The sequence below is a fragment of the Micromonospora sp. NPDC049497 genome, assembly GCF_044465805.1.
Taxonomy (GTDB): Bacteria; Actinomycetota; Actinomycetes; order Mycobacteriales; family Micromonosporaceae; genus Micromonospora.
Map to the genome: position 1 here is coordinate 1 of NZ_JBITMC010000019.1, position 55,298 is coordinate 55,298.

General features: G+C 74.1%; 57 protein-coding genes and 1 riboswitch (1 of these 58 running past the window's edge). Of the genes, 29 read left to right on the forward strand and 28 right to left on the reverse strand.

What is annotated here, in order from left to right:
- Positions 1-140 precede the first annotated feature (140 nt).
- From ACIBR0_RS22980 to eccB, 6 genes are all read right to left on the reverse strand, one after another.
- Entirely contained in the window at positions 141-464 is a 324-nt protein-coding gene (locus tag ACIBR0_RS22980) for a DUF1232 domain-containing protein (RefSeq protein ID WP_396718857.1), read from the reverse strand.
- A gap of 65 nt (positions 465-529) precedes the next feature.
- Complete coding sequence (locus tag ACIBR0_RS22985; protein ID WP_396718859.1) at positions 530-1,354, reverse strand: hypothetical protein; 825 nt, start codon at positions 1,352-1,354, stop codon at positions 530-532.
- Positions 1,355-1,487: 133 nt separating this feature from the next.
- The gene (locus ACIBR0_RS22990) at positions 1,488-1,880 is read right to left on the reverse strand and encodes a hypothetical protein (protein WP_396718860.1); all 393 of its coding nucleotides are present in this window, start codon (positions 1,878-1,880) and stop codon (positions 1,488-1,490) included.
- A 119-nt stretch (positions 1,881-1,999) separates the two neighbouring features.
- A complete protein-coding gene (locus ACIBR0_RS22995) occupies positions 2,000-3,415 on the reverse strand; it encodes a hypothetical protein (RefSeq protein WP_396718862.1) in 1,416 nt (471 codons plus the stop codon).
- On the reverse strand, positions 3,408-3,776 hold the full coding sequence (locus ACIBR0_RS23000; protein ID WP_357039971.1) for a hypothetical protein: 369 nt from the start codon (positions 3,774-3,776) through the stop codon (positions 3,408-3,410). The genes ACIBR0_RS22995 and ACIBR0_RS23000 overlap by 8 nt, the downstream gene beginning before the upstream one ends.
- Positions 3,777-3,881: 105 nt before the next feature.
- On the reverse strand, positions 3,882-5,372 hold the full coding sequence (eccB, locus tag ACIBR0_RS23005) for a type VII secretion protein EccB (protein WP_396718865.1): 1,491 nt from the start codon (positions 5,370-5,372) through the stop codon (positions 3,882-3,884).
- A gap of 152 nt (positions 5,373-5,524) precedes the next feature.
- Between eccB and ACIBR0_RS23010 the strand changes: the two genes are divergently transcribed.
- Positions 5,525-6,718, forward strand: a complete 1,194-nt coding sequence (locus tag ACIBR0_RS23010; protein ID WP_396718867.1) for a type VII secretion protein EccE — start codon at positions 5,525-5,527, stop codon at positions 6,716-6,718.
- A gap of 11 nt (positions 6,719-6,729) precedes the next feature.
- Here the strand turns inward: ACIBR0_RS23010 and eccD are convergent, their stop codons facing one another.
- Positions 6,730-8,127 (reverse strand): type VII secretion integral membrane protein EccD, encoded by a 1,398-nt coding sequence (eccD, locus tag ACIBR0_RS23015; RefSeq protein ID WP_396718869.1) that lies wholly within the window; start codon positions 8,125-8,127, stop codon positions 6,730-6,732.
- Between the two features lie 164 nt (positions 8,128-8,291).
- Between eccD and eccCa the strand changes: the two genes are divergently transcribed.
- The 6 genes from eccCa to ACIBR0_RS23045 all read left to right on the forward strand — a co-directional run bounded on the left by eccCa (position 8,292) and on the right by ACIBR0_RS23045 (position 16,705).
- Positions 8,292-12,254 carry a type VII secretion protein EccCa gene (eccCa, locus tag ACIBR0_RS23020; protein ID WP_396718871.1) on the forward strand — a complete coding sequence of 1,321 codons (3,963 nt, stop codon included), beginning with the start codon at positions 8,292-8,294 and terminating at the stop codon, positions 12,252-12,254.
- Between the two features lie 181 nt (positions 12,255-12,435).
- Entirely contained in the window at positions 12,436-12,744 is a 309-nt protein-coding gene (locus ACIBR0_RS23025) for a WXG100 family type VII secretion target (RefSeq protein ID WP_357039296.1), read from the forward strand.
- A 28-nt stretch (positions 12,745-12,772) separates the two neighbouring features.
- Positions 12,773-13,051, forward strand: coding sequence for a WXG100 family type VII secretion target (locus ACIBR0_RS23030; RefSeq protein WP_357039293.1), 279 nt, complete (start codon positions 12,773-12,775; stop codon positions 13,049-13,051).
- A gap of 109 nt (positions 13,052-13,160) precedes the next feature.
- Positions 13,161-14,603, forward strand: a complete 1,443-nt coding sequence (mycP, locus tag ACIBR0_RS23035) for a type VII secretion-associated serine protease mycosin (protein ID WP_396718873.1) — start codon at positions 13,161-13,163, stop codon at positions 14,601-14,603.
- Positions 14,604-14,657: 54 nt separating this feature from the next.
- A complete protein-coding gene (locus ACIBR0_RS23040) occupies positions 14,658-15,239 on the forward strand; it encodes a hypothetical protein (RefSeq protein ID WP_396718875.1) in 582 nt (193 codons plus the stop codon).
- Entirely contained in the window at positions 15,236-16,705 is a 1,470-nt protein-coding gene (locus tag ACIBR0_RS23045) for a WXG100 family type VII secretion target (protein WP_396718877.1), read from the forward strand. The genes ACIBR0_RS23040 and ACIBR0_RS23045 overlap by 4 nt, the downstream gene beginning before the upstream one ends.
- A 36-nt stretch (positions 16,706-16,741) precedes the next feature.
- Here the strand turns inward: ACIBR0_RS23045 and mycP (ACIBR0_RS23050) are convergent, their stop codons facing one another.
- Entirely contained in the window at positions 16,742-17,989 is a 1,248-nt protein-coding gene (mycP, locus tag ACIBR0_RS23050; protein ID WP_396718879.1) for a type VII secretion-associated serine protease mycosin, read from the reverse strand.
- Between the two features lie 9 nt (positions 17,990-17,998).
- A complete protein-coding gene (locus tag ACIBR0_RS23055) occupies positions 17,999-18,340 on the reverse strand; it encodes a helix-turn-helix transcriptional regulator (RefSeq protein ID WP_396718881.1) in 342 nt (113 codons plus the stop codon).
- Between the two features lie 196 nt (positions 18,341-18,536).
- On the opposite strand from ACIBR0_RS23055, the gene ACIBR0_RS23060 reads away from it, so the two are divergent.
- Entirely contained in the window at positions 18,537-19,226 is a 690-nt protein-coding gene (locus ACIBR0_RS23060; RefSeq protein WP_396718883.1) for a carbonic anhydrase, read from the forward strand.
- A gap of 62 nt (positions 19,227-19,288) precedes the next feature.
- On the opposite strand, the gene ACIBR0_RS23065 is transcribed toward ACIBR0_RS23060, so the two are convergent.
- From ACIBR0_RS23065 to ACIBR0_RS23075, 3 genes are all read right to left on the reverse strand, one after another.
- Positions 19,289-20,302: a coiled-coil domain-containing protein gene (locus tag ACIBR0_RS23065; protein ID WP_396718885.1), complete on the reverse strand. Its 1,014-nt coding sequence runs from the start codon at positions 20,300-20,302 to the stop codon at positions 19,289-19,291.
- 4 nt (positions 20,303-20,306) lie between these two features.
- A riboswitch (cyclic di-AMP (ydaO/yuaA leader) is annotated at positions 20,307-20,437 on the reverse strand.
- Between the two features lie 166 nt (positions 20,438-20,603).
- Positions 20,604-21,953: a YibE/F family protein gene (locus ACIBR0_RS23070; protein WP_396718887.1), complete on the reverse strand. Its 1,350-nt coding sequence runs from the start codon at positions 21,951-21,953 to the stop codon at positions 20,604-20,606.
- Positions 21,954-21,975: 22 nt separating this feature from the next.
- A complete protein-coding gene (locus ACIBR0_RS23075) occupies positions 21,976-22,176 on the reverse strand; it encodes a hypothetical protein (protein WP_396718889.1) in 201 nt (66 codons plus the stop codon).
- Between the two features lie 151 nt (positions 22,177-22,327).
- On the opposite strand from ACIBR0_RS23075, the gene ACIBR0_RS23080 reads away from it, so the two are divergent.
- Both ACIBR0_RS23080 and ACIBR0_RS23085 read left to right on the forward strand, forming a co-directional pair.
- The gene (locus tag ACIBR0_RS23080; RefSeq protein ID WP_396718890.1) at positions 22,328-22,882 is read left to right on the forward strand and encodes a hypothetical protein; all 555 of its coding nucleotides are present in this window, start codon (positions 22,328-22,330) and stop codon (positions 22,880-22,882) included.
- 77 nt (positions 22,883-22,959) lie between these two features.
- Positions 22,960-23,586, forward strand: coding sequence for a DUF305 domain-containing protein (locus ACIBR0_RS23085; RefSeq protein WP_396718892.1), 627 nt, complete (start codon positions 22,960-22,962; stop codon positions 23,584-23,586).
- A gap of 200 nt (positions 23,587-23,786) precedes the next feature.
- Here the strand turns inward: ACIBR0_RS23085 and ACIBR0_RS23090 are convergent, their stop codons facing one another.
- Positions 23,787-24,089 (reverse strand): metal-sensitive transcriptional regulator, encoded by a 303-nt coding sequence (locus ACIBR0_RS23090; protein ID WP_357030311.1) that lies wholly within the window; start codon positions 24,087-24,089, stop codon positions 23,787-23,789.
- A 95-nt stretch (positions 24,090-24,184) separates the two neighbouring features.
- Between ACIBR0_RS23090 and ACIBR0_RS23095 the strand changes: the two genes are divergently transcribed.
- The 4 genes from ACIBR0_RS23095 to ACIBR0_RS23110 all read left to right on the forward strand — a co-directional run bounded on the left by ACIBR0_RS23095 (position 24,185) and on the right by ACIBR0_RS23110 (position 28,017).
- A complete protein-coding gene (locus ACIBR0_RS23095) occupies positions 24,185-24,394 on the forward strand; it encodes a cation transporter (protein WP_357030313.1) in 210 nt (69 codons plus the stop codon).
- Positions 24,395-24,430: 36 nt separating this feature from the next.
- Complete coding sequence (locus ACIBR0_RS23100) at positions 24,431-25,435, forward strand: hypothetical protein (protein ID WP_396718894.1); 1,005 nt, start codon at positions 24,431-24,433, stop codon at positions 25,433-25,435.
- A gap of 12 nt (positions 25,436-25,447) precedes the next feature.
- Positions 25,448-27,703, forward strand: a complete 2,256-nt coding sequence (locus tag ACIBR0_RS23105; protein ID WP_396718896.1) for a heavy metal translocating P-type ATPase — start codon at positions 25,448-25,450, stop codon at positions 27,701-27,703.
- Between the two features lie 140 nt (positions 27,704-27,843).
- Positions 27,844-28,017 (forward strand): CsbD family protein, encoded by a 174-nt coding sequence (locus tag ACIBR0_RS23110; RefSeq protein ID WP_210833190.1) that lies wholly within the window; start codon positions 27,844-27,846, stop codon positions 28,015-28,017.
- A gap of 367 nt (positions 28,018-28,384) precedes the next feature.
- On the opposite strand, the gene ACIBR0_RS23115 is transcribed toward ACIBR0_RS23110, so the two are convergent.
- Positions 28,385-29,020 (reverse strand): dihydrofolate reductase family protein, encoded by a 636-nt coding sequence (locus ACIBR0_RS23115; RefSeq protein ID WP_396718899.1) that lies wholly within the window; start codon positions 29,018-29,020, stop codon positions 28,385-28,387.
- Positions 29,021-29,167: 147 nt separating this feature from the next.
- Positions 29,168-30,418 carry a DUF2786 domain-containing protein gene (locus ACIBR0_RS23120; RefSeq protein ID WP_396718901.1) on the reverse strand — a complete coding sequence of 417 codons (1,251 nt, stop codon included), beginning with the start codon at positions 30,416-30,418 and terminating at the stop codon, positions 29,168-29,170.
- Positions 30,419-30,602: 184 nt separating this feature from the next.
- On the opposite strand from ACIBR0_RS23120, the gene ACIBR0_RS23125 reads away from it, so the two are divergent.
- The 3 genes from ACIBR0_RS23125 to ACIBR0_RS23135 are packed head-to-tail and all read left to right on the forward strand — an operon-like array spanning position 30,603 to position 32,344.
- Entirely contained in the window at positions 30,603-31,061 is a 459-nt protein-coding gene (locus ACIBR0_RS23125) for a DUF2243 domain-containing protein (RefSeq protein WP_396718903.1), read from the forward strand.
- A complete protein-coding gene (locus tag ACIBR0_RS23130) occupies positions 31,058-31,885 on the forward strand; it encodes a cytochrome c oxidase assembly protein (protein ID WP_396718905.1) in 828 nt (275 codons plus the stop codon). The genes ACIBR0_RS23125 and ACIBR0_RS23130 overlap by 4 nt, the downstream gene beginning before the upstream one ends.
- Before the next feature lie 12 nt (positions 31,886-31,897).
- Complete coding sequence (locus ACIBR0_RS23135) at positions 31,898-32,344, forward strand: DUF4383 domain-containing protein (protein ID WP_396718907.1); 447 nt, start codon at positions 31,898-31,900, stop codon at positions 32,342-32,344.
- A 12-nt stretch (positions 32,345-32,356) separates the two neighbouring features.
- Here the strand turns inward: ACIBR0_RS23135 and ACIBR0_RS23140 are convergent, their stop codons facing one another.
- From ACIBR0_RS23140 to ACIBR0_RS23155, 4 genes are all read right to left on the reverse strand, one after another.
- The gene (locus tag ACIBR0_RS23140) at positions 32,357-33,319 is read right to left on the reverse strand and encodes an anti-sigma factor RsbA family regulatory protein (protein ID WP_396718909.1); all 963 of its coding nucleotides are present in this window, start codon (positions 33,317-33,319) and stop codon (positions 32,357-32,359) included.
- Positions 33,316-34,146 carry an MEDS domain-containing protein gene (locus ACIBR0_RS23145; protein ID WP_396718911.1) on the reverse strand — a complete coding sequence of 277 codons (831 nt, stop codon included), beginning with the start codon at positions 34,144-34,146 and terminating at the stop codon, positions 33,316-33,318. The genes ACIBR0_RS23140 and ACIBR0_RS23145 overlap by 4 nt, the downstream gene beginning before the upstream one ends.
- A 49-nt stretch (positions 34,147-34,195) precedes the next feature.
- Positions 34,196-34,624 carry an ATP-binding protein gene (locus ACIBR0_RS23150; protein WP_396718913.1) on the reverse strand — a complete coding sequence of 143 codons (429 nt, stop codon included), beginning with the start codon at positions 34,622-34,624 and terminating at the stop codon, positions 34,196-34,198.
- 133 nt (positions 34,625-34,757) lie between these two features.
- Positions 34,758-35,234, reverse strand: coding sequence for an ATP-binding protein (locus ACIBR0_RS23155; protein WP_396718915.1), 477 nt, complete (start codon positions 35,232-35,234; stop codon positions 34,758-34,760).
- 86 nt (positions 35,235-35,320) lie between these two features.
- Here ACIBR0_RS23155 and ACIBR0_RS23160 point away from each other — a divergent pair, with 86 nt between their 5' ends.
- The 3 genes from ACIBR0_RS23160 (at position 35,321) to ACIBR0_RS23170 (ending at position 37,900) form a co-directional block, all read left to right on the forward strand.
- Entirely contained in the window at positions 35,321-35,542 is a 222-nt protein-coding gene (locus ACIBR0_RS23160; RefSeq protein ID WP_396718917.1) for a SpoIIE family protein phosphatase, read from the forward strand.
- Positions 35,543-35,605: 63 nt separating this feature from the next.
- Positions 35,606-36,214: an FIMAH domain-containing protein gene (locus ACIBR0_RS23165; protein WP_396718919.1), complete on the forward strand. Its 609-nt coding sequence runs from the start codon at positions 35,606-35,608 to the stop codon at positions 36,212-36,214.
- A gap of 66 nt (positions 36,215-36,280) precedes the next feature.
- Positions 36,281-37,900: a serine/threonine-protein kinase gene (locus ACIBR0_RS23170; protein WP_396718921.1), complete on the forward strand. Its 1,620-nt coding sequence runs from the start codon at positions 36,281-36,283 to the stop codon at positions 37,898-37,900.
- A 20-nt stretch (positions 37,901-37,920) separates the two neighbouring features.
- Here ACIBR0_RS23170 and ACIBR0_RS23175 read toward each other — a convergent pair whose 3' ends face one another.
- Entirely contained in the window at positions 37,921-38,697 is a 777-nt protein-coding gene (locus tag ACIBR0_RS23175) for an alpha/beta fold hydrolase (protein WP_396718923.1), read from the reverse strand.
- A 57-nt stretch (positions 38,698-38,754) separates the two neighbouring features.
- Between ACIBR0_RS23175 and ACIBR0_RS23180 the strand changes: the two genes are divergently transcribed.
- Positions 38,755-41,826 (forward strand): BTAD domain-containing putative transcriptional regulator, encoded by a 3,072-nt coding sequence (locus ACIBR0_RS23180; protein WP_396718925.1) that lies wholly within the window; start codon positions 38,755-38,757, stop codon positions 41,824-41,826.
- On the opposite strand, the gene ACIBR0_RS23185 is transcribed toward ACIBR0_RS23180, so the two are convergent.
- On the reverse strand, positions 41,802-42,356 hold the full coding sequence (locus ACIBR0_RS23185; RefSeq protein WP_396718927.1) for a dihydrofolate reductase family protein: 555 nt from the start codon (positions 42,354-42,356) through the stop codon (positions 41,802-41,804). The two genes, ACIBR0_RS23180 and ACIBR0_RS23185, sit on opposite strands and share 25 nt — an antisense overlap.
- Positions 42,357-42,516: 160 nt before the next feature.
- Here ACIBR0_RS23185 and ACIBR0_RS23190 point away from each other — a divergent pair, with 160 nt between their 5' ends.
- Positions 42,517-43,068 carry a DUF5872 domain-containing protein gene (locus tag ACIBR0_RS23190; RefSeq protein ID WP_396718929.1) on the forward strand — a complete coding sequence of 184 codons (552 nt, stop codon included), beginning with the start codon at positions 42,517-42,519 and terminating at the stop codon, positions 43,066-43,068.
- On the opposite strand, the gene ACIBR0_RS23195 is transcribed toward ACIBR0_RS23190, so the two are convergent.
- The 4 genes from ACIBR0_RS23195 to ACIBR0_RS23210 form a co-directional block, all read right to left on the reverse strand.
- A complete protein-coding gene (locus ACIBR0_RS23195) occupies positions 43,069-43,377 on the reverse strand; it encodes a hypothetical protein (RefSeq protein ID WP_396718931.1) in 309 nt (102 codons plus the stop codon).
- 21 nt (positions 43,378-43,398) lie between these two features.
- On the reverse strand, positions 43,399-44,508 hold the full coding sequence (locus ACIBR0_RS23200; protein WP_396718933.1) for a putative manganese transporter: 1,110 nt from the start codon (positions 44,506-44,508) through the stop codon (positions 43,399-43,401).
- 70 nt (positions 44,509-44,578) lie between these two features.
- Entirely contained in the window at positions 44,579-45,448 is an 870-nt protein-coding gene (locus tag ACIBR0_RS23205) for a manganese catalase family protein (RefSeq protein ID WP_396718935.1), read from the reverse strand.
- 84 nt (positions 45,449-45,532) lie between these two features.
- On the reverse strand, positions 45,533-46,276 hold the full coding sequence (locus ACIBR0_RS23210; protein ID WP_396718937.1) for a sensor histidine kinase: 744 nt from the start codon (positions 46,274-46,276) through the stop codon (positions 45,533-45,535).
- Positions 46,277-46,364: 88 nt separating this feature from the next.
- Between ACIBR0_RS23210 and ACIBR0_RS23215 the strand changes: the two genes are divergently transcribed.
- From ACIBR0_RS23215 to ACIBR0_RS23245, 7 genes are all read left to right on the forward strand, one after another.
- Entirely contained in the window at positions 46,365-46,982 is a 618-nt protein-coding gene (locus tag ACIBR0_RS23215) for a response regulator (RefSeq protein WP_396718939.1), read from the forward strand.
- A gap of 84 nt (positions 46,983-47,066) precedes the next feature.
- Positions 47,067-48,224, forward strand: coding sequence for a GTPase HflX (hflX, locus tag ACIBR0_RS23220; RefSeq protein ID WP_396718941.1), 1,158 nt, complete (start codon positions 47,067-47,069; stop codon positions 48,222-48,224).
- 340 nt (positions 48,225-48,564) lie between these two features.
- Positions 48,565-48,738, forward strand: a complete 174-nt coding sequence (locus ACIBR0_RS23225) for a hypothetical protein (RefSeq protein WP_357036745.1) — start codon at positions 48,565-48,567, stop codon at positions 48,736-48,738.
- Positions 48,735-49,748 carry a glycosyltransferase family 4 protein gene (locus ACIBR0_RS23230; protein ID WP_396718943.1) on the forward strand — a complete coding sequence of 338 codons (1,014 nt, stop codon included), beginning with the start codon at positions 48,735-48,737 and terminating at the stop codon, positions 49,746-49,748. The genes ACIBR0_RS23225 and ACIBR0_RS23230 overlap by 4 nt, the downstream gene beginning before the upstream one ends.
- Before the next feature lie 119 nt (positions 49,749-49,867).
- The gene (locus ACIBR0_RS23235) at positions 49,868-51,004 is read left to right on the forward strand and encodes a glycosyltransferase (protein ID WP_396718945.1); all 1,137 of its coding nucleotides are present in this window, start codon (positions 49,868-49,870) and stop codon (positions 51,002-51,004) included.
- Positions 51,001-52,053, forward strand: a complete 1,053-nt coding sequence (locus ACIBR0_RS23240) for a glycosyltransferase (RefSeq protein ID WP_396718947.1) — start codon at positions 51,001-51,003, stop codon at positions 52,051-52,053. The genes ACIBR0_RS23235 and ACIBR0_RS23240 overlap by 4 nt, the downstream gene beginning before the upstream one ends.
- Positions 52,050-53,546 carry a glycoside hydrolase family 130 protein gene (locus ACIBR0_RS23245; RefSeq protein ID WP_396718949.1) on the forward strand — a complete coding sequence of 499 codons (1,497 nt, stop codon included), beginning with the start codon at positions 52,050-52,052 and terminating at the stop codon, positions 53,544-53,546. The genes ACIBR0_RS23240 and ACIBR0_RS23245 overlap by 4 nt, the downstream gene beginning before the upstream one ends.
- Before the next feature lie 33 nt (positions 53,547-53,579).
- Here ACIBR0_RS23245 and ACIBR0_RS23250 read toward each other — a convergent pair whose 3' ends face one another.
- The 3 genes from ACIBR0_RS23250 to ACIBR0_RS23260 all read right to left on the reverse strand — a co-directional run.
- Entirely contained in the window at positions 53,580-54,299 is a 720-nt protein-coding gene (locus tag ACIBR0_RS23250) for an RNA polymerase sigma factor SigF (RefSeq protein WP_396719060.1), read from the reverse strand.
- Between the two features lie 309 nt (positions 54,300-54,608).
- Entirely contained in the window at positions 54,609-54,803 is a 195-nt protein-coding gene (locus tag ACIBR0_RS23255; RefSeq protein ID WP_396718951.1) for a hypothetical protein, read from the reverse strand.
- Between the two features lie 237 nt (positions 54,804-55,040).
- Positions 55,041-55,298, reverse strand: the final stretch of a protein-coding gene (locus ACIBR0_RS23260; protein ID WP_396718953.1) for a peptidoglycan DD-metalloendopeptidase family protein. The gene runs 879 nt beyond the window's last position; only the last 258 of its 1,137 coding nucleotides appear in the window; the start codon falls outside the window, past its right edge; it ends in the stop codon at positions 55,041-55,043.

Genomic DNA, 55,298 nt, shown 5'->3' on the forward strand with positions numbered 1-55,298 from the left:
GCAGGCCGCCGACCTCGTCGCCGAGCACTGGAACAGCTGACCACCACAGACCTTCCTCCAAGGGGGAAACAAGCCGCTGGCCGGCACCCGAACACGGGTGTCGGCCAGCGGCCTTTCGCGCTTCCGTGCCGAAGGGCTGGTCAGCGGGTGGGGCGGTGGGAAGTCGGGGTGGTGGGGGTGCGAGGCACCTCGGCGGCGGCGGTGGCGCGGCGTCGTCGGACCAGCCGGCCCAGGACGACCAGCGCCACGGCCAGCACGCCCATGTCGTCGAGGTAGATCGGGTCGGGAAGCAGGTCGACCGGGAGCACGGTGTAGACCAGCGCGCCGTAGAAGGCGACCTTGCCGCTCACCCCCAGCGTGCCGAGCAGCCGGCGGGTGCGGATCACCCGGATCGCCAACAGCACCGCACCGACCAGCGTCGCGACCGCCACGACGCCGACGAGGATCCACGCCTCCCGGGACACACCGTCACGCTAGCCCAGTGCCGCCCGGTTCGCCCGCTTCGCCACCCGTACGGGGACGGTGGAGGTCAGTAGGCGGGAACGGCGGCCCGGCCGCGGGCCGTGGTGGCGCGCTCGCGGGCCGGTACGGCCGGCATCTCCCGGGTCTGCTCGGGCGTCGGGGCGGCCGGGCCGAGCAGGGTCAGCACCGAGGGCGCCTCCTCCTCCGGCCGGCGTTCGGTGGCCGCGTACGCCTCCTGGCGCAGGCTGCGGGCGGCCTCGGCGGCGCGCTCGGCGGCCCGCCACGTCTCCTGCTCGCGCTCCCGGGCGGCCTGCTGTCGCGCGAAGAGGTGGTCGCGGACGGCCCGGCGGAGCACGAGTTCCTGCTCGACCGGGTGCAGACGCGGGTCCCACCCGGCCCGGTGGGCGAAGATGTCGGTCAACTGCTCCACCGACAGCTCCCGCCGCCAGTACGCGGTCAGCGCGGTCCGGTGCAGGTAACGCTCCCGGTCGACGTACTCGGCGGGGGTGCGGGTGGTGCGCGGCAGAGGCATCGCGGCGGCGGCGTCCAGCCGCCGGACGTGCGCCTCGGCGGCCTCGTACGCCGTCCAGGCCGCCTCGACCTCGTCCTGCGCGGCCAGCCACTCCGTGCGAAGCCGCTGCGCCGTCGTGGCGGCGCGGTCGGCGGCCACCGCGACCTCCTCGACGTACCGGGTCAGCTCCCGCTTCTCCTGAACCCGTTCCAGCTCGCTGGGCATGGCGGCCCGGCGGATCCGGGTGCCGGCGTCGAAGCGGAACCGCCCCGGCCGCACCAGCAAGGCGGCGACGGCGACGGCGACGACGGCGAGCAGGCTGAGCCAGATCGCGGCGGCCCGGGGCACGTCGGGAAGGACGGAGTAGAGGGCGGTCTGCATCTTCAACACCTCGCGGTCGAATGACGGGATATCGACTGTGGTGGGATCCGTCCGCACCGCACGGGAGCGGTGGCAGCCGTCCGGAGGGACACTCCGGGCGGGGGCCGCGTGCGCGGGGCCGGTGGCGGACGGGTCAGGCGCGGGGTGGGCCGCGCCGGGTGAGGGCATCCCGACCCGGCTCGTCGGCCGGTGCGTCCGTGACGGTGGCGACAGCCCGGAGGTCGCCGGCCGTCGGCACGGACGGCCCTGCGGCGGGCGGTGCGGTCACGTACCCGGCCGGGACGGCGCCCATCGGCTCGACCCGGGCGGCGGCGACCGACGGGACCGCGGCGACGTGGACGGCCGGCGCGACGTGGACGACCGAGGCGACGTGGACGACCGGGGCCGGCGGCGGGGCCGCGACGGTGGCGGTCGTGCCGCCCAGGCCGACGGCGAGCGCCACCGCGGTCACCGCGAGGCGGGTCAGGTCGCGCAGCGACCGCAGCGTGATCCCCCACAACGGGTGGGAGGACGCTACGGACGGCACCGGACCAACCTATCGCCGGATCTTCACCGGCGCACTCGGTGCGGTGGTGACCGGTGCCACTGGGTTGCCTGTGGACAGTCGCCTCCCGAAGGGGATTCGACGGTCGTCGTGCCGAGGTGTCAGCCGCCGAGCACCGGAGGCGCGGCCTGCTCGCCGTCCCGCCACACGATGTCGTCCTCGGTGAGCCAGGTCAGGCGGCCGTCGGCCGGGTCCTCGTCCGAGGTGCCCCGCCCGGCGCCGAGGACGCCGAGCCGGTTGCCCTGGCCGACCCCCGTGACGCCGCCACGGTTGCCTCCGGGGCCGGTCGCCGCGCGACTCGCGTCCGTACGCCCCGCGCCCGCGGCCGGGCGGTCCCCGGCGGCGGCGACCCGGCTGCCGGTCGCGGCCTGGCGCGTCGCCGCCCCGTCCCGGGCCGTGCCGTCCGGACGGCGGCCGTCGAGCCCGCGCCCGACCCCGGTGGCCGACCGGTTGTCCACCGGGGGCGTACCGGTCGCCGGCCGGGACGCCGGGGCCGGCGTACCGCCCGGCGAGGCGGCCAGGGATCCGGTGCGCAGCACACCGCCGGCCGGCGTGCCGCCGGGTGCGCCGAAGGACAGGCCCGGGCCGGTGGCTCCGGACGTGGTGGTGCCGCCCGCCGGCCGGCCCAGCCCGGCCACACCGGCCACCGCGCCGCCGAGCAGCGCGCCGCCGAGCAGCGGGTCCGCCCCGGCGAGCGACGTGCCCGTGGTGCCGGCGGTGACCGGCGCGGCCCCGAGAACACCCGTGCCCGCCGTGCCGGTGCCGGCCGTACCCGGGACATCCGCCCCGGAACCCGCACCCGCCCCGGAACCCACGCCCGGCCCGGAGGCGGGCCGGTCCGGTGCGGCCACCGTGGCGCCACCCGTCCGCGCGATGCCACCGCCGCCCACCGGGGCGGCCGTCGGCGAGTCCACACCCGGACCGCCACGCGGCGTCGACGAGGGCGAGCCCACCCCGCCCGGCGTCTCCGGGTCCGGCGGCGGCGGGGGAACCAGGTGGTCGTACGCGGAGAAGTCGTAGCCGGCGGCCAGGTCGGCGACGACCTTGACCATCCGCTGGTGCGCCTTCTCGCGCTCCGCCTCGTCCTGCTGGTGCCCGAGCACCGCGCCGACCACGGCGCCCGGAACACCGAAGACCGCGCCCTTCGCGGCGCCGGACAGCGCCCGGTCGTGGTCGTCGGTCTCAGCCGGGCTCTCCGCCTGCCCGCGGGCGGTGCGCAGATCCTCGGCCATCATCGTCAGACCCCGGCCGACGTAGGCCATGCCGGTGCCGAGCGAGTCGGCGTAGGTCACGATGTGGGACAGCCGGGACTGGAACTCCTGCCCCGCCGTGCCGGTCCACGTGTTGGCGAGCTTGCCGAGGTCGGCGTCGAGTTGGTGGCCGAGGTCGTCGACGATGCCCTTGAGTGCCGTCCACTGCGCCGCCACGCCGTCGATCTGGCCCGGCTCACCGGCCATCACGCCGTCGTAGAGCGCCTGGTGGCTGACGCCCTGGTACTTGTGCGTGTAGTCAGACACGAGGGTCCTCCTCGCGGGCCATCGCCTCGTCCACCCCGCGCAGAGCGGCGGCGATGTCGGCGGAGTTGGCCGCGTTCCGCGCCTCGGTGGTGCGGTAGCTGGCCAGGATGGTGGCGGTGGCGGTCTGCGCCGCCTGCACGGCGGTGCGCAGCCGGTCGACGCGGTCGACGTAGACCTGGTGGATCTGGGAGTACCGGCGGGCGTTGTCGGTGGCGTCGGCGAACGATCCGAGGGCCGGGGGCCGGCACTGCATCTCGGTGTTGAGCTTCCGCAGGGCCCGCTCCGCCTCGGCCAGCCGATGGGTCAGGGTCCGGTGGAAGTCCTCAAGGGACATCAGGTCCACTGTCGTGCGCCCGGTCATGGAAGCATCCCCGTACGTCGTTCCTACAACGGTTGGCGAGGCACAGGTTAGTCGACCGCCGCTACCCTCGGCGACCCTCCGTCGGTGGCGTGGGACGGTGGGTGCTCACCCTCCGTCCCCGGTGGACGTCGATGCGCCCGGCGAAGGCGTGGCCGTCGGGGCGGCGGTGGTGGTCTCTGACGGTGCCGGGCCGCCCGGCTCGAAGTGTGCCAGCGCCTCGTCGCGGCCCAGGGTGGGCCCGGTCGGGACGAGCGCCAGCAACGACGCCGGTACGGCCAGCGGGGTGACCCCCTCGTAGCCGAGTGCGGTCAGCGCCCCGGGGCCGAGCGGATGCCGGATCCCGTCCGCGCCGATCAGGTACACCGTCGTGCCGGGCGCGGCCACGCCGCTGCCACCGGCTCCCGGCGCGGCCTGGGCGAGCACACCCTTGCCGCCGGGCAGCAGCACCGCCTCGACCGTACGGACGCCGTCCCGGGCGGACTGGCGGACCGACACCGGGCCGGACGCGTCGGAGGTCAGCTCGGCCGGGGCCCGGTCGAAGACCTCCAGCGTGGTGGTGGGCGGCCCACCGTCGGCACCGGCCCGGTAGGTCGCGCAGAGCGCCGTCGCACCCGGGTCCACCGGGTGCAGGGCGGGCAGGGCCTGCGGCAGGCCGGGCTCCTCGACCCGCTCGTCGGCCAGGACCTGACCCGCCTGCTCCGGCGTGATGTCGCCGACCGTACCGCCGTCCCGCAGCAGGAGCAGCGCGCTGACCTCGCCGACGGACACGAGCCCGTCGCGGGTGAGCACGTAGTGCTGGCCGGCGGCCCGGAACACCTGGCCGATCCGGGCCTCGCCGGCACCGACGCGGACCTCGCTGGGCTCGCCGTCGTCCGGGACGCGGGGTTCCCGCAGCGCCGGACCGGCCGGCACCGCGTTGAGCAGTTGCTGGCCGAGACCGAGCACGGGCGCCCCGGCCATCTTCAGCGCGGCGAGCGTGGCGTCGCCGCCCACCACCCGCAGTCGGGAGTCGCCGGTGAGCAGGTGCCGCTCGCCGTCGACCTGCACCAGCACCGCGCGGTCGCCGAGCGGCCGGCCGCCGGGGAGGGGTCGGTCGATCACCACGCGGGTGCGGGAGCGGCGGGGATCGGCCGGGTCCGGGACGTCGCAGACCGACCACGGGAGCCCGGTGAGGGACTTCCGGTCCGGCAGCGCGTCCGGTGCGCCGACGATGCCGACCGTCCGGCCGCGCGGCCGGTCCCGGATCGACGCCTGGGACACCGTCCGGACCTCCGGGTCCGCGACGTTCAGGATCAGCCGGGCGGAGGCGTAGTTGACCGTCGGGTGCAGCCGCCCCTCGACGAACACGTACGTCGCCCCGGTCTCCCTCTCGATGACGAGGGTGTTCTCCTCCAGCGGGGCGGTGTTGCCGGTGAACTGCCCGTACGCGCCGACGACGCCGAGCACCACCGCCGCGGCGATCGCGCTGCCGAACACCGCCATGCCGAGTCGCCGCATCGGCAGGTTGCTGGTCTCGGGGTCGCCCGAGAGCAGCGCCGAGACGATCCGGCGGGTGACGAAGCGGTACGCCTGCACCTGGTCGCGGCGGGTCCGCATGACTTACCTCCGGCGGGGGTGGGTGCGCGGCGAGCAGGTCGTACCGGCGCCGCGGGCTTCCCTACGATAAGGGGCCGGTGACGGGCCGGCGGGACCGCCGCCCGCGGCCGGCCGCCACCCGGCGGCTCAACCGTCCAGAAGGGACAGCACCGATGACGCAGGTTCAGGCGCCGCCCGGTCGTCCGACGGCGCAGTCGCCGGGTCGTCCGGCACCGCAGCCGCCCCTTGGCAAGGAGCGGCCGGCCGTCTCGGCGGACCCGGCCGGCCGGCGGGGACGGCTCGGCCCGCTGGTGGTGGGGCAGCTGGTCGTACTGGAGCTGTGCGTCCTGGCCGTCTGGGCGGCCACCGCCGGCCCGGTCTGGCTGTTGGGCGCCGTCGCCACGGCCGCCGTACTGGTGGCGGTCGCGGTGTTCGCCCGGCGGGGCGGGCGCTGGTGGTACGAGGACCTGCTGCTGCGCCGGAGTTTGCGCCGCCGACGGGACCGGGCGAAGCGGGGCGTGGCGGCCGGGACGGTCGCCGACCCGCGACTCGCGCCGCTGGCCCCCGAGCTGACGGTGACCGAGCTGACCGACCGGGGCACCCGGCTCGGCATCGGGCAGGACGCCCGCGGCTGGTTCGCGGCGGTGGCCCTGCACGGGGCCACCGGCGCAGCGGCCGGACCGGTGGAGGCCGCCCTGGTCGACCGGGCCCTGCGGGTGCTGGCGGAGTTCAACGGGCCGGTCACCCGCTGCCAGGTGGTGTCGCACACGCTGGTCTGGTTCCCGGCCCCGGGCGCGCCGCCGGCCGCCCACCGGACGGTCTGGATCGCCCTGCGGCTGTCGGTGCGCGACGCCCGGGTCGAGGCGGTCGCCCGGGGCGGTGGCCTGCCGGGCGTGCACCGCACCCTGTCGGCCGGCATCGGCCGACTCGGCAAGGCGCTGACCGCCGCCGGCCTGGCACACCGGCCGCTCGGCCGCGACGAGTTGCGGGCGGCCGTGCTGTCCGCCACCGGCCTGGACCTGGTCGCCATGCCCCCCGCCGAGACGTGGACCGGCCTGCGCGGCGGCGGTTGGACCCACCGCTGCCTGGCCCTGCGGGCCAAGCCCGGCACGGCGTTCGGTGCCCTCGTCGACGCGGTCACCGCGACCGCCGCACCGTCGCACACGCTCGCCGCCGTGGTGCTCCCCGGCGGCCGGGGCGTCGCGCCGCTGCTGCGGGTCGGCGCGACGGACAACCACGTGGAGGCGCTGGTCAAGGTGGTACGCGACGTCGCCCGCCGGTGCGGCGCGCCGGCCCGCCCGGTGGACGGCGAGCACGCACCGGGCGTCTACGCCACCGCACCGGTCGGCACCACCCTGGGCGGCTGACGCCGACGGGGTCAGGGGCGGAGGTTGACGATCCAGTCGTAGAGGCCGACCACCCACACGGCCAGCGGGACCAGCGCGATGATCAGCAGGATCTCCACGATGTCCAGCAACCGGCCCCACACCGGGGAGATCCGCTTGCCCGCCACGGTCAGCCCGTAGACCAGGCTGACCACGGCCACCAGCAGCAGACCACCGACGATGGCGCCGAGGCGGACGACCGTCGAGCCGCCGGCGAACGTGGCGGCGGCGGTGAGACCGAGCCCGGCGGTGCCGGTGAACAGCACCGGGGTGCGCTGGGCCCGGCCGAGGAACGGACGGGCCCGCAGCAGCGCCAGCAGCGCCAGCACGAGGCACAGCAGCACCGCCGCGAGCCGCCCGTCGAGCGCGAGCACCACCTGGGCGCCGAACACCAGCAGCGACACCGTCCACAACAGACCGGTGAGGAACTCGTCGGCGCGCTCGCTGAGCTGGAGCACCCGTCGGCCGTCCACCGACTCGGTGTCCGTCTTCAGGTCGTCCGGGCCGGTGGGGATGGACGGCACGGGCAGCCGGGCCAGCCGGTAGGCGGCCATCGGCAGGGCCGGCACGGCACCGAAGGCCCCCGCCGCCACCACCGCCGCGGCGGCCGGGGCGTCGATCCCGAACGCGATGGACAGCAGGGCGCCGAAGCCGGTCGCGCCACCCACCGCCACCGCGCAGAAGAACAGCGGCAGGCGGTCGCCGACGGCCAGGGCCGACACCGCCCCGGCGACCACCACCGCCGTGGCGGCCAGCAGCAGGTGCGGGGCGGCCAACCCGGTCAGCTCCCGGTCGCCGGCGAGCAGCAGCAGGCCACCGACCCCCGCGTAGGCCAGACCCGCCAGACCCAGCACGGAGCCGGTGGCGCTGTCACCGGCGGCCCGGGACAGCACCGCCGCGCCGACCACCAGCGCGACCGCGATGAGCAGGGCGGCCAGCGCGGCGGGCAGCTGCGGCGGCCCGGCGAACAGCGCGGCCAGCGCGCCGGCACCCAACGCCACCGCGGCGAGGAGGACCGCGAAGGAGCGGGTGGTGGCGACCTGCCAGGCGCCCGGACGCTGGTTGGTGGCGGTCGCCACGGCGTCGACCACGTCGTCGAAGACGATCTCCGGTGCCGTCGCGGCCCGGGGCTGGAAGTGGAGCACCTCGCCGTCGCGGACGCCGAGCTGCGCGGCGGTGAGACCACCGTCCAGGGGCGCGCCACCGAGCCGGGCCAGGCTCCACCCGCCGTGCCGGACGCCGTCGTCGGCCAGGTCCTCCCCGGCGTAGCGCAGCAGCGCGGGCAGCAGGTCCGCGAGCGGTACGTCGGACGGCAGCGCAAGATCCATCCGGGTACGCGGGGCCACGATGGTGATCCGGCTCAGCCCACCGGTCGCCGTCTTCGTCGCCACAGTGGCCTCCTCGCCTCTACCCGATCGCCCCGGTCGGTGGACGCCCGGTCGGACCCTGACGCCCACGGGAGATTACCTACGATGGCGAGCACGTACGATGCCCACCCGACGACAGCGGTCGCCGGCAAAACTCCATCACGGCCGCCTAACGGGGAGGAGAAGCCGTGAGCACGGTGGTGTTCCGCCGCCCTCCACGCCAGTCGGGGCCTGCGTTGCCCCGAGGTGAGCTGCTGCTGGAGTCGCCGCCCGAGCTGCCCGAGCCGACGCCGCGCGGCATGGGGCAGCTGCTGATGATCCTGCCGATGGTGTGCGGGGTCGGCGCGATGGCGTTCCTCTACGCCGGCCGGGGCGGCGGCATGATGACGTACGTCGCCGGTGGCCTGTTCGGTGTCTCGATGCTCGGGATGGCGGTCGGCACGCTCTTCAACGGCAACAACGACAAAGCGGAACTGAACGCCGACCGCCGGGACTACATGCGGTACCTGGCGCAGATGCGCAAGCGCACCCGGCGCGCGGCGGAGCAGCAGCGCGCGGCGATGGCCTGGCGGCACCCCGAGCCGGACGCGCTGTGGTCGATCGCCGCGTCCCGTCGGCTGTGGGAGCGCCGGGTCACCGAGGACGACTTCGGCGAGACCCGGATCGCCACCGGCCCGCAGCGCCTCGCCGTCGAGATCGTCCCCCCGGAGACGAAGCCGGTCGAGGACCTGGAGCCGATGAGCGCCATCGCGCTGCGGCGCTTCGTCCGTGCCCACTCGACCGTGCCGGAACTGCCGACCGCCCTGTCGGTGCGGGCGTTCAGCCGGGTGGTGCTGCGCGGCGACCGGGAGCCCGTGCTCGACCTGGTCCGGGCCGCGCTCGGCCAGCTCGCCACCTTCCACGCCCCGGACGACCTGGTGGTCGCCGTGGTCGCCGCGCCGGACCGGCAGGCGGCCTGGGAATGGGTCAAGTGGCTGCCGCACGCGCACCACCCCGGCCGTGCCGACGCGGCGGGTCCCCGGCGGCTGGTCTTCGCGAGCCTCACCGAGGCCGAGGACGCGCTCGCCGGTGAACTGGCCGGGCGGCCCCGCTTCACTCCCGAGGCGAAGCCGCTGACCACCGCCGCGCACCTGGTCGTCGTCGTCGACGGCGGTGAGGTGGCGGCCACCTGCCAGCTGATGGGCCAGGGCCTGCTCGGCGCCACCGTCGTCGACCTTTCCGGCACCGTGCCCCGCGACGCCGGCCGTTGGCTGCTCTGCCTCGACGTGGGCGACGGCACCTCGCTCGACCTGGTCCGGGGCACCTCGTCGTCCACACTGGGCACCCCGGACCGGCTCAGCGAGGCCGCAGCCGTTGGGCTGGCCCGGCAGCTCGCGCCGTTCCGCCTCTCCCAGCAGCAGGCCACCGCCGAGGAGCCGTTGGGCCGCAGCACCGAGCTGCCCGACCTGCTCGGTGTCGGCGACGCCGCCACGGTCGACGTACGCCAGACCTGGCGGCCCCGCAGCCACCGCGACCGGCTGCGCATCCCGCTCGGCGTGGGGCCGGACGGCAACGTGGTTGAGCTGGACTTCAAGGAGTCCGCGCACGAGGGCATGGGCCCGCACGGCCTGGTGATCGGCGCGACCGGTTCCGGCAAGAGCGAGCTGCTGCGGACCATCGTCGGCGCGCTGGCGGTCACGCACTCCTCGGAGGAGCTCAACTTCGTCCTGGTCGACTTCAAGGGCGGTGCCACGTTCGCCTCGCTGGAGGCGTTGCCGCACACCAGCGCGGTGATCACCAACCTCGCCGACGAGCTGCCGCTGGTGGACCGCATGCGCGACGCGCTCGCCGGTGAGATGACCCGCCGGCAGGAGGTCCTGCGGGCCGCCGGCAACTACGTCTCCCGGTTCGACTACGAGAAGGCCCGGGCCGCCGGCGAGCAGCTGGAGCCGATGCCCAGCCTGCTCATCATCTGCGACGAGTTCAGCGAGCTGCTGGCCGCCAAGCCCGACTTCATCGACCTGTTCGTCATGATCGGCCGGCTCGGCCGCTCGCTCGGGGTGCACCTCCTGCTGGCCAGCCAGCGCCTGGAGGAGGGGAAGCTGCGCGGCCTGGACACGCACCTGTCGTACCGGATCGGCCTGCGGACCTTCTCCGCCGTCGAGAGCCGGATCGTCCTCGGCGTGCCCGACGCGTACGAGCTGCCGAACGCGCCGGGCCACGGGTACCTGAAGACCGACACGAGCACCATGCTGCGGTTCCGCGCCGCCTACGTGTCCGGGCCGTACCGGGCGCCGGGGCAGGTCGCCGCGACCTCCCAGGCGGCTGTGCAGCGCCGGATCGTGCCGTACGGCGTGAACGTCGTCCCGGTGCAGGACCCGCAGCTGCCGGTGACCGCGGTGCCGGAGCCGGCACCGGCGGCCGAGGGCCGGACCGTGGCGATGCTGGACGTGCTGATCGACCGGCTCAAGGGGCAGGGACGGCCGGCGCACCAGGTGTGGCTGCCACCGCTGTCCGAGCCGCCGGGCCTGTCGGACCTGCTGCCCCCGCTGAGCGTGCACCCGTCGTTCGGCCTGTGCACCGCCAACTGGCCGGGCCGTGGGCAGCTCGCCGTGCCGGTGGGGGTGGTGGACCGCCCGTACGAGCAGCGCCGCGACGCGATGCTGGTGGAGCTGGGCGGCGCGGGCGGCAACGTGGTGATCGTCGGCGCGTCGCTGAGCGGCAAGAGCACGATGCTCCGCTCGTTGCTGGCCTCGCTCGCCCTCACCCACACGCCGCGCGAGGTGCAGTTCTTCTGCCTCGACTTCGGTGGTGGGGCGCTGCGCAGCCTGGACGGTCTGCCGCACACCGCCGGCGTGGCCGGTCGCCGGGACACCGAGGCGGTCCGGCGTACGGTGGCCGAGGTGGTGGCCGTCCTCGACGACCGCGAGACGCGGTTCGCCCAGCACGGCATCGACTCGGTGGCGAGCTACCGCCGCCGTCGGGCGGCCGGTGAGTTCGCCGACGACCCGTTCGGCGACGTGTTCCTGGTGGTGGACGGGTGGAACACCCTGCGCCAGGAGTACGAGGAGCTGGAGCAGACCATCACCAACCTGGCCAATCGGGGGCTGGGCTTCGGGGTGCACGTGGTGGTGACCGCCGTGCGGTGGGCGGAGATCCGGATCAACATGCGGGACCTGCTCGGCACGAAGCTGGAGCTGCGCCTGGGCGACCCGAACGAGTCGGAGATCGACCGGCGGGCCGCGGCGAACGTGCCGACCGGTTCGCCCGGTCGTGGTCTGACCCGCGACAAGCTGCACTTCCTCACCGCGATCTCGCGGATCGACGGCCGGCGGGACATCGAGGACCTGACCGAGGCGTCGGTCGCCCTGGCGAAGCATGTCGCGACCGCCTGGCCCGGCCGGCCGGCCCCGAAGGTACGCCTGCTGCCCCGTCGGCTGCCCGTCCCCGAGCTGGCCCGGATCATCGACCGCTCGGCGCCGGGTGTGCCGATCGGCGTCAACGAGGCGGCCCTCGCCCCGGTCTACCTCGACCTGGCCAACGAGCCGCACCTGACCGTCTTCGGCGACGCCGAGTGCGGCAAGACCAACGTGCTGCGGCTGATCGCGCGGGGGATCACCGAGCGGTACACGCCGGCGCAGGCGCGGCTGGTCATCGCCGACTACCGGCGTGGCCTGCTCGGCGTGGTGGAGGGGGACCACCTGCTCGACTACGCGCCGTCCAACCAGGTCTTCGCGCAGGGGCTCGCCTCGATCCGCAGCGCGCTGTCCAACCGGTTGCCCGGCCCGGACGTCACCACCGCCCAGTTGCGCGACCGCAGCTGGTGGAAGGGACCGGACCTGTACATCCTGGTCGACGACTACGACCTGGTCGCCTCCGGTGGGTCCAACCCGCTCAGCGCGCTGCTGGAGCTGTTGCCGCAGGCCCGCGACATCGGTCTGCACCTGATCGTGACGCGTCGGGTCGGGGGTGTGGCCCGGGCGCTCTACGAGCCGGTGCTGCAACGCCTTCGTGAGCTGGACTCGCCCGGTCTGCTGATGTCCGGCAACCGGGAGGAGGGTGCTGTCTTCGGCACTCTGCGGCCGAGCCCGCAGCCGCCCGGCCGGGGGACCCTGGTGCGTCGCCGCGACGGGCAGCAGCTCATCCAGACCGCCTGGTCCGAGCCGTCCTGAGCCGACCGTCAGCAGCGTCCGCCGAGGCGCGAATGTCACATCCCCGCGCTCCGGCGGGGCTGCGAGGCTTTGCCGGCGTCCGCTACGGTCTTCCGTGGAGTGTCCGTCGATGGGGTTGTGTGCCCGCGGCGGGGGAGGGCGCGGCGGATCCGCCGCCACAACAGGACGGAAGGGTGTGAGCATGGCGTTCGAGGTCGAAGCAGCGACTCTGCATACCGCCGCGAGTGACGTGCGGTCCACGCGCAGCGAGGTCGACGGTGAGCTGAAGAAGCTGTGGAACGTGGTCGACGACCTGGCCATCGCCTGGCAGGGGCAGGCGTCCACGGGCTTCCAGACGCTCATGCAGCGCTGGAGCGAAGACACGACCAAGCTGCTGACGGCGATGGACAGCATCGCCGACCTGCTCGACAAGTCGGGGACCACGCACCAGGTCAACGACGAGGAGCAGCAGCAGATGCTGGACAAGTTCCACTCTGCACTCAACCCGTGATCCGCCGACACCCGCAGGGGAGGAACTCATGAGCATCAAGGTCGACTACGCCGTTCTCGAGAGCAGCAACCAGCAGATGCAGGCCATCTCGCGGACCATCGACGAGAAGCTGGACACGCTGCGCTCCATGCTCTCGAAGCTGCAGTGGGACGGGCAGGACCGTGCCGCGTACGAGCAGCACCAGGCGCAGTGGGACGCCGCCGTCCGGGACATCAACAAGATCCTGAACGAGATCGGTGGCGCGGTGGGCATCGCCCGCGAGAACTACGTCAACACCGAGATGAGCAACGCCAAGGTGTGGAGCTGACAGAATCGCTCCGGCGGCTCCGGCCCGGCTCGGCCGGGCCGGAGCCGCACCGTGTGACGAGTGTCGAGGTCCGGGGAGTGCGATGACCGAGTGCGGGCAAAGCCGTCCGATGTGGAGGCGAGCCGTCGCGGCACTCGCGGTCGGGGTTCTGTCGGGTTCGGTGTTCGTCGCTCCCGCACCGGCCACGGCCGCCGACACCGTACGCGGCCTCCAGTGGCACCTGGACGCGCTGAAGATCCCCCAGGCACACAAGATCTCCCGCGGTCGCGGCGTGACGGTGGCCGTGATCGATGGCGGGGTCCACGCCACTCACCCGGACCTGCGCGGCCAGGTGCTGTCCGGCTTCGGCACCGGCCCCGACGCGTCCCGGGACGGCCGCACCGACATGGACCGGGAGTCGGCGCACGGCACCGGCATGGCCGGCATCATCGCGGCGCGTGGCGGTGGCGACATGCGCAGCCTCGGCATCGCCCCGGAGGCCAAGATCCTGCCGATCAGTCTCGGCCCGAAGCAGGACGACGACGAGGTGGCGCCCGCCATCCGGTGGGCCGTCGATCACGGCGCCACGGTCATCAACATGTCTTTCGGCCGAACCGGTCCCGAGGTGCCGGCCGTCGAGGAGGCGGTCCGCTACGCCCAGAGCAGGGACGTGGTCGTGGTGGCGTCCGTGGGCAACATCTCGACCACCGGGCGCGACGTCATCACGCCGGCCCGGCTGCCCGGGGTCGTCGCGGTCGGGGCCACCGACAAGCGCGGCGCTCTGTGGGCCGAGTCGGCGACGGGGCCGGAGGTGGTGGTGGCGGCCCCCGGCGCGCGACTGATCTCGCCGGCCTCCCCCACCGCCTCACCGAACGGCTACCTCGTCGGGGACGGGACCAGCCCCGCGGCGGCCGTGGTCTCCGGTGTGGTGGCGCTGATCCGGGCCCGCTATCCCGACGCCGACGCGGCGAACGTCGTCAACCGCCTGATCCGGACCGCCCGCGACGAGGGAGCGTCCGGTCGGGACCCCGAGTTCGGGTTCGGGTCCGTGGACGTGCTGGCGGCGTTGACCGCCCGGGTGGACCCGGTCGAGGCCAACCCGCTCGTCTCCGGGACCCGGTCCGCCGCGCCGTCCGCCGTGCCGCGGGCGGACGACGAGCGCGACGACGGCCCGGCTGTCGCGTTCAAGGTCAAGAACGAGGCCGGCCTGATCGTGGTCGGTGGGCTCTGCCTGGTGGCGGTGCTCGTCGGGGTGGTCCTCCTGGTGGTGGCCCTGCGCCGGTCACGTCGCCGCCGCGCGCCGGGTGGGCCGTTTCCCCCGCCCGGCGCCCACGGCCCGTACCCGCCAGCCGGCCCTCCACCGGGGTATCCGGCTCCACCGCCTCCGGGCTGGCCCGCGCCGACGCCACCTGCGGGTCCGCCGCACGCGGTGCCCAGCCCGCCCGGGCCCGGAGCGCCGACGGCCCACCCGTACCCGTACCAGCCGCATCCGTACCAGCCACGCCCGTTGGGCCAGCCGTCGCTGCACCCGCCCGCCGGTCCGGCGGGTCCGCCGGCCAACCCGCCCGCGTGACCCGACGCGACCCGCAGTGACCGACATCGGCCCAGCGCCACGGGGAGGACAGGAATGAGCGAGGACACGACCGGCCCCGACCGGATCGAGAAGTCGGTGCCGATCCCGGTGGTCGTCCCACCGGTGGCCGGCCCGACCGGCGCCTTTCCGACCGTGCTGGACAGCCCGTTCCGGTACGGCGTGCGGCACGACGACGTGGGGCTGAGCCAGGCCCGCACGCCGGAGGAACTGGTCGCCGGCCCGAACGAGCGGGGCGTGACGACCGTCTGGGACGCCGCCAGCCTCGACTCGGCCATCGACTGGTTGGAGACGCACGCGAACTACCTCCGCCGGCTGTCGTACGACATGGCGTCGATCAAGGAGCGCCTCGGCGGTGACAATCCGACGACGAGCGCACTGGGCGGCTTCCCGTACGCGCAGCAGCTCACCCGCACCCACTCGATGCTGCACGGCAAGACGGAGCAGGGGCTCAAGCGGCTGTCGGACAACCTCTACGCCGCGGCCCGGGCGCTGGAGACGGTGAAGCGCAACTACGAGACCGCCGAGCAGGCCAACGCCATGTCGGCCGACGAGATGCGGCAGGCGCTCAGCAACGCGGCCCGCGGTGGCGGCGCGTCGGACGGGGGGCAGCGGTGAGCGGCAAGAGCTGGGAGGACATGGCCCGCGAGGTGCTCGTGCAGGGGCGCCCGGCGGACATCGGCAGTGCCGCCCTCGGGTGGCAGGAGCTGATCCGCAACGTGGGCCAGGTCAAGGAGAGCCTGGAAGAGAACGTCAAGGACCTCGGCGCGGCCTGGAAGGGCCCGGCGTACGAGGCGTTCAAGGAGAAGATCGAGGCGCTCGCCCGCGACGCCGGCACGATCGTCGACGCCGTCGAGCGGCCCGGCAGCGACCGGCGGAGCATCGTGAGCGTGCTGGAGACCGCCGCCCGCAACCTGGAGGACGCCCAGGTCGCCATGCCGGTGCCGGCGTCCTGCGTCGGTGACGTGCTGGCCGCGCGCAACGGCGAGATCACCCTCGACAACGGCCTCTTCGAGACGAGCCTCAAGGCCGACTGGATGGGCAGCTGGCCGGTCGAGCAGATCGGCACGTTCGGCGACTGGCTCTCCGAGTTCGTCTTCGACAACACCGAGAAGGCGCGCGAGGCGTACGAGACGGTCGACGGGCAGTTCCAGCAGCGCGACATGGAGACCCCGCAGGGCGGGCGGTTCGACACGGAAGGCGTGACACCGGAGATCCCGAACCTCGGTGGGGGACCGGGCGCCGGCAGTGTCGGCGGCGTGCCCGGTCTCGGCGGCGCACCGTCCACGGGCGGCATCGGTGGTGGCGTCCCCTCGGTGAGTGCCGGCGGACTGCCCGGCACCGGCTCGGGCGGTGGTGGCCTGGGCTCCGGCGTCCACCCGGACCTGACGCCCGGCGGTTTCGGCGCCGGCACCGGGACCACGCCGGGCACCGGGTCGCTCGCCGGTGTGGGGCCGGGCACCGGCGCCAGCCTGGCCGAGGACTACGGCAGCGGCCTGGCCGGTGTCGGCACCGGGACGGCTCCCGGGCTCGGGTCCGGGTTCGGCGGTGGCGGCGTACCGGGAACCACCGGGCTCGGCGGTGGCGGCCTGGGTGGCGGCAGTGGCGCCGGCCTGGCGGGTGCCGGCGGCGGGATGATCCCCGGCGGCGGCGCGCTGGGCCGCGCCGTCTCGCCGACCCTGCCTCCGATGATGGGCGGCGGCGCGGCCGGCGCCGGTCGGGGCGGCGGCGGCCGTGGTGCCGGCGGCAGGCTCGGCGCGGCGGGCAAACTCGGCGCGGGCGCCGGCATGATGCCCGCCATGGGCGGCATGGCCGGCGGTGGCGCCGCGGGCCGCGGCACCGGCCGGGCAGGTGCGGCAGGTGCCGGCACGGCCGGGGTACGCGGCGGCGGTGCCGCCGGCGCGGGCGCGCGAGGTGCCGGTGCCGCCGGCGCGGGCGCCCGGGGCGCCGGTGGTGTGGCCGGTATGGGCCCGGTCGGCGGAGCCGGCTACCGCGAGGAGGAAGCTCCCCGCAACACGTGGCTGGAGGAGGACGAGGACGTCTGGGGTGCGGACGGCGGTGCCGCGCCGGGCGTGCTCCGCTGACGACGGCCGGGCCGTCCGGGATCCGAGGCGGGTGGGTCAGGCGGTCGGTGTCGGGTCGACGCCCGGCGGGCGGCGGCCCGGACGCCAGCCACGCCGCCGTCCCCGGGCCAGGATCGGCCTGACGGCGAGCAGCACACCGGCGAGCAGCGCGCCCACCGCGGCGGCCCAGAGCGCCACGGTGCGCTGCCCGGAGAGCGGGTCGGTGGGCGTCGGCGGGGCCGCCAGCGCGCCGGCCGGCGGGTCGGCGCGCGTGCCCAGCAGGTCGGCCACCGCCCGGTAGGGGTTCACCACCCCGTGCCCGACCTGGGGGTCCACCCCGGCGGGCGGGGCGTCGGCGGTGCGGATCAGCCGGTCGGCGACCTGCTCGGGGGAGAGGTCGGGGTGCGCGGCGCGGACCAGGGCGACGACGCCGGAGACGTACGCAGCCGCGAAGCTCGTGCCCTCCCCGGCGGCGAGGTACCCCTCTCCGCCGGGGGCGGGACCGACGATGTTCTGGCCCGGTGCCGCGACGTCGACGTAGTTGCCGCTGACCGAGGACCCGACGTGGCCGCCCTGCTCGTCGACGCCCGCGACCGCGATGACGCCCGGGTACGCGGCCGGGTACGCCGGCAGGTCCTGCTGGTTCTCCGAGCGGTTGCCGGCGGCGGCCACCACGACGACACCCTCGTCGAGCGCCTCCCGGACGGCATCGGCCAGCACCGGCCGGTCCAGGGTCACCAGCGACAGGTTGATGACGTCGGCGTCGTTCTCCACCGCCCACCGGATCGCCTCGGCGATCTCGCCGGGGAGCGCCTCGTCCATGCGGGTCTCGTTGTCCGGCAGGACGCGTACCGGCAGGATCCGGGCTTCCGGCGCGACGCCGCTGAACGGTACGCCGGTGTCGTCGCTGCCGGCGATCAGACCGGCGACCACGGTGCCGTGCCCGGCAAGGTCGCAGCGGCCCTGCTGCCGGGGCAGGCCGTTGAGGTCGCGCCCTTCGAGGACCCGCCCGCGCAGGGCCGGGTGGGTGGCCGAGACACCCGAGTCGATCACCGCCACGGTGACGCCGGCACCCCGGGAGAGCGGCCAGGCCGACGTCGGCTCCAGCCGGCGCAGCGGCCACGGCGTCTCGGCGGGGGTGCTGTCTCCGGGAGGGCCGCACCGGGGTGCCGCCGCGACGGCCGGGACCGGCGCGACGATTGCGGCGCCGACAAGGACGGTGAGGGCTCCACAAAGGACAGTTCCGATCCGGCCCGTGGTACGGCGGGCGGGGCCGGCCCCGCCCGGTCGGATGCTCTCGCGCACGCGGTGAGACTACCGCCCGGCGGGCGCGGGCCGGGTGTCGCTTCCGGCCGGCTCATCGGTGAAGAGGGCGAGCAGGTCGCCCACCTGCCGGTCGGCCTCCGCCGGATGCCGGAAGTGCCCGGTCGGGTTCAACGTGTACTCGTTGCGCCGGCCCACGCGGGTGCGGTGCAGGTAGCCGCCGGCCTCCAGGTCGGCGACGATCGCCTGGGCGGCGCGCTCGGTGACACCCACCTCGTCGGCGACGTCCCGCAGCCGGGCGGTGGGGTTGCGGGCGATGGCGAGCAGCACGTGCGCGTGGTTGGTGAGGAAGGTCCAGTTCCGGGTGCTCCCGTGCTCCCCTGTCGTCGCCATGTCGTCATCGTATGACCTGGCGTTCGGGTTTTGGTCCCGCCCCCGGGCCGGGAAAGTGACCACCGTTGTCAAACACATGAAGTGCAGATCACGTATACCTTGACGTGCCTTGTCGTGCGTGTGACGGTGGAGGCGGCCCGCGTCCACCGTCGGCCGGGGTCCGACCAGGTCCGTCTCGTGAGCACGAGGTGAGCGAATGAGTCGCGTCGAACCGCCCGGCGTCCCACCGGGCCCGAGAACCCCACGGCAGGCACTCGCGGAACTCCAGGCCGGCAACCGGCGCTTCGTCACCGGCGCGCCCCGCCATCCCAACCAGGACGCCGGTCACCGCGCGGCGGTCGCCGACGGGCAACACCCGTTCGCGGTGGTCGTCGGCTGCTCCGACTCGCGGCTCGCCGCCGAGATCATCTTCGACCGCGGCCTCGGTGACCTCTTCGTCGTACGCACCGCCGGGCACACCCTCGGATCCGAGGTGCTGGGGAGCGTCGAGTACGCGGTGACCGTCCTGCGTACGCCGCTGGTGGTGGTGCTCGGGCACGACTCCTGTGGTGCGGTGCAGGCAGCGTGCGAGGCCGCCAGGACCGGCACGTCACCCGCCGGGCACCTGGGTGCGATGGTGGACGCCGTCGTGCCGAGCGTGCGCCGGGCGGAGGCCCAGGGCGTGTGGGACGTCGACGGGATCGTCGACATCCACATCGCGCAGACCGTCGAGGCGATGCTGGCCAGCTCCGACGCGCTCGCCGCCGAGGTCGACGCCGGCCGCTGCGCGGTGGTCGGCATGTCGTACCGGCTCACCGCCGGTGAGGTCCGCACGGTGGCCGAGATGTCCGCGGGCGGCCCGCCGGTCGCGTCGGTCGACGTGCCGGCCGCCGTGACCGCCGCCTGACCGCTACGACGAAGGGCCGCCCCCGGTCGGGGCGGCCCTTCGACACGCTGTCCGGGTCGCCGTCAGAGCAGCGACACGTGGACGTGGTCGGTGTGGTTCGAGGGACCGCTGTACGACTTCCACCCGGTCGCCGGGAACCAGATCTGTCGGTTCCAGATGACGTAGTAGATGCCGAGCCGGTCGGCGTTCCGGACCAGGAAGGCGGTCAGGTTGTTGCCGTACATCCGGGTGTCGTTGTTGTACCAGGACCGGAAGCCGCTGTTCTGGAGCGACCAGTCGCAGGCGCGGCCCTTGGGATGCTCGTACGGCCCACCGGACCGGTAGCAGCCGACGAACCGGGTGAATTTGGCCCGCCTGACCTCCTTGTACATGTGCAGCGTCCGGGGCGTGACGCAGCCGGAGGTCGTGGGGTCGGGCTGGCTGCACGACTCGGGCCGCCAGTCGCCGTCCGCCGTCCGGCCCGGTGCGACCCGGGCGACCGGTGACGTGGCGTTCACCAGTCCGCCGGTGAGGCCGGTGCCACCGACCAGGTCGAGGGCCTTCTCGGCCGCGGCCCGATCCCGGTTGATGTTGTTCCTCAGGCGCTGCTGGTCCCGGACCTCGGTGTCGACCGCCAGCTTCGCCTGTTGCACGCGGGCCTTGGCCGCGTTGACCTCGGCGAGCTGCTTGGCGTTGACCATGTTCAGCTCGTCCAGGGCGCCCGCGCGCTGCACGAAGGAGTCCGGGGTCCGGGCCTCCAGCAGCATCGACACGGCGCCGATCCGTCCGCTCCGGTACGACTGGGCCGCGATCTCGTTGACCTGCGGCGCGAGCGCGTTCAGCTCGCGCTGGAGCCGGCTGACCTCCAGCTCCAGCTCCTGTTGGCGCTTCTGCGACTTCTTCAGGGCCGCCTCGGCCTTCACGAAGTCGCGGTTCTTGGCCTCGATGACGTCGTTGAGCAACGTCGGCTGGCTGTCGTGGCCCGAGGGCTTCGGGGGTGCCGGTGCGGCGGACGCCGGGAGGGGCCCGACGAACACGGCCAGCGCGGCGAGCACGGCCACCACAGGTGTCAACCAGCGGCGTAGGGGTGCCGTCACAGTGTTCCCTTCCGTCGACCGCCGACCGGGTTAGCTGACGGGTTCGGGGCGGAAGTGGCCCCTACCGCATTCGCGGATTCACCCCAGGTACCTGGGTCCCCGGTTCGCCTCGCGGCGATTGGGCGGCGGCACCGCAGGCGCCGCTGCGCGCCTTCGGCGGTGACCGGCAGCGAGGTTACCCGACAGTCGTCCTGGGGATCTACGTCTGGTAGCCGACCAAACGAGCTATTTCGAAGCCAAAGTCGATGACCAGTGACGCGACTATCAGGCGGGTGGGGCCGCGTGATCACGCTACGCAGTTTCACCATGCGGTGTCCGTGCTCCTGTCTCGGTCGGGCCACCTGCCGGGGGTGGCGGGGGAGGTGTCCGTCGCGCGGGGGGCGCTCAGCGCCTCCAGCGCCTCCGCCCGTACCGCCGCCCGGGGGAGCGGCGGGTCGGGCGGTGTGTCGCCGGCGGTGGCCGTACCGCCCCGCCGGCCGGCCGTGGTGACCACGGCCGCCAGCGCGGTGGTGAGCGGCACCGCGGCGATCAGACCCAGGGTGGCGACCGCGCTGCGGACGATCTCCTGGGCCAGGAACTCACTGGTGAGGATCTGGGTCACCGCCCGCGAGTCGGCGGTGAGCAGGAGCAGCACGGGCAGGGAGGCGCCCGCGTACGCCAGCACGATCGTGTTCACCGTGGAGGCGATGTGCGCGCGGCCGACCCGGGTCGCCGCCCGGTAGAGCTGCAACCGGGTCAGCCCGGGGTTGGCGTGCGCCAGTTCGGTGACCGTGGCGGCCTGGGTGACCGTGACGTCGTCGAGCACGCCGAGCGAGCCGATGATGATGCCGGCCAGCAGCAGCCCGTGCAGGTCGACGTCGGCCTGGTACATCGACAGCGTGGTGGCGTCCTCGCTGCCGTACCCGGTCAGATGGGTGGCGGCGGTGGCGAGCGTGCCGAGCACGCCGGTCAGCACCAGGCTGCCGAGCGTCCCGAGCACCGCCACGGACGTCTGCGCGGTCACCCCGTGGGTCAGGTACAGCACCACGAACATGATCAACGCGGCGCCGACGACCGCGACGAGCAGCGGCGACTGCCCGGCGCTGATCCCGGGCAGCACGAAGGTGAGCAGGATGGCGAAGCTCGCCGCGAGGCCGGCGAGCGCGGCCAGCCCGCGCCACCGCCCGAACGCGACGATCGCGGCGGCGAAGAGGGCCACGAGCCAGACCAGCGGTGCGCCCCGCTGGTGCTCCGCGATGTTGTAGCTGCTGACCGTCGGGTCGGCCGGATCGAGCAGCTCCACCAGGATGATCTCGTCGCCCGCCGCCACCGTCGGTGCGCCCGGCCCGACGGGGATCGGCGTCTCCACCTGCTGCCCGGCGTCCGGCCCCTCGTCGACGCGTACGGTCACGCGGCCGCACGGCCCGTCCGTGGCGCCCGGTGGCCCCTCCGGGGTGTCGGGTCGCGGCGGGCAGGCTTCGCTCACGACTCTCGTCACGGTGCCGTGGTAGCGGGGCGGCTCCGTGCCCTGGTCGGTCTCGGGGGCGTTGCGGGGCCAGAGCACCAGGGCGGCGACCATGGTCGCGACGAAGAGGGGGACCACCGTCGCGACGAGGATCCGCCGCACCCCGGGCGGGGTGGACGGAGCGGGACGGGTGTGGTCGGCGCCCATGTGCGTGTCTCCCAACGAATCCTCAGGCGGGTACGTGCCAGCGGGCCGGTCGGTTCAGGGTTCCGACCACGGCGGTCACCGCGAACCGGGGAGATGACCCTCCCGTGTCGGTTCGGCCACGTACCGCGACGGTCCGGTCCGGGTGGCCCCGACCACGGGCGGTCGGCGAGGTCGCCGACCGGCTGCGGGCGCGGGTCGGGTGGTGCGGGAGCCGGAGAGCCATCGGCCGAATCGTAGCCACCGCCACCCTCCGACGCCGCTCGCGAGGCCCGGTGTCGGGTAAGGAAGGGCCCCCCGTTAACGCCTGCGGTAGAGGAAGGGCCCCCTGTTAACGCCGCAGCCCCGCTGGGCGGTCGGCACGCTAGCGTAGTCGTGTGCGGACGACGGCAGACGTGGCGGCCGGGCGGTGGACCCGGCTGCTCCTGGTCGTCGCCACCCTGTTCGGCCTGGCCGTCATGCACACGCTCGGCCACGGGACGCACGCCGCCGGGCACGAGCCTGTCGCCCCCGCGCACGACGGCGCGTCGGCGCACGAGGGCGCGCCGCCCCCCAGCGGAACGGTCGGCGACCACGACGCCGCGGGGGACGTCCGGCTCGTCGCCGCGGGGAATCCCCGGCTCGTCGCCGCGGGAAATCTCCGGCTAGTCGCCGCGGTCGTTCCCGGTGACGCGGGTTGCCCCACAGGCTGCCCGCACGGGCCGTTGCTCGCCGCCGGTGGCACGGGTGGAGGGTTCCCCGACTGGGGTGTCTGTCTGGCGGTGCTCGGCGCCTTCGGCATGTCGCTCCTGCTGGCGGTCCTCTTCGCGACCGTGACGGGAGCGGGCGAGCCGGGCCGGCGGAGCGGTGACCGTCCTCCGGGTGCTTCGAGGGCACCCCCGCCGCGCCCCGTCGGTCTTCGCCTCGCCACGGTCTCGGTGCTGCGCAGATAGGCGCGATGCGCGGTGCAGGACGCTGCTCCGCGCTCCCGTCGTGTCGCGTACGTCCCGAGAAACCGAAAGGCTCAACCGTGAACACTCGTACCATCGCGCGCCGTGCCGCCCTGGCCGGCGTCACCGTCACCGCCGCCGTCGTCCTGACCGCCTGCGGCGGGGATCACTCGTCCGGCGGGAACCACGGCATGCCCGCCGCCACCGGCGCCGCCCCCTCGGCGGGCGCGAGCGCGGCGACCGTCGACGACGCCGACGTCATGTTCGCCCAGATGATGATTCCGCACCACCAGCAGGCCGTGGAGATGGCCGACCTGGCCACCACCCGGGCCGGCGACTCGGAGGTCAAGCGGCTCGCCGGGCAGATCAAGGCCGCGCAGGGGCCGGAGGTCGCCACCATGAGCGGCTGGCTGGCCGAGTGGGGTCGGCCGGTGCCGTCTCCCGGCGCCGAGATGCCGCACATGGACCACGGCATGCCCGGGATGATGTCCGAGGCCGACATGTCGAAGCTGGCGGCCGCCTCCGGCCGCGAGTTCGACCGACAGTTCCTGACCATGATGATCGCCCACCACGAGGGTGCGGTGACGATGGCCCAGACCGAGCTGTCCGAGGGCGCCGACCCGCGCGGCAAGGACCTCGCGCAGCAGATCATCACGTCCCAGCAGGCGGAGATCGCCACCATGCGCAAGATCCTCGACCGGCTCTGATCGAAACCGGCCCGCCGGGCGGCACCGGCCCTCGGCGGGCCTCGCCGGGCCTCTCGGGGGCGCCGCCCTCGGGGCCGTGCAGTTTCGGGGAAAGTGTGCCCATTCCGCGTCGGATGGCCACACTTTCCCCGAAGTTGCGAGCGCGGAGCGGGGAGCGGCGAACAGCGAGCGGGGAGCGGCGGAGCGGGGTGGAAGGGCGGTCAGCCGCGCTTCATCAGGCGGCCGACGGCGGCCATCATCTCGGTGGCCATCTCGTCGGCCCGACCCTCGGCCGCGCCCTCGTGCATGCAGTGCCGGGCGTGCCCGTCGAGCAGACCGAGGGCGACCTTGTCGAGGGCGGCCTGGATCGCGGAGATCTGGGTGAGGACGTCGATGCAGTAGCGGTCCTCGTCGACCATCTTCTCGATCCCGCGGACCTGACCCTCCACCCGGCGCAGCCGTGCGAGCAGCTGGTCCTTCGTCGCGGTGTAGCCCCGGATCGGGGCGGGCGTCGGTGTGGTCATGGCGACGAGTCTACCGTACCCCTCGGGGGTATGGTACGTTCTCTAGGTCGATACCCCTGAGGGGTATGATGGGAAGCGGCGAGAGGAGAGTTCCGATGGTCACCAACACGTACCAGGTCACGGGCATGACGTGCGGGCACTGTGTCAACTCGGTCAGCAGCGAGGTGGGCGCCATCCCCGGCGTCACCGACGTCCAGGTCGATCTGGCCACCGGCCAGGTCACCGTCACGAGCGAGACCCCGTTGGACACCGACACCGTGCGCGCCGCCGTCGACGAGGCCGGGTACGACCTCGCCGGTGCGTGACGGGTCCACCCGACCCGGAGAAACCGAGGTACCACGATGAACACGGCGATCAAGCTGAGCGGCTTCGCCCTCGGCCTCGCGGCGGTGTTCGGCACGGCGTACGGGGTCGGCCAGGTCGCCGGCCCCGTCGCCCCCGCCGCCGAAGCCGACCACGACAGCGACAGCGGTCACGGCGACGACAGCCACGGCGACAGCGGCGGTGCGGCGGACGACGCTCACCTGCCCGGCGGGCTGCTCGTCTCCGACCGTGGCTACACCTTCGAGCCGGTGGGCGCCCCGAGCGGGGAGTTCGCCTTCCGGGTCACCGGCCCCGACGGGCGGCCGGTGACCGCGTACGACGTCGCGCACGACAAGCGCATGCACCTGATCGTGGCCCGCCGGGACCTGTCCGGCTTCCGCCACGTCCATCCCGAGATGGCGCCCGACGGCACCTGGCGCGTCGACTCCCCACTGGCCGGGCCCGGGGTGTGGCGGGCGTTCGCCGACTTCACCCCGACCGGCGGGGAGGCGTTGACCCTCGGCACGGACGTGACCGTCCCCGGGGCGCTGGCCGAGCGGCCGCTGCCGGCCCCGGCCACCAGCACCACGGTCGACGGCTACACCGTGACCCTGGCCGGCGCGCTTCAGCCCGGCCGCACCTCCGAGCTGACCCTCGCGGTGAGCCGGAACGGCACGCCGGTCACCGACCTGGAGCCCTACCTCGGTGCGTACGGGCACCTGGTGGCGCTGCGGCGGGGCGACCTGGCGTACCTGCACGTGCACCCGGACGGGGTGCCCGGTGACGGGCGGACCCGGCCCGGCCCGGAGGTGACCTTCTTCGCGGAGGTGCCGTCGGCCGGCACGTACCGGCTCTACCTGGACTTCCAGCACGGGGGCCGGGTCCGCACCGCCGAGTTCACCGTCACCGCGGGCACCCCGGCGGCGACGAGCACCCCGGCGGCGACGAGCACCCCGGCCGCGACGAGTACCCCGGCGGCGACGCCGCCACCCAACCCGAGTCCGGACGCCGACCATGGCACCCCCGGTCACGGACACGACTGACGGGAGCGCGCGATGACGACGACACGCGGGCCACTACCGGTGGCCCCGAACCAGGTCGAGCTGTCGATCGGCGGCATGACCTGCGCCTCCTGCGCGGCCCGGATCGAGAAGAAGCTGAACCGGATGGACGGCGTGACCGCCACGGTCAACTACGCCACGGAGAAGGCCACCGTCCGGTACGCCGACGAGATCACCCCGGCCGACCTGATCGCCACGGTGGAGAAGACCGGGTACACCGCCGTACTCCCGCCGCCGCCCGCTGCGGCGGGAGCGGAGCCGGCCGGCGAGCCGGTCGACGAGCTGCGTGGCCTGCGTACGCGGCTGTGGGTCTCGGCGGTCCTCACCGTGCCGGTGATCGTGCTGGCGATGGTGCCGGCCTGGCAGTTCGAGTACTGGCAGTGGCTGTCGCTGACCCTGGCCGCCCCGGTCGTGGTCTACGGCGGGCTGCCCTTCCACCGGGCCGCCTGGATCAACCTGCGGCACGGCGCGGCGACCATGGACACGCTGGTGTCGCTGGGCACCCTGGCGGCGTTCGGCTGGTCGCTCTGGGCGCTGTTCCTCGGCACGGCCGGCGTGCCGGGGATGACCCACCCGTTCAGCCTGGACATCGTCCGAGGTGACGGCGGGGGCAACATCTACCTGGAGGCGGCGGCCGGGGTGACCGTGTTCATCCTCGCCGGCCGCTACTTCGAGGCGCGGTCGAAGCGGACCGCCGGGGCGGCCCTGCGTGCCCTGCTGGAGCTGGGGGCGAAGGACGTCGCGGTCCTGCGGGGCGACACCGAGACCCGGATCCCGGTCGACCAGCTCGCGGTGGGGGACCGGTTCGTGGTCCGCCCCGGCGAGAAGATCGCCACCGACGGGGTGGTCGCCGAGGGCAGTTCGGCGGTGGACGTCAGCATGCTGACCGGCGAGTCGGTTCCGGTCGAGGTCGGCCCGGGCGACACGGTGGTCGGCGCGACGGTGAACGCCGGCGGCCGGCTGGTGGTCACCGCCACCCGGATCGGCGGGGACACCCAGCTCGCCCAGATGGCACGGCTGGTCGAGGCGGCGCAGACCGGCAAGGCGGCCGTGCAGCGGCTCGCCGACCGGATCTCCGGCGTCTTCGTGCCGATCGTGATCGCCCTCGCGGTGGGGACGCTGGGCTGGTGGCTCGGTACGGGGTCGGGCGCGACCGCCGCGTTCACCGCCGCCGTGGCGGTGTTGATCATCGCCTGCCCGTGTGCCCTCGGTCTGGCCACACCGACCGCGCTGCTGGTCGGCACCGGCCGGGGCGCCCAGCTCGGGGTACTGATCAAGGGGCCGGAGGTGCTGGAGTCCACGAAGCGGGTGGACACCGTGGTGCTGGACAAGACCGGCACCGTCACCACCGGCCGGATGACCCTGGTGGACGTGCTGCCGGCGGCCGGCGGGGACCGGGCCGAGCTGCTCCGGCTGGCCGGGGCGCTGGAGTCCGCGTCCGAGCACCCCATTGCCCAGGCGGTCGCGGCCGGTGCGGCGGAGGCCGGCACGCTGCCGCGGGTGACCGGCTTCGCCAACGTCGAGGGCCTCGGCGTGACCGGGTCGGTCGAGGGCCGTGAGGTGGTCGTCGGCCGGCTCCGGCTGCTGCGGGAGCGGGGTCTCGACGTACCGGAGGAGGTCGTGCGGGCGGCGACCGGAGCGGAGGCGGCGGGACGGACGGCGGTCCTGGCCGGGTGGGACGGCCGGGCCCGGGGAATCCTCGCGGTCGCGGACGTGGTGAAGCCGACCAGCCGGACGGCGGTGGCGCGGCTCCGCGACCTGGGGCTGACCCCGGTGCTGCTGACCGGCGACAACACCACCGTCGCGAGGGCGGTGGCGGCCGAGGTCGGCATCGACGAGGTGATCGCCGAGGTGCTGCCGGCCGACAAGGTCGACGTCGTGAAGCGGCTCCAGGGCGAGGGGAAGGTCGTGGCGATGGTCGGCGACGGGATCAACGACGCCGCCGCGCTCGCCCAGGCAGACCTGGGGCTTGCCATGGGCACCGGGACGGACGTGGCGATCGAGGCGTCCGACCTGACCCTGGTACGGGGGGACCTGACGGCCGCGGTGGACGCGATCCGGCTCTCCCGGCGGACCCTCGGCATCATCAAGGGCAACCTGTTCTGGGCGTTCGCCTACAACGTGGCGGCTCTGCCGCTGGCCGCCGCCGGCCTGCTCAACCCGATGATCGCCGGGGCCGCGATGGCATTCTCGTCGGTCTTCGTGGTGGCCAACAGCCTGCGGCTGCGGGGCTTCCGGCCGGTCGCCTGAGCCCACCGCGCGCCGCCGGTCCCTCGTCGCGAGCGGACCGGCGGCGACGGCCGCGGCGACGCTGGGTGACCGGTGACGGTTCAACCGGGTGGGCGGGGGTACATCAAAGGTGTACCGGCACCAATGATCCGGAGGTTGACATGGGTTTCGACGACAAGATCAACAACACGACCGAGGACGCCGCCGGCAAGCTCAAGGAAGGCGCGGGCCGCGCCACCGACAACGAGCGGCTCGAGGCCGAGGGTCGCAACGACCAGGCCGGCGCCAAGCTCAAGCAGGCCGGCGAGAAGATCAAGGACGCCTTCAAGAGCTGATCTCGCGTACGCGTACCGCCGGGCCGACCACGTCGGCCCGGCGGTCCGTGTCCCGCCGACGAGCCCACTCGTTGCCAGGACGGTGCCCCTCGTGGCGCCGATCCGGCTCGCACGGTCCCTACTGGACAAGCACCCGTCCCACGTGGACAAGTGGTACCCGAACGGGGGTGACCGGTGTCCCGGTCTGTCGTCGTCGCCCGGCGCGCTGCCGCCGTGCTCGCCCTGATCGTGCTCGCGCTCGGCGGTCACGAGGCCCGAGGGGACGGGCCGCAGGCACCGCCCGCCCCCGCCCCGAGCCCTTCCGCGACTCCCTGAGAAGCCGCCGGCCGGCGCGCGCCCCCGTGACGCACGCCGGCCGGCCCGTCGGTCAGCGCCGCACCCGGTAGGTCACGTGGGTGACCGTCGGGCCGGCCACCACGCGTACCTGCTCCAGGTCAGGCTCGCCGACGTCGACGAAGAGCCGCTCCCCGGCACCCAGCACGATCGGCACGATGTGCAGGTGGAGCGTGTCGATCAGGCCGGCGGCGAGGTACTGCCGAACGGTGCTCGCACCGCCCGCGATCGACACCACCCGGTCGCCGGCCGCCTTCCGTGCCTGGTCCAGCGCCGACCGGATCCCGTCGGTGACGAACCGGAACTCGGTGCCGCCGGCCATGGGCAGTGGTGGCCGCGGGTGGTGGGTGAGCACGAAGACCGGCGTCCGGAACGGCGGGTCGTCGCCCCACCAGCCCCGCCAGCCGTCGTCCCACGGCCCGACCCCGCCGCCGAACATCCGGCGTCCCATCACGTACGCGCCGACGTCGCGGACCATCTCCTCGACCACGTCGGCGTCCACGCCGTGCCCGCCGCCGGCGAGGCCGCGCCCCTCCCGCCACCGGTCACTGGCGAACATCCACTCGTGCAGACGCAGGCCGTTCCGGCCGAGCGGGTCCGCGAGGCTCTGGTCAGGGCCGGCCACGAAGCCGTCCAGGGACATCGAGATCTGACAGGTCACCGTGCTCATGCGGGGTTGACGTCCACGGCGGCCGGAACTCATCGGCGTCGCGGGAGGTTTTCGCCGCCGCGCCTGCACAACTTCCGGGAAAGAGTGGCCATCCGACGCGGAATGGCCACTCTTTCCCGGAAGTTGTGCGCTCGCTGCGGGTGGGGGTCAGCGTGGGCCGCGCCGGCCGCGTACCTGCCGCGTTGGGCGGGACGGTGCCGGGCCCTTCAGTGACGCCCGGTCGGCGGCGGAGGTGCCGGACGACCAGCCCTCCTCGTCGTGCACGGTGAGTCGGGCCCGGGTTACGCCCGGGAAGAGGGTGTCCAGGTGTTCCCGGACCGCCTCGGTGCGGGCGGCGAGCACCGGCAGCAGCCGGTCCGCACCCGCCGCCTCGACGGCCTGCCGGTTCGCCTCCTCGGTGGCGGCGCGCAGCCGTTCCCCGATCCGCACCGCGAACGCGTTGAGGAAGGACTCGTCGTAGCCGCGGGTGCGTCGGGCGCCACCGCCTCGCCGCTCGCCCCGGCCGCGCAGCATCGCGGCGGTGGCCTGGACCAGCAGCGAGGTGTAGAGCAGCTCGACCGCCTCCAGGTCCGCCGGCCAGCCGAGCACGGTGGTGAACCCCAGGTCGTCGGACCACACCGCCTCGCACCGGTTGGCCGCCGCCACCTCCTGCACCAGCAGCGCCTTCGCCCCCGCGTACGGCGGGTCGGTGCCGAGGCGCACACCGTCGGGCAGGTCGCCGCGTTCCGCGCCGGGGGCGAGCAGCGCCTGGTCGATGCTGTGCCGGGCCATCAGCTCCTGCGCCTTCCCGGTCAGCGCCTCGGCCTCGGCCGGGAAGGTCGTCGACTCGGCCTTGGCCAGCAGAGCCCGCACCCGGTCGAGCATCCGGGAGCCGGACCGGACGGGCGTGGACACCGCTCTGGCAGCCCCGGTCACGCCGGGCGGCGGACGGAGCACGGCGATCGGGGGCAGCCCCTCGACCAGTGCGAGCACGTCCACCGCCGTCCGCAGCGCGGTGAACCGGTCCAGGCCGTGCCGGCCCGCCCAGGCGGCGAGGTGCCGCTCGTCGTCGTCCCACCAGACCTGGGCGTCCAGGTCACGCAGGTGGGCGTCCCACCACGGCGGGACCGGGTCGGGCAGGTCGCGGCGCTGCGCGGCCAGGGCGTCCACCACCAGCGCGGCGGACGCGGCGCCGAGCCGGCGGACGGCGATCCGGGCCAGGTCCGCCGGCTGCCAGCCGCGCGGGGCCAGCCGCGCGACCCTGGTCACCAGCCTCCGGACCAGCGCCGCGTCCACGGCCACCCCGCCGTCCGCGGCGCCGGCGATCATCAGCCGGTCGAGCTGCCGCTCCGCGAGGCGTACGTCGGTGCCGCGTACCGCCGCGAGGGCGTCGTTGATCAGGTCGTCGACGTCCGGCACGGCCGCGTCCCTCCCGCTGAAGTGTGGGCGTGCCAGGAGAACCCGTGCCCGCCCGCCGACCGTACCCCCGGAACCGGCCGCTCCCCGTCCGGTCGTGACAGGTCCCACCCGGGTCGGGGTCAGGGCGGGGGCATGGTTCCTCCTGAGGCGGGTAGGGCGACGGGCACGACGTGAGGCGGTGGGGATGGCGGGGTCGACGTGGCGTCGCTCGGTGCTGGCGGCGGGGGTGATCGGTGCCGCCGTGATGGCGGCGGTGGACGAGATCGTCTTCCACCAGCTTCTCGGCTGGCACCACTTCTACGACCGGTCCACGCTGTCGGTCGGCCTGCTCTCCGACGGGCTGCTGCACGCGGCGGAGCTGCTGGCCCTGGTCGGCGGGTTCTTCTGGTTCGCGGACCTGCGCCGTCGGGGCGCGCTGCTGCCCCGGGCCGCCTGGGGCGGGTTCCTGCTCGGGGCTGGGGCGTTCCAGCTCTTCGACGGCGTCGTCGACCACAAGGTGCTCCGGCTGCACCAGATCCGGTACGGGGTGCACCTGCTGCCGTACGACGTGGTGTGGAACTTCTCCGGCGCCGTGCTGCTGCTGGCCGGTGCCGCCGTGGTGTGGCGGGCCCGTCGCCGTCCCCGGCCCGGCGGCCGGCCGTGACGGTCCTCGCGCACGCCGGCTCCGGAGGCGACCCGGGCCTGCTGGCGTTCGTCCCAATCGCCCTGCTGGCCGGCGTGTACCTGCTCGCGGTGTCCCGGGACCGGCGCGGCTGGCGACCGGGGCGTACCGCCGCCTGGCTCGCGGGGTGCGCGGCGCTCGCCCTGGCTGTCGGTCCGCTGGCGGGCGCGCCCGGTGACCCTCGGGCGCACATGGCGCAGCATCTCCTGTTCGGCATGGTCGCTCCCCTGGGTCTGGCGCTCGGAGCGCCGGTGACCCTGCTGCTGCGGGTGGTGCCGCCCGTGCGGCGCCCCGTCGGGCGCCTGCTGCGGGCCCGGCCACTGCACCTGCTCGCCCACCCGGTGAGCGCCGCCCTGCTCACCACCGGCGGGCTGGCGCTGGTGCTGCTCACCCCGCTGTACGCCACGGCGGAACGGCATCCCGCGCTGCACCACGGCATCCACCTGCACTACCTGGCCGCCGGCTACCTCTTCGCCTGGTCGGTGGCCGGACCGGATCCGGCACCGCGCCGGCCCGGCCTGGCCGTGCGGACCGGCGCGCTGCTCGGCGCGGCGGCCGGCCACGCGGTGCTGGCCAAGTACCTGTACGCCCACGCCGCCACCCTGCCGCCCGGCCTCCCCGACCGGGACGTGAACGCTCTCCAGGACGCCGCCCGGCTCATGTGGTACGGCGGCGACGTGGCGGAACTGCTGCTCGCCACCGCCCTCTTCGCGACCTGGTACGCGCGGAACCGTCCCCGGGAGGTTGATCGCCTGTTTCACGGGGATCCGCCGGGGGAGAAAATTCTGCCAATTGTCCTTCGATGAGAGGTTGACGCGATGGTGAACAGGACTGGCGCCAACACCGGGAAGCACCCGCTACGCACTGCGGCGCAGGTCGTCGGGGTGGTCTTCCTGCTGGTCGGCATCCTCGGCTTCATTCCGGGCATCACCAGCAACTACGACACGATGCAGTTCGCCGGGCACGAGTCCGAGGCGAAGCTGCTCGGGCTCTTCCAGGTGTCGATCCTGCACAACCTCGTGCACCTGGCGTACGGCGTCGCCGGGCTCGCCCTGGCCCGGACGGTCGCCAGTGCCCGCACCTACCTGGTCGGCGGCGGTGCCATCTACCTGGTCCTCTGGCTCTACGGTCTGGTGATCGACCTTGAGAGCGGCGCCAACTTCGTCCCGCTCAACGGGGCCGACAACTGGCTGCACCTGTTCCTCGGGCTGGGCATGATCGGCCTCGGGCTGGCCCTGAGCCGCCGGCCGGCCAACCGCCGTTGACCGACCGGACGTTCAGCGGGTCGGGTGGGGGTTCCCGGCGGTCATCCGCAGGGTGAAGCCGTCGGGACCCCGGTGCAGGGAGACATGGCTGCACGACTGGTAGGTGATCCACAGGCCCAGGCCGCCGGGTGAGCCGTCGGAGACCGGGAGCAGCCCCGCGTACGGGTCCAGCGGGCCGGGGCCGGCGTCGCTGACCGAGACCACGATGCGGTCGTCACCGGCCCAGAGTCGCAGGCGGACGGGGGACCGGCCGTGCCGTAGCGCGTTCGTGACGATCTCGCTGACGGCCACGACGAGGTCCTCGACGTCGTCCTCCTTGAGCTGCCCCCGGTCGGCGTCGTAGACGGCGCTGCGGGCCTCCGCCGGCGTGGGCTCGACCAGCACGACGGTCGGAGGCGTCTCCTGGATGGGGTCCGGCGGGATCGGCCGGGCCTCCCGCAGGAAGGTGTCCGGCGCGGTCCAGCCGTCGCTGGGCACGTGCAAGCCGTCGGCGGTGGCGAAGCGGGGATGGGTCCGGGCCACGTCCGCGAGCACCGCCGCCGGGGTGGTCCGCGTGTCGTACGCGCACACGCCCCAGAGCGGGAAGTCGTCGTACGCGTGGTTGATCGCCGACTCGTACCGGGCCCACCAGTCCCACGTCGCGTCGAACGCGGGCGTGGGCACCTCGCCGACGATCCGGATCTGCTCCGCACCGGCCGCCACCTGCTCGGCCAGCAACTCACGGTAGGCGCGGATGGCGGCGGCCGGTCGGGCGTACACCTCGCCGCCGGGCAGGAACCGCACCCCGGAACCGGCCGGCAGCGCCGCGCGGACCAGGCCGCCGGTGCGCTCGCCCAGCGCCACGAAGGTCGGCTCGCCCGCCTCGACGCCGCCGAGCAGGAACGGCACCACCACGGCGAGCAGCTCGTCGTCGGTGTCGTAGTGGAGGCCCACGTGGTAGTAGCCCCGGTGCTGGGCGGGCGCGCCGGTCCTCACGGCCCCACCTCGACCCGCACCGACGACAGGGACAGGAGGGCGACCAGACGGGCGACGGCGGAACGGGACGTCCGGAGGACGGCGGTGGCCCCGCGGCGGCGCGCGTACTCGTCCAGGGTCACCAGCGCCCGGTGGTCCAGGAAGCTCAGGTCGCCCGCCCGCAGTACCAGTTCACCGTCGTCGGGGTGCAGGTCCGCGCGGTCCAGCGCGGTCCGGAACAGGTGCCGGTTGTCGGCGTCCACCTCGCCCGCGACCTCGGCGTGGCCCTCGCCGGGCGGGACGGCGAACAGGCGGAACTGCGGCTCCTCGACGTTGGCCACCGGATGCAGGCACGCGAGCTCCGCGACCGCCGGACCGAGCCGCGCCCGGTCGTACGCGCACATCGCCCGGAACGGCCGGGTGTGCATCCAGCGGTCGATCCGGTGTTCGTAGCGGCAGAACGCGTCGAGCTGCGCCGGAGTGCGTACCAGTTCGGTCGCGTCGGCGACGACGCGCAGCCCGGTGTAACCGGCGGCCAGCGCCGCCGCGGTGGCGTCGGCGTACGCGGCGATCTGGGCGGACGCCGTGACGACCCCGCCGGAGGTGTAGGTCGAGGCCAGCGGGACGACCTCGGCCGAACCCCGGGCGAGGGCGTCGGCGAAGGCGGGCAGACGACGCAGGCGCGTGCTCACCGCGTCGTCGGGGCGGGCCGTCACGTACCAGACCTGCTCACCGGAGGCCAGGCCGTCGAGGAGGTAGCGCTCCGACTCGACGGCGAAGGACTCCAGGTCGTCGTACGCCCAGCAGACGTGGCGGCGCGCTCGCTCGCAGGTCCGGGGGCTCCTCACGCCGTCCAGCATAGGTCGCCCGCGGCGGGGCACCCGTGCCGGCGGCCGCTCAGGCCCGGGGGAACGAGGCCCAGATGTTCTTGGTGCCGTCCGTGGCGTACCAGCCGACGTCGAGGGAGACCGCCCGGGCGATCTGGAGGCCACGCCCCCCGGGGTCGGCCGGTTGGACCTCGTCGAGGTCCGGCATGTGGGCCAGGTCGTGGTCAGCCACGTCCAGGATCAGGCAGTCTTCGGTGGCCAGCAGCCGGACGATGGTGGGCGGGATGCCGTGCCGCAGCGCATTGGTGGACAGTTCGGTCGCGATCAGCACCATCACCTCGGGCACCTCGCCGAGGGAGGCCCCCTCGGCGAGCACGTTCCCGGTCAGCTCCTCATGCAGGGAGGCGCGGAGACCACGCAGCTGCGCGGCGTCCGACAGCGTCCACCGTCGCAACTCGGTGGCCTGCGGCGGGGGCGGTGAGGTGCTGATTCTGGCCATGACCCGGTTGGTACCCGGTCGGCGAGCCACCCAAGCCCGCCGCCGCCCCGGTTGTCGGTCGAACGACCGTACGGACCCGGCCGGAAGGGCCGCGGCGCGCAGCCTTCCGCGTGCCACGCCGGCGATCCTCAGGTCACCCTCGGGGCGAGCGGGGGGCCGGACCGACAGGGCCGGACAGGTGGACGGTGACCGTGGCGGCCAGACCGCCGGGCTGGCGCTGGAGGACCAGGGTCCCGGTCAGGTGGTGAGCCAGCCAGAGGCCGCGCCCCCCGGGCACGTTGGTCTCCGGAAGGTCGACGGGCAACCCGTCCTGACCGGTGCCGTGGTCGGTCACCGTGCAGTGGATGACATCGCCGCGCCGGACGAGCTGGAGATGGCCGGTCCCGCCGCCGTGCCGTACCGCGTTGGTGACCAGTTCGTGCACGGCGAGGACGAAGTCGTCCGCCGGCTCGCCGGCGAGTCCGGCGGCTGCGACGCGGACGGCGAGCAGGTGACGCAGCCCGGTCACCGTCGCGGCGGTGAACGTCCGGGCCAGCAGGATCGGGTCGCGCGGGCCGGACAGCGGAGGACGGTACGGGCGACTCGGCTCCGACTGCCCCTCATCGCTCATGTCCGCAGGTTACGGGGTTTTCCGGAGGGCGCGACCTTTGCTCGACGGCAAGGACCCGGCGGTCCGCCCACGCCCTCCTCGGGAAGGTGTGGCGCACGGCTCGCCGACCGCCCGGTCGACAGGTACGTTCAGAGGCACGCGGCCCGGAGGGCCTCTTCGGTCAGGAACGCCTCGTCAGCCTGCTGCAGGACCTGCCCGGCGGCGACCCGGGCCTGGTGGTCGGCCGGATCCGCGAGGAGGTGGCGGCCTACCAGCGCGGCCCCCAGGCCGACGACCTCGCGGTCCTCGCCCTGCGACTGACCGGCTGACGCCCCTGACCAGCCGGCTCCCGCCGGCCGGTCGCGACGTGCCTGCTCTGGCATGATGTCGGCGTGCTCGCCTCGTCCGACCCCGAGCCGACCGTGCGTACGGCGGCAGCAACTCCGACGGTGGCCGCCGGCCGGAGCCGGCACCGTGCCGCCGACGACGGCAGCCGGGCGATGTGGATGGCCGTGGCGGCCGCGGCCGTCGTGGTCGTCGTCGCCGGGCTGATGGTCGCCCTCTCCGGTGACGACGGCGCGGACGGGCCGGGCCGTGCCGCCTTCGCCACCCCGGTCGACACCGGGCCGCCCCTGGTGATCGAGGAGCCGGTGCCCGAGGAGCCATCCGCGTCCTCGACGGCGTCGAGCACACCCACGGCCGCACCGTCGCCGCCCCGCCGGGTGCGTCCCGCCGACCTCGTCGCGCAGCTGCGGTCGACGCTGGACACTCTCGTCCGGCAGGATCAGGTGCACCGCAGTGCCGGTCGTGAGCTGCGCAAACGCCTGCAGGACGTGGAGCAGAACATCGCCGACGGCGACGTGAACGGGGCGCGGGAGAAGCTGCGCGAGTTCGCCGCGAAGCTGGTCGAGCTTCGCCGGGAGGGCAAGGTCGGCGAGGACGGCTACGCGGCCCTCGCGGCGGGCGCGACGCAACTGGCGCAGGCGCTTCCCGCCCGCTGATCCCGTGCGCGGCGCCGTCCAGGGTCGACGTTTTCTTCCCCGGTCGGCTGGGCATGGTTGCCGGTGATGAACACCGGGGACCTGATGGACGGTCGCTACCGACTGCGGGACCGGCTCGGTGCCGGCGGCATGTCGGTGGTCTGGCGTGCCCACGACGAGGTGCTCGAGCGGGACGTCGCGGTGAAGGTGCTGTCGCCGGACCTGGCCGACGATCCGCTGCTGCTCGACCGTGTGCGGTCCGAGGCTCGCGCGGCCGCCCGCCTGCGCCACCCGAACATCGTCGAGGTGTACGACTACGCCGAGGCGGCCGGGCCCGAGGGACGCCCGCTGCCGTACGTGGTGATGGAGCTCATCGAGGGCCGGACACTGTCGCAGTTGCTCACCGGCGGGCCGCTGCCCTGGCGGGTGGCGGTGCTGATCTCCGCGCAGGTGGCCGCAGCGCTGGCCGCCGCACACGAGCGCGGGGTGGTGCACCGCGACGTCAAGCCGGGCAACGTGGTGGTGGCCGGCTCCGGGGTGAAGCTGGTTGACTTCGGCATCTCGGCCACCTCGGGGGAGAACGACCGCGCGGCCGGGCAGTTGCTCGGGACGCCGGCGTACCTCGCGCCGGAGCGGCTGGAGACGGGCCTGGTCCGGCCGGCCACCGACGTGTACGCGTTGGGCCTGCTGCTGTACCGCACCCTGGCGGGGCAGCTCCCCTGGCGTGCCTCCACGACGACCCAGATGCTCGCGGCTCACCGTTATCAGGAACCCGCCGCACTGCCCGCGCTCGTCAACCTGCCGGGTGAGGTCGCCGACCTGTGCCGACGGTGCCTCGACAAGGACCCGGGCCGTCGACCGGCCGCCGCCGAGGCGGCGGCGCTCCTGAGCGCGGCGGCCGGACTCGCACCGGCCGCGCTCCTGCTGCCCGACGGCGATCCCGCCGGCACCCGGCCCACGACCACGACGACGCCGACCCGTACGGCTCTGCTCGCCGGTGGCATGGCCGCCGCGGTGCGGGCGGTGGCGGCGGGTCCGCTCGCCGCACCGCTGCGTCGGTGGCGGCGGCTGCCGCGACGCGGGCGCGTCGCCGTCGCCACGGGTGCCACCGCGCTGCTGGTCGCCGGTGCCGCCGCGGCGGACACGCTGACCGGGAGCCCGCCGGCCGACCGTGCGCGGGCCGGCGTCCCGGCCGCGGTCACCGGGCTGGGGGAGCGCGCGCCGGAGTGCACCGTCCGCTACACCGTCGGTCCGGCCGTCGACGGCCGGTTGTCGACCACCCTCAGCGTCGCCAACACCGGCACCGTCCCGGTCCCGGCCGGGCGGCTGACCTTCACCCTGCCCGGTGACCAGCGGCTGGTCGCCGGCTCGCCCGGCACCTGGCGCCAGGACGGTCGTACCGTCTCCGCGCGGATCGGCAACCTGCCGCCGGGGCGGACCCTCACCGCCGGGATGCGCGCGACGTACCGGGGGGTGAACGCCCTGCCGGACCGGTTCCAGCTCAACGAGACCGCGTGTCGGGCCGTCCTCTCCGTGCAGGGCGCGACCACCCGGCCCGTTCCCGCGCCGGACAGCTCGCGGCGGGACGGCGGCGACGAGAAGAAGGGCAAGGACGAGACGAAGAACGACGACGAGGGCGGGGACGACGAGGGCCGGGACGACGAGGGCGGGGACGACGAGGGCGGGGACGACGAGGACGACGACTAGAACTCCCTGTCCGGAACCTGCTACGCGTCGAGGAACTCGTCGATCATCGGGGCCAGCAACTCCGCGCGCTGCGGCACGCTCACGTGGGTGGTGCCCGGCAGGACGGCCAGCCGGGAGGCCGGCAGGCCGGTCAGGTCGCCGACCACCCCGCCGCCCAGCAGGCGGAACATCTCGACCGCGTGTTCCGGCCGGACGATGTCCGAGTCGGCCAGGACGAGTAGCGTCGGCGCGGTCATCGCCCGGATCGCCGACCGTGACCAGCGCGGCGGGTCCGCGTCCAGCTCCTTGACCTTGCGTACGAGGGTGGGCCACGCCGCCGGGTCGGGGGCGGTGCGCACGTACTCCTCGTGGAACTCGGAGCCGTGCAGGTGCTCCGGTCGCAGGTGCTGGATCCCGTCCAGCACACCGGGGTGTATCCCGGACCCGTCGAAGCTGACCGAGGCCAGCACCAGACGGCCGACGCGGTGCGCGTGGTCGGTGCCGAGCCGCAGGCCCACCGCCGCGCCCATGCTCCAGCCGTACACGTCGGCGACGGCGACACCCAGGTGGTCGAGGAGGGCGACGACGTCGGCGGCGAAGCCGTCCACCGTCAGCGGCCGGTCCGCGTCCGGTGTGCGCCCGTGGGCCTGGAACTCGACCGCGATCACCCGACGGTTCCTCGCCAGCAGCGGCAGGATCGTGCCGAACGAGGTGCCGATGCCGGAGAGGGCGCCGTGCAGGAGCACGAGCGGCCGGCCCGACCCGGCGCCGTGCGACTCGTAGTAGACGGTCAGGTCGTTCACCGGTGCGTATGCCATGACGCCACCCTGCGCCGGGCCGCTTACGACCCGCTTACCGCAGGTAGGGTGGCCGGCATGCGTTTCGGCGTCCTCGGACCGCTCGCCGTCGTCACCGACGCGGGCGTACCGGTGACGGTGCCCGGGGTCAAGGTCCGGGCGCTGCTGGCCGACCTGCTCGTGCACCGCAACCGGGTCGTCTCGACCGGCCGGCTGATCGACGACCTGTGGGGTGACGCACCACCGGCGAACGCCGCCGGCGCGTTGCAGGTCCGCGTGTCCCAGCTGCGCAAGGCCCTCGACGACGTCGAACCCGGCGCCCGGAAACTGATCGAGTCGCGGGCACCCGGGTACGTGCTGCGGACCGACGAGGTGGACGCCGAGCGGTTCGTCCGGCTGGCCGCCGAGGACGACGTGGACAGCCTCACCGAGGCGCTGGGGCTGTGGCGGGGCGACCCGTACGCGGACGTCGCGGACGAGGAGTGGGTCCGCGCGGAGGTCGTCCGGCTCGACGAGGCCCGGTTGCTGGTCGTCGAGAAGCTGGCCGCGGCCCGGCTGGCCCGGGGTGAGCACGCCCTGGTCGCCGCCGACCTGGCCGAGCTGGTCGACCGGCATCCGCTGCGCGAGGGCCTGCGGGCACTCCAGATGCGGGCCCTGTACGCGACCGGCCGCCAGTCCGAGGCCCTGGACAGCTACGCCGACCTGCGGCGGCGCCTCGCCGAGGAGCTGGGCCTCGACCCCGGTCCGGACCTGGTCGCGCTGCACCGGCGGATCCTGGAGCAGGACACGGCGTTGAGCCCGCCGCCGGCCGCGGCGCGGATCCGCAACAGCATGCCCGCCCGGCTCGACGAGCTGGTCGGCCGCGCCGAGGCGCTCACCGAGCTGCGCGCCCTCGTGCCGCGACGGCGGCTCGTCACGCTGGTCGGGCCGGGCGGCGTCGGCAAGACCCGGCTGGCCACCGAGGTCGCCCGGGAACAGGCGTTCCCCGACGGCGTGCACCTGGTCGAGCTGACCGCGCTGCGCCCCGGCGAGACCGCCGTCGCGGACCTGGTGCTGGCCGCGCTCGACGTCCGCGAGGTCGCGGGCGCCAGCGTCACCGCCGACGATCACCTGGTGGCGGCGCTGCGACACCGGCGGACGCTGCTGGTGCTGGACAACTGCGAGCACGTCGTCGAACCGGCTGCCGCCCTGGTCGCCCGGCTGCTGCGGGAGGCGCCGGAGGTGACCGTGCTGGCGACCAGCCGGGAACCGCTCGGCCTCGCCGGGGAGCTGCTGTGGGAGGTGCGGCCGCTGCCCGTACCCGGTGACAGCCCGGACCTCGACGCGGTCCGGCGGTCGGCCGCGGCCCGGCTGTTCACGGCCCGGGCCGCCGCGCAGCAGCGCGGCTTCCAGCTGGACGAACGGACGGCGCCGGCCGTCGCGCAGCTCTGCCGGCGGCTGGACGGCCTGCCGCTCGCGCTGGAGCTGGCCGCGAAGCGGGTACGCGCCCTGGGCCTGGACGGCGTCGTCGAGCGCCTCGACGACCGGTTCCGCCTGCTCGGCACGACGCAGCGGGACGTGCCGGCCCGCCAGCGCACCCTGACCGCCGTCATCGGTTGGAGCTGGGACCTGCTGGGTGACGACGAGCGGGTCGTGCTGTCCCGCCTCGCCGTGCACCCCGACGGCTGCCCGGCCGAGGCCGCCGAGGCGGTCTGCGGCGCCGACCTCGACATCCTGACCGCCCTGGTCGACCGGTCGCTGGTGGTGCTGGACACCTCCGGCGTGGTGCCGCGCTACCGGCTGCTGGAGTCGGTCGCCGCGTACGCCCTGGAACGCCTCGACCCGGCCGACCCGGTCCGGCAACGGCACGCGGCGTACTGGACGGAGTGGGCCGAGCGCGCCGACCCGCTGCTGCGCGGTCCCGGCCAGCGTGAGTGGCTCGCCCGCCTGGACGCCGAGACGCCGAACCTGCGCGCCGCCCTCGCGTACGGCGGCGGCCTGCGCCTGGCCAACGCTCTGACCTGGTACTGGTTCCTGCGCGGGCGGCTCACCGAGGCGCGCCGCGCCCTGACCCTCGACGGTGACGCCGGCGCGCGCGCCGAGGCGGCGGTGTGGCGGGCGGGGTTCGCACTCCTCCAGGGCGAGGCCGTCCCGGACGGCGACATCGGCGCCGCCCTCGCCGGCCACACCGACGGCCGGGCCACCTGGTTCGTGGCCGCGGCGCTGCTCGACAACAACGACCGTGCCCGCTCCGCCGAGCTGCTCGACCGGGCCCGGGCAGCCGGCGACGACCCGTGGGTCGAGGCGGCCGTGTGCGTGACCCGGGCGATGCTGGCCCATGCCGCCACTGACATCGCCGGGCTGGAACGCGCCGCCACCCGCGCCGCCGCGCTGTTCGCGGAGCTGGGCGACGACTGGGGGCGGTTCCAGGCGACCGACTGGCTGGGTGGCCTGGCCGAGCTGACCGGCGACCACGAGCGGGCCGTCGCCCTGCACCGCGAGGGCCTGCGCTGGGCCGAGGAGCTGGCGCTGTGGCCGCAGGTCGGCACCAAGCTGTCCTGGCTGGCCTGGCTCGCCGTACAGAACCGGGATCACGGCCACGCGCGGGAGCTGGCCGAACGCGCGTACCGGCTGGCGGTCGAGCAGGACGCACCGGCCGCGCGGGTCTTCGCCGAGCTGAACCTCGGCATCGCCGCCCGCCGGGACGGGAAGCTCGACGTCGCCACCACCCACCTGGAGCGCCTGGTCGAGCAGGGTGGCGAGGACGCCCTGTTCCTGCCCATGGTGCTGGGCGAGCTGGCGTACGCGGTGGCGGAGAAGGGGGACCGCGACCGGGCGCTGGCGCTGCACGCCCGTGCCTTCGACGTGGCCGTCGCGATCGACGCGCCGCGCGACGCGTGCGGCGCCCTCGAAGGGCTGGCGTCGGCGGCACCGACACCGGAGGTGGCGGCGCGGATCCTCGGTGCCGCGCACGCCGCCCGGGTCGGGTCCGAGGTGCCGGCCGCGCCCGCGGAGCAGGACGAACTCGACCGTACGACGACACGGCTGGTCGCGGCGCTCGGCCCGGACGGGTTCGCCGCCGCCTACCGGGTGGGACACGACCTGGGCCCGGGCGAGGCCCGGGCCCTCGTCCGACCGGCGTCCGCCTACCCGGCGGCAGCCGGCGTGTAGGTCGCGATGATCACGCCGCTCTTCATGACCTTCGTGTCGGCCAACGTGAGCGTGGTCCGCGCGTCGGCCAGCGGCGCCGACACCGACGGCCCGCCCACGAACACCGGGTGGATCCAGAACCGCACCTCGTCCACCAGGCCGGCCTTCACGAGCGTGTCGGTGAGGACGCCGTAGCCGTACATCAGGATGTCCCTGCCCTCGGCGGCCTTGAGCTTCGTGACGGCCTCGATCACGTCGCCCTGGAGCACCTCGCTGTTCTTCCACTCCGGGTTCGTGAGCGTCGTGGAGGCGACCCACTTCTTGACGTTGTTGAAGTAGGCGGCGCCAGTGCTCGGGTCGCTCTCGTCCCTGGTGGGCCAGGCGCTGGCGAAGCCCTCGTAGGTCTTCCGGCCCAGGAGCAGCGCGTCGGCCGCGTCGGTCTGCGTACCGGCGAAGGCGGCGGCCTCGTCGTCGAAGTACGGCATGGTCCACGCCGGGTTCTCGATGACGCCGTCGAGGGTGATGTAGGTCGAGTTGATGATCCTGCGCATCGCGGGTTCCTCCTGGTTGCGTCCGTCTCTGTTCGACAACCGGAACTCTGCCGGATGCCGCTTACGGTTCGCTTCAGGTGCCCTGACGTGCCGTCCCCCGCGTGCGGTGTCCGTCCGTCGCGTGACGTTCACGCCGCACGGCGTGGGGTAACGGCGTGTCATGGCGCGGTACACGAAACCGGAACTCCGGGAGCAGATCAAAGAGGAGATCAAGGCCTCCGACAAGGGCGGCAGGTCGGGACAGTGGTCGGCGCGCAAGTCGCAGCTGCTCACCAAGGAGTACGAGAAGCGCGGCGGAGGGTACGAGGGGCCGAAGGACGAGCGGCAGAGGTCGCTGCAGCGGTGGGGTGCCGAGGAGTGGCAGACCAGGGAGGGCGCCACCCGGGCGCGTCGGAACGGCGAGACGAGTCGCTATCTGCCCAAGCGTGCCTGGAACGAGCTTTCCGAGAAGGAGAAGCGCGCGACCGACACCAGGAAGCGCCAGGCGTCCCGATCCGGTAAGCAGTTCGTGGCCAACACCGGACCGGCCAAACGCGCCCGCAAGGACGCCATCTCGGTCGGGCGGCTGTCGGACCTGACGGTTGCCGAGGCGGCGAAACTCGTGCACGGCCTCGACACGGGCCAGCTCAAGGCGGCACTGCGGACCGAACGCGCGGGGAAGGCCCGCAAGACGCTGATCCAGCGGCTGGAGTCGGAACTCGACCGGCGCTGATCAGGACCGGCCGCCACCACCCGCCGTCGTTCCGCCGGCGGTGCCGGCCCACCGCGGCGCGCCGGCCGTGCCCGGTTCCGGAGTCGCTCCGCTGTCGCCGACCCTGGGGCGCAGCAGCTCGCGGAGGAGAGCCTCTCCTCCGGCCAGAGCTACCGCGAGGGGAATCGCCAGGCTGGTCAGTGCCAGGGCGGCGACCGTCCAGCCGGGCAGTCCGGCGGCGAACGCGACGACCGTCAGTGTGGCGAAGGCGGCCAGCTTCCGCCGGGTACGGGACAGTGGGACGAGGTCGGGCGTGGCTACGGAGGACATCACAGGCTCCTTTGCGCCGGGTCACAGGAGGACGAGCAGGGCGGCGCCGACGGCGGCCGCCGGGATCGTGGTGATGACGGTGGCCAGTGCGGCCGACTGCCGGCGCAGCGCGGCGAGCGGGATCAGCGCGTCCCCGTCCTGACTGACCGCGTTGGCGACGAGGGTCGGCAGCGGCAGGCCGCCGCTCACGTAGAGGCCGGTGAAGACGATCTGGACGGCGCAGCCGGGGATGAGGCCGATCCCGGCACCGACCAGCACGCCGATGATGCCGGTCAGGGCCAACTGCGAGCCGTCGAAACCGGTGGTGGTGGTCAGCACCTGCCAACCGAGGTAGGCCACGGCGACCCAGACGGTGACGAAGGAGGCCTCGTGGGCGCTGTGCCGCAGGGTGGCGCCGATCGTGCGGGCGTGCGCGGTCTCCAGGGTGTCGTCGGCGAGCCGGCCCTTGCCGGCGGCGAAGATCAGCATCGCGGTCAGGGTGCCCAGCACGCCGAGTGCCAGGTACGGATCCACCCCGCCGAAAGCGCGGGTCAGGACGGCCGGGTCGACGAGCTGGAACACGACCGGCACGGACACGGCGAAGGCCGGTGTGGTCAGGCCCCAGAACGCGGTCGACGCGGGCACCTGGGGCACCAGTCCGCCGAGCAGACGCCGGGAAGCGGTGAGGTCGGGCCCGCCGGCGGCGGCGAGCCCGGCCGGCGCACCGGCCGGGGCGAGCTTCGGCCGTCGGACGGCACGGGCGGGATCGATGCCGAGGGCGTCGACGACGTACCCGGTGACCAGGCCGACGGCGAACAGCAGGGCGTGCAGCTTGAGGGCGAAGGCCGGGTTCCAGGCGAGCACCACCCAGGACGAGTCGCCCATGGTGGCGGCCAGAGCGGCGATCACGGTGCCGAAGGAGACCTTGCCCCGGGCGTACAGCGGCATCAGGACGATCGCGCCGCCGCACCCAGGGCTGACGCCGAGCAGCGCGCCGACCAGCGGACCGAGCCGACGGCGCCGGCTCAGCCCGTCGGTGATCCGGTCACCGTACCGCCAGCGCAGCGCGCCGAAGAGCGCCACCATGACGGCGACGTACACGCCCACCTGCATGAACGCGTCCGCCAGCGGACGAAACACGAGTTCGGTCACTGCGCACCTCCTGCGTGTGGGGCCGGGTGCCGGGCCGCCCACCGCTCCGGGGCGGCCCGGCACGGTGGAATCAGGTGATCTTGCTCTTGACCTTGTTGACCACGCCCTGCGTCATGCCGGGGTTGGTGCCGTACAGGCGCGGGTCGCCCGGCGGCAGGACCGGCTCGGGAGCGTGCGCGCGGGGGCTGTGGTCGTAGCGGAACTCGCCCTTGCCGTCCGGGGTCGGCCCGGACGCCCACCGGCCCTCCGCCGCGTCCTGGCCGGGCGAGAAGTCCAGGTACGTGTAGCTGAACTGCTCGGTGAACTCCTTCGAGTCGGGGAAGGCGTCCGGCACCGGCATTTCCTCCAGGCCGTCCTCCTTGAGTTGCTCGATGGCGGCCATCCACATGTTCTGGTGCATCGTGTCGCGGGCGAGCAGGAAGCGGAGCATCTGCTTGACGCCCGGGTCGTCGGTCATGTTGAACAGGCGGGACACCTGGAGCCGGCCCTGGGCCTCGGCGGTGACGTTGAGTTGGAAGTCGGCCATGAGGTTGCCGCTGGCCGTGATGAACGCGGCGCTCCACGGCACGCCGTTGCTGTCGGTGGGCAGCGCCCCGCCGCCGCCGTGGATGAAGTGCGCCGGATTCGACCCCCCGTAGATGGCGCCGACCATCGGGTTGTCGTCGGCGGCCTCCTGCAGCGACAGCGGCGCGTTCTCCAGCAGGCGCGTGATCATCGTGGAGATCATCTCGACGTGGCCCATCTCCTCGGTGCCGACGTCGAGCAGCAGGTCCTTGTACTTGCCGGGCAGCCGGCAGTTCCAGCCCTGGTAGAGGTACTGGTTGGCGACGGTCATCTCGCCCCACTTGCCGCCCAGGATCTCCTGGAGCCGGCGGGCGAACGCCGCGTCGGGGCCGTCCGGCTTGGCCTCGAACTGCAGGTCCTTGATGTGGCTGAACATCGGTCCTCCTCGGTGCCGTTGGCTGGTGCCGAGGAAACTTCCCGCTACGGTGACCCGCCCGGGCCAATCGGCGGCCCCGCCGGGTCAACCCGCCGTAGGGGCGCCGGGGAGCAGCACCTCGAGCGCCACCCCCTGTGGCCGCAGCCGGTGCAGGCACACCTGGCCGCCGTCGACGGCGACCAGTTGGCGAGCGATCCACAGCCCGAGACCGGACATCCCGGCGGCCGGCGCCGGCCGACGCAGCGCCTCCACCAGGCCGTCCACCACGCAGCCCTCGTCGGTGACGGTGACGCTCAGCCCGGATCGGCGCCGCGCCGCGTAGATGCCGACCTGGCCCGCGGGCGGGCCGTGCCGCAACGCGTTCTCGACCAGGTTTCCCAGCACCTGCCGGGTCCGGCGCTCCGACACCTGACACACCGCGGCCCGCCGGGTCACCCGGACCCGCCGTCGGTCCGGCGGTACGACGACCGTGACGGCGGAGAGGACCGCCGCCAGGGGCACCCTCCGCTCGTCCTGGTGCCCCACCAGGGTCAGGGAGCTGGTGTTGGCCGCCGCCGCACCGAGCAGACCCTGCAGGTGGGCCGCCTGGTCGCGGGCGAGCGCCGCGATGGCGCGGCGCTCGTCGCTGCCCAGCGGCCTCCGCTCGTCGGCGAGAGCCTGGGTCAGGGCGGCCAGGGTGTTGACCGGCGTACGGAACTCGTGGCAGAACGTCCGCACCAGGAGGCCGGAGGAGTCACCGGGGATCATGGTGCCGCCGGACGCGGCGGCGGAGGTGTCGGTTCGGCGGAAAGCTCGCAGTAGTCGTTCGAACCCGTGTCCTCCGCACATACGCCCGACTCCTCCCGTTTGACGTGTACGGCATGATCGGTACCCGCTCGGGAAGGGAACAGGCATGCGCCCGTCCCCCACCATCCGGATGGCCGTTGTCGATGACCACCCGCTCTTCGCCCGCGGCCTCGAACTGCTGCTGCCGGCAGCCACCGACGGACGGGCCCGCGTGGTGGGTTCCACCGGCGACGCGGCGGCGGCTGCCTCGTTGATGAGCCGGTGCCTACCCGACCTGGCCCTGGTCGACCTCCACATGCCCGCGCCGGGCGGAATCCGCGCCGTGGCGGCGATCCGGCGGACCACGCCCCGGGTACGGGTCGTGGCGATGTCCGGCGACGAGGATCCGGCACCCGCACTGGAGGCGCTGCGCGCCGGCGCCGAGGCCTTCCTGCCCAAGAGCGCCGAGCCGGAGGAACTGCTGCCCCCGCTGCTGGCCGTCCTCGAGGGCTGGGCGGTCCTGCCGGCTCCGCTGCTGCGCGCCCTGCTGCGTCCCGCCCGGGTCGCACCCGTCGACCTCGACGCCGACGAACGCGCCCTGCTCCGGTCGATCGCCGCCGGCCGCGGCACCCTGGAGATCGCCGACCAGATGCACGTCTCCGACCGCACCGTGAAACGGATGACCGCCGCGCTGCTGCGCAAGCTGCGGGTGTCCAATCGGGCGGAGGCCGCAGCTCTCGCCGGGCACGCCGGGCTGCTGCACGACTAGGGCGCCCGCCCTCGGGACACGTACCGGGCATGGTTGGTCGTCGTAGGGGTACGGGGAGGTGACCAGGGGCGGAGAGAGGTGACGATGGCGGGATCGTGGCTGTTGGGGACGGGAGTCGGCACGCCCGGTGAGCGTCCGACAGCGGTGCTGGTGGCGGTACGTGGCGAGGAAGGCGACGGTGCCGGTGGACCCGGGACCGAGACGTCCCTGACCGAGCTGCGACGCCTCGCCGACACCGATGGTCTGCGCGTCGCCGACACCGTGGTGCAGAGCCGCTCCCGGCCGGACCCGGCGACCTTCGTCGGCTCCGGCAAGGTCGACGAACTGGCCGCGTTGGCCGAGCGGACACACGCGGACCTGGTCATCGCCGACGGCGACCTCAGCCCCGGTCAGGTGCGCAACCTGGAGCAGCGGGTGGGTGTGCGCGTGGTGGACCGCACCGCGTTGATCCTCGACATCTTCGCCGAGCACGCCCGCACGAGCGAGGGCCGGGTGCAGGTGGAGTTGGCGCAGATCGCGTACCAGTTGCCGAGGCTGCGGGGCGACGGCCGGTCGATGTCGCGGGTGGGTGGCGGCCGGATGGCCGGCGGTGCGGGTATGGGCGTCCGTGGCCCGGGTGAGATGCGCCTGGAGACCCAGCGGCGTACGTTGCGGCAGCGGGCCACCCGGCTGCGCCGCAACGCCTCCGAGCTGGCCAGGCGTCGTGAGCGCACCCGGAGCCGACGGGCACGCAACCAGATACCGTCGGTGGCGATCACCGGCTACACCAACGCCGGCAAGTCCGCGCTTCTCAACCGGTTGACCGGCGCGGACGCGCAGGTCCAGGACGTCCTGTTCGCCACCCTGGATCCGACGGTCCGGCGGATCAGCACGGGCGAGCTCACCTACACGCTCACCGACACCGTCGGCTTCGTCCGCCATCTGCCCCACCAGCTCGTGGACGCGTTCCGGTCGACACTCGACGAGGTCACGCGCAGCGACCTGGCTCTGCACGTGGTGGACGCCTCCGCTCCCGACGCGCTGGACCAGATCACCACCGTGCACGGCGTGCTGCACGAGATCGGGGCCGGGCAGGTCCCGGAACTGCTCGTGCTCAACAAGATCGACACGGCGCCGCCGGAGTGGGTCGACGCCCTGCGGCGTGCGTACCCGGAGGCCGTGGCCGCGTCGGCACTGACCGGAGCCGGTATCGACGACCTGCGGGCCGTTCTGGCTCACCGGTTGATCGCACCTCGCGCCTGACCGGGCGGCCGGTACATTCGGGGCCTGACCGCTGCCGAGCCCGGTGATGGTGCAGATCCACCTTGTGAGGCGTACGGTGGGCATGTCGCCCGGGTCCCGCAGTGGGGCCGCCAGGTGCGATCACCAGCAGCTCGCCAGAGGCGTTGACCGCCCGCCATCCGATCGCGACGGCCTGCTCGCCCTGGTGGCTGATCTCCGAATACGTGCGGCCGCGGAACCCGCCGGCCACCGCACGTTCAGTTCGCCACGCAGTGCAATGGCCGGTCGGGATCCGGCCGGAGCGTCCACACCGCCGTCCGTCAGCAGGAATGTCCCGGACGGCGTCACAAGGGAGCACCTCATGAGGATCGCCCGGCACCGGATCGTCAACGTCCTTCGCGAGCGCGGCCAGCAGGCCAGGGCCGACTGGGTCGAGCGCGAACTACCGGAGCGTGTGAACCCCCAGGAGCACACCGGTCTGCTCGCCACCCTGCGTCTCGATCCGGCCGATCTCGCCGATGCGCCGTCCCCGTGAGGGTTGCCCTGCTCGGTCCGGTCGCCTGGCGCACACCTCCCCACCACTACGGTCCCTGGGAGCAGGTGACCGGTCTGCTCGCCGAGGGGCTGGTCACCCGCGGCGTTGACGTGACCCTCTTCGCGACGCTCGACTCCGTCACGTCGGCGGCCCTCGACGGCGTGTGCCCCCGGGGGTACGCCGACGATCCGGACCTGGACGGCCGGGTGTGGGAGGCGATGCACGTGTCCCACGCGATGGCCCGCTCCGGGCAGTTCGACCTGGTCCACAGCCACCTCGACTGGCTGCCGCTCGCCTTCGCCGAGCACTGCCGTGCTCCGCTGCTCACCACCGTCCACGGCTTCTCCGGCGCGGGCATCGTCCCTGCGTACGCCCGGGCCCGCTCGTCCTACGTGTCGATCTCCGACGCCGACCGGAGCCCGGACCTCGACTACGTCGCCACGGTGCACCACGGCGTCGACCTCGCCGGGCTGCCGTTCACCCGCGACGCCGGCCCCGGACTGGCCGCCTTCGGTCGCATCCATCCCGACAAGGGCACCCACACCGCCATCGAGATCGCCCGCCGCGCCGGCCGGCCGCTGACCATCTGCGGGATCGTGCAGGACGAGCGGTACTTCGCCGAGCAGGTGGCCCCCCACATCGACGGCGAGCGGGTCGTCTTCCTCGGATCCGTCGGCCCCCGGCGGCGCGCGGAGGTGCTGGGCGCCAGCACCGCGCTGCTGCACCCGATCGCCTTCGACGAGCCGTTCGGACTGTCGGTGGTGGAGTCGATGGTCTGCGGCACGCCGGTCGTCGCGTACGCGCGAGGGTCCATGCCGGAGGTTGTCGACGAAGGGGTGACGGGGTTCCTCGTGCACACCGTCGAGCAGGCCGTCGACGCCGTCACCCGGGCTGCCGGGCTGGACCGGACCGGCTGCCGGGCCCGGGCCGGGCAGCGCTTCGGCGCGGACCGGATGGTCACCGACTATCTGGCCGTCTACGACCACCTCATCCGCCGACCGCACGGCTGAACCCGGCGACCGCCCTCGAACTCGTTCCGCCGGCCACACACGCTGGCCGGCGTGCGCCGTCACCGCGTGAGGCCGCCCCCGCACTCCGAGGCGTCCGACAACCGGAAGGCCCGACACCCATGCCCAGCTACGGATTCCTCAGCACGCACCCACCGACCCGGTGTGGACTGGCCACCTTCAACTCCGCCCTCGCCGCCCACCTGACCGCCGACGGCACGCCCAGCGGCATCGTGCGGGTCACCGACCGCGGCGACGACCAGCGGGCCGGACCCGGGGTCGTGCACACCTGGTCGACGCGTACCTCGGCCGGCTGGCGGGACGCCGCTGCCGTCCTCAACACCTTCGACGTCGCCGTCGTCCAGCACGAGTACGGCATCTACCCCGGCGCCGACGGCGTGGACATCCTGCCGCTGCTGCGCCGGCTCACCGTGCCGAGCATCGTCGTCCTGCACACGGTGCTCCGCCAGCCCTCCGCCCGGCAGAAATCCCTGCTGGAGCAGATCGTCGCCGCCGCCGGGGCGGTCGTCACGATGACCGACACCGCCCGCGACCGGCTGCTCGTCGGCTACACGGTGTCCCCGGACAAGGTGACGGTCATCCCGCACGGCGCCGCCGAGCACGTCGGTGTACCCGCCGACCGCCGTACCCGCCCGCACCTGCTGACCTGGGGACTGCTCGGTCCCGGCAAGGGCCTTGAGTGGTCGCTGCGGGCCCTCGCGCAGTTGCAGGACCTCGACCCGACCCCCACCTACACCGTCGCCGGCCGGACCCATCCGAAGGTGGTCGAGCACCAGGGGGAGGCGTACCGGGCGGGACTGCACCGGCTCGGCGCACAGTTGGGCATCGCACACGCCGTGGACTACCAGGACGTCTACCACGACGAGGCCACCCTCGGCCGGTTGATCCGCTCCGCCGACGTCGTCGTCCTGCCCTACGACTCCCGCGAACAGGTCACCTCCGGCGTGCTCATCGAGGCGGTGGCCGCCGGGGTACCGGTCGTGGCCACAGCGTTCCCGCACGCCGTCGAGCTGCTCACCGGCGGCCCCGGTCTGGTCGTACGCCATCAGAATCCTGCAGCGCTGGCAGCCGCGATCCGGCGGATCCTGACCGAACCGGGCCTGTCCGCCCGGCTGGCCGGCCGCATCCGGCCGCTCACCGCGGACCTGCGCTGGCCGGCGGTGGCGGCCCGCTACGGCGCTCTCGCCGAGCGGCTCACCGCCGCCCGCCCGACGGTGGTCAGCGCGGCGTCGGCGTGACCGCGGCCCTCGGCCGTCCCGCCGCACCGGGCAGCGGTCCCCAGCCGACCACGCCCGGACCGAGCTTCGCGCACCTGAGCCGGTTGAGTGACGACACCGGGCTGTTCGAGCACGCCCGGCACGCCATCGTCCGTCGCGAGCACGGCTACTGCACCGACGACGTCGCGCGCGGCCTGGTCGTCACCAGCCGCCAACCCGAGCCGACGGAGGAGGTACTCCGGCTCGCCGAGCGCTACCTGGCCTTCCTGACCCACGCGCAGGACGCCGCCGGGGCCTTCCACAACCGGCTCGGCCACGATCGGCGCTGGACCGACGAGCCCGGCCTCGGCGACTGGTGGGGCCGGGCGCTGTGGGGGCTGGGTACCGCAGCTGCCCGCAGTCCCGCCGCCTGGGTTCGGGAGGAGGCGCTGGTCGCCTTCAGCAGAGCCGCCACGCGGCGCTCCCCGGCCCCGCACGCGATGGCCTTCGCCGGGCTCGGTGCCGCCGAGGTGCTGCGCCGACACCCGGCCCACGCCGCCGCGGCCGCACTGCTGACGGACGCCGCCACGACGATCGGCGGCCCCGGAGCCGATCCACGGTGGCCCTGGCCCTGGCCGCGGCTGACCTACGCCTCGGCGGCCCTTGCGGAGGTCGTCATCCTTGCCAGTCAACTGCGCCACGACGGCCCGCCCCTCGACAACGGACTGCGGATGCTGGCCTGGCTGCGCGACGTCCAACTCCGCGATGGGCACCTGTCGGTCGTACCCGCCGGTGGCTGGCGACGCGGCGAGGCGCGGCTCCGCCACGACCAGCAACCGATCGAGGCCGCCGCCTTCGCCGACGCCTGCGCCACCGCCGCCACGGTCACCGGCGACCCCGGTTGGGAGACCGGGATACGGCAGGCGGTCGGGTGGTTCCTCGGCGACAACGACGTCGGCACGCCGATGTGGGATCCGGCGACCGGTGGCGGCTACGACGGGTTGACCCCGCGCGGACCCAACCTCAACCAGGGCGCCGAATCCACCCTCGCCCTCATCGCCACCCTGCAGCACGCCCGGCGGTGGTCGTGACCGGCACCCTGGCCGTCCGGCACGGCACCACCCTCGCCCCGGATCCACGCCGGGTCGTCGTCAAGCTCTTCGTCCCGGGTGAGGACGCCGCTCTGGTACGCACCCGCGCGGCGGCGATCATCGACCGCGTCGCGCGCCTCGGCGACGAGGAGACCGGCCGGCTGCTGCGGGACACCTTCGACCGCTTCGGCAGTCGGCACCGCGACCTGGACGGCACGTTCCACCACCACTACGACCTCGTCCGGCACCGCATCGCCCGGTCCCAGGACCTTTCCCCCACCACCCGACTCCTGGTCGGCGCCTACTTCAGTCACGAGTACGCGGTCGAGGCCGCCGCGCTGTGCAACCCGTCGATGGTGATCCACCCGGACCAGGGCGGTCTGGACGCCGGACAGGTGCGCGTCGCCGTCAGCCTGCGTCAGATCGGTGAGGGTCACCTGTCGTCCATCGGGTTCGCCACCGCCGTCCTCGGACCTGGACGCCGGCTCATCGTCGCGGACCGGTCGGGCCCGCTGGTCGTCGGGCAGCGGGTGGGCGTACGGCACCGCCGGGACCTGCTCGCCGCCGGCCTGGCCGAGGAGGACTGCGACAACGAGGTCACCGCGTCCGTGCTGGACGCCCTGCCCGACCGGTACGACGAGGCCACCTTCGATCGCGTACTCGGCAACCTGCCACCGGACCTGCTGAGCCGCAGCACCGGTCCGAGCACCCTGGAACACCTGCGCCGCACCAACGCCGCCAGCTACGCCACGACCTTCCCCGCCGGCACGGAGCTGCACCAGAGGGTGCTCTGGCCGGCCACCCCGGCGGAGAGCAACGGCATGGAGGACGCCCGATTCGTCAGGTTCACCGACGAGTCCGGACCGGTGTACCGCGCCACCTACACCGCCTACGACGGACGGAGCATCGCCCCCCGCTCGTTGGCCAGCACCGATCTGCGCCGCTTCGAGATCACCCCGATGCGCGGCCCGGGCGCCCGCAACAAGGGCGTCGCGCTGTTCCCCCGTACCGTCGGCGGCCGGCACCTCGCACTGTGCCGCGCCGACGGCGAGACCATCGGCCTGACCTGCCTGGACGGCGAGAACCGGTGGCAGGAGCCGGTGCCGCTGCACGCCCCTGGCGACAGCTGGGAACTGATCCAGGTGGGCAACTGCGGATCCCCCATCGAAACCGACGCCGGCTGGCTCGTACTCACCCACGGGGTGGGTCCGATGCGCCGGTACGCCATCGGCGCGCTACTGCTCGACCTGCGTCAACCGGAACGGGTCGTCGCGCGGCTCCCCGGCACGCTCCTGGCACCCGACACGGATGACCGGGACGGGTACGTCCCCAACGTCGTCTACTCGTGTGGGGGTCTCGTCCACGCCGGCGAGCTCTGGCTGCCGTACGGGGCCAGCGACGCGCGGGTCGGATTCGCCACGGTGCCGGTGGCCGCCCTCATCTCGGCGATGGTGGAGTCCGCGCCGACACCGGGCGGCGGCGGGGGCGGGTGAGCGGGGTTGTGGGCGGCCCGGGGACCGTGAGGGTCAGACGCAGTCCTCGGAAAGCTGACCGCGCAGCTTGGCCAGCGCTCGGGTGATGAGCCGCGAGACGTGCATCTGCGAGACGCCGATCTGACCGGCGATCTCGGCCTGGGTGAGGTTGCCGTGGAAGCGCAGGCTCAGGATCCTGCGCTCGCGTTCCGGCAGCGTGGCGAGCGCCGGCCCGAGGGCGACGCGGAGTTCGACCAGGTCGAAGTCGTTGTCGGTGGCCCCGAGGGTGTCGCCGAGTTCCTGGGTGCCGTCGGCACCGACGGGGGTGGACAGCGAGGTGGCCCGGTACGCCCGCGCCCCTTCGAGTCCCTCCAGGACGGTCTCCTCCGACACCTCGAGGTAGGCCGCGATGTCGGCCACGGTCGGCGAACGCCCCAGCGTGTGCGTGAGGGTGCTGTTCGCCTCGGTGATCGTGAGGCGGAGTTCCTGCAGGCGGCGGGGCACCCGTACCGACCAGGTGCGGTCGCGGAAGTACCGCTTGATCTCGCCGATGACGGTGGGGATGGCGTACCCGGTGAAGTCGACGCCCCGGGTGGGGTCGAAGTGGTCGATGGCCTTGATCAACCCGATCGCGGCGGTCTGGGTCAGGTCCTCGTCCTGGACCCCGCGTCCCGAGTAGCGGCGCGCCAGGTGGCGGGCGAGCGGCAACCACGCCTCGATGGCGCGTTCCCGTAGCGCCGGCCGCCGGGGGTCGTCGGCCGGGGTCGCGGCCATGGCGGCCAGGAGATCATCCGGACGGTGATCGCCGAGTGTGCCGCCGGGCCGGCCGGAGCGGGTGCTGGTCGTCGATTCGAAGGTCATGACCATGGGACTGGTCCTTCCCGTGCCCGTGGATCGGATCGACCGGAAGATCTCCGAACCGGCTGTCGCCGGGAGCGCACGTACGGGCGTGTGCGCTGTCGCAAGGCCACGACCACGGGCCTCGCCACCGCGTCATGTCGTTCAGGTTATGGCGTGAACGCTACCCGAAAGACCGACTGATTACTAGCCGAAAGTATGAACCGCCGCCGGCTGCGGCAGGGGTCAGGCGCGCCGACCCGGGCCCTCGCCCGTCATCGCCGTCGACGACGGCCCGGAAGCCGCGGGGCTCACCGCGAACGGGTGGCGCAGCCGCCGCATGGCCTCCTCGCTGCCGTCGAACCTCACGTCGGCGTCGAGCCCGTCGAGGGTGGGGATGGCGAGGAACAACGCCGAAACGTGGGTGTCTTTCGATGTCATGCAAGATCCTTCTTGAGGAGCGGAGCGCATCGGGTCGCGGGAGTAACCTGCCGCGTGTCGTCGTGAAGCCCGGCGTGCGCACTGGGACCCGATCCGGTGTCCCGGTCGCGGGCGAGTGCCCGTCGACACCGACCATACCCGTCTTCGGCGTCCGTCACGCGTTCCGGAAGGGTCCGTCCGAATTCCCCGAGCGGACCGGGGCCGCGCCCGGTCCGGACGCGGCCCCGTCGTACGCGGTCAGATCAGGCGAGCGAGCGCCGCCCAGGTGTACGGGCCGGGCAGGCCGTCCACGGGGCCGGTGTATCCGCCGAGCTTCGCCATCTGTTGCAGCGCCTTGTAGGTGTTGATTCCGGCAACGCCGTCGATCGGACCGCCGTACCCGTAGCCGGAGAGCAGCTTCTGCACGCCCCGCCAGGAGTAGGAGCCCATGACACCGTCGGCGGGGCCGGTGTATCCGCCGAGCTTGGCGAGCCGCTGGAGGGCCGCGTAGGTGTA

Bases quoted from the DNA above. Each gene is read 5' to 3' on its own strand.
- ACIBR0_RS22985 (WP_396718859.1), bottom strand. From the start codon at position 1,354: ATGCAGACCGCCCTCTACTCCGTCCTTCCCGACGTGCCCCGGGCCGCC.
- ACIBR0_RS23000 (WP_357039971.1), bottom strand. From the start codon at position 3,776: ATGACCGGGCGCACGACAGTGGACCTGATGTCCCTTGAGGACTTCCAC.
- eccB (WP_396718865.1), bottom strand. From the start codon at position 5,372: ATGCGGACCCGCCGCGACCAGGTGCAGGCGTACCGCTTCGTCACCCGC.
- ACIBR0_RS23010 (WP_396718867.1), top strand. From the start codon at position 5,525: ATGACGCAGGTTCAGGCGCCGCCCGGTCGTCCGACGGCGCAGTCGCCG.
- ACIBR0_RS23025 (WP_357039296.1), top strand. From the start codon at position 12,436: ATGGCGTTCGAGGTCGAAGCAGCGACTCTGCATACCGCCGCGAGTGAC.
- ACIBR0_RS23030 (WP_357039293.1), top strand. From the start codon at position 12,773: ATGAGCATCAAGGTCGACTACGCCGTTCTCGAGAGCAGCAACCAGCAG.
- mycP (WP_396718873.1), top strand. From the start codon at position 13,161: ATGTGGAGGCGAGCCGTCGCGGCACTCGCGGTCGGGGTTCTGTCGGGT.
- ACIBR0_RS23040 (WP_396718875.1), top strand. From the start codon at position 14,658: ATGAGCGAGGACACGACCGGCCCCGACCGGATCGAGAAGTCGGTGCCG.
- ACIBR0_RS23055 (WP_396718881.1), bottom strand. From the start codon at position 18,340: ATGGCGACGACAGGGGAGCACGGGAGCACCCGGAACTGGACCTTCCTC.
- ACIBR0_RS23060 (WP_396718883.1), top strand. From the start codon at position 18,537: ATGAGTCGCGTCGAACCGCCCGGCGTCCCACCGGGCCCGAGAACCCCA.
- ACIBR0_RS23070 (WP_396718887.1), bottom strand. From the start codon at position 21,953: ATGGGCGCCGACCACACCCGTCCCGCTCCGTCCACCCCGCCCGGGGTG.
- ACIBR0_RS23075 (WP_396718889.1), bottom strand. From the start codon at position 22,176: ATGGCTCTCCGGCTCCCGCACCACCCGACCCGCGCCCGCAGCCGGTCG.
- ACIBR0_RS23090 (WP_357030311.1), bottom strand. From the start codon at position 24,089: ATGACCACACCGACGCCCGCCCCGATCCGGGGCTACACCGCGACGAAG.
- ACIBR0_RS23095 (WP_357030313.1), top strand. From the start codon at position 24,185: ATGGTCACCAACACGTACCAGGTCACGGGCATGACGTGCGGGCACTGT.
- ACIBR0_RS23100 (WP_396718894.1), top strand. From the start codon at position 24,431: ATGAACACGGCGATCAAGCTGAGCGGCTTCGCCCTCGGCCTCGCGGCG.
- ACIBR0_RS23105 (WP_396718896.1), top strand. From the start codon at position 25,448: ATGACGACGACACGCGGGCCACTACCGGTGGCCCCGAACCAGGTCGAG.
- ACIBR0_RS23110 (WP_210833190.1), top strand. From the start codon at position 27,844: ATGGGTTTCGACGACAAGATCAACAACACGACCGAGGACGCCGCCGGC.
- ACIBR0_RS23115 (WP_396718899.1), bottom strand. From the start codon at position 29,020: ATGAGCACGGTGACCTGTCAGATCTCGATGTCCCTGGACGGCTTCGTG.
- ACIBR0_RS23125 (WP_396718903.1), top strand. From the start codon at position 30,603: ATGGCGGGGTCGACGTGGCGTCGCTCGGTGCTGGCGGCGGGGGTGATC.
- ACIBR0_RS23135 (WP_396718907.1), top strand. From the start codon at position 31,898: ATGGTGAACAGGACTGGCGCCAACACCGGGAAGCACCCGCTACGCACT.
- ACIBR0_RS23150 (WP_396718913.1), bottom strand. From the start codon at position 34,624: ATGGCCAGAATCAGCACCTCACCGCCCCCGCCGCAGGCCACCGAGTTG.
- ACIBR0_RS23155 (WP_396718915.1), bottom strand. From the start codon at position 35,234: ATGAGCGATGAGGGGCAGTCGGAGCCGAGTCGCCCGTACCGTCCTCCG.
- ACIBR0_RS23170 (WP_396718921.1), top strand. From the start codon at position 36,281: ATGAACACCGGGGACCTGATGGACGGTCGCTACCGACTGCGGGACCGG.
- ACIBR0_RS23175 (WP_396718923.1), bottom strand. From the start codon at position 38,697: ATGGCATACGCACCGGTGAACGACCTGACCGTCTACTACGAGTCGCAC.
- ACIBR0_RS23180 (WP_396718925.1), top strand. From the start codon at position 38,755: ATGCGTTTCGGCGTCCTCGGACCGCTCGCCGTCGTCACCGACGCGGGC.
- ACIBR0_RS23185 (WP_396718927.1), bottom strand. From the start codon at position 42,356: ATGCGCAGGATCATCAACTCGACCTACATCACCCTCGACGGCGTCATC.
- ACIBR0_RS23190 (WP_396718929.1), top strand. From the start codon at position 42,517: ATGGCGCGGTACACGAAACCGGAACTCCGGGAGCAGATCAAAGAGGAG.
- ACIBR0_RS23195 (WP_396718931.1), bottom strand. From the start codon at position 43,377: ATGTCCTCCGTAGCCACGCCCGACCTCGTCCCACTGTCCCGTACCCGG.
- ACIBR0_RS23205 (WP_396718935.1), bottom strand. From the start codon at position 45,448: ATGTTCAGCCACATCAAGGACCTGCAGTTCGAGGCCAAGCCGGACGGC.
- ACIBR0_RS23210 (WP_396718937.1), bottom strand. From the start codon at position 46,276: ATGTGCGGAGGACACGGGTTCGAACGACTACTGCGAGCTTTCCGCCGA.
- ACIBR0_RS23215 (WP_396718939.1), top strand. From the start codon at position 46,365: ATGGCCGTTGTCGATGACCACCCGCTCTTCGCCCGCGGCCTCGAACTG.
- hflX (WP_396718941.1), top strand. From the start codon at position 47,067: ATGGCGGGATCGTGGCTGTTGGGGACGGGAGTCGGCACGCCCGGTGAG.
- ACIBR0_RS23225 (WP_357036745.1), top strand. From the start codon at position 48,565: ATGAGGATCGCCCGGCACCGGATCGTCAACGTCCTTCGCGAGCGCGGC.
- ACIBR0_RS23235 (WP_396718945.1), top strand. From the start codon at position 49,868: ATGCCCAGCTACGGATTCCTCAGCACGCACCCACCGACCCGGTGTGGA.
- ACIBR0_RS23250 (WP_396719060.1), bottom strand. From the start codon at position 54,299: ATGGCCGCGACCCCGGCCGACGACCCCCGGCGGCCGGCGCTACGGGAA.
- ACIBR0_RS23255 (WP_396718951.1), bottom strand. From the start codon at position 54,803: ATGACATCGAAAGACACCCACGTTTCGGCGTTGTTCCTCGCCATCCCC.